The following is a 57,671-nucleotide window of genomic DNA, read 5'->3' as shown; positions in this document are numbered from 1 at the left end:
ATGAGCCAGAAGGTCTATCCGTGGGTTGCCCGGACGAGGCACTCCACACCCGGGGTCGCGTTGATCTCACCGCCCCCGCATCACGACATCTACTCGATCGAGGATCTCGCGCAGCTGATCTATGACCTGAAGCGCGCCAACACCTCAGCGCGGGTCCACGTGAAGCTGGTTTCAGAGGTCGGGATCGGCACAGTGGCTGCCGGCGTCACAAAGGCGAAGGCCGACGTCGTACTCATTTCCGGGCATGATGGCGGAACGGGTGCCAGCCCGCTCAACTCGCTGAAGCATGCGGGCGTCCCCTGGGAGCTCGGCGTGGCTGAGACTCAGCAGACGCTGATGCTCAACGGCCTGCGCGAGCGCGTGGTGGTTCAGGTTGACGGGCAGCTCAAGACCGGTCGTGACGTCCTGATCGCAGCGTTGCTCGGCGGCGAGGAGTTCGGTTTCGCAACCGCACCGCTCGTGGTTTCGGGCTGCATCATGATGCGCGTGTGCCATCTGGACACCTGCCCGGTAGGCGTGGCAACGCAGAATCCGGAACTGCGAAGCCGCTTCACCGGCAAGCCGGAGTTCGTGGTGAACTTCTTCGAGTTCATCGCCGAGGAAGTCCGCGAACTGCTCGCCGAACTCGGTTTCAGGACGGTGGCTGAGGCGATCGGCCACAATGAAGTGCTTGACGTTCAGCGTGCCGTTCGGCACTGGAAGGCCGACGGGCTGGATCTCGATCCCATCCTGCGCGGAAACGAATTCGGTGAGGATGCACCGCGCCGGAATCTGATCGTGCAGAACCACGAGCTGGACCAGCACTTCGACAACAAGCTGATTGATATGAGCAGCGACGCGCTGAACCACCGCGCGCCGGTGCGCATCACACTCGACGTTGTCAACACCGACCGCTCGGTCGGCACCATGCTGGGCTACGAGGTCACCCGCCGGTTCGGTACGGAGACCCTCGCAACGGACACCATCGATGTCACGCTGACCGGCCAGGCGGGCCAGTCACTTGGAGCCTTCCTTCCGGCCGGCATCACCTTGCGGCTGCTGGGCGACTCGAATGACTACGTCGGCAAGGGCCTGTCCGGCGGGCGCATCATTGTGCGTCCGGATCGCGCGAACGTCTTTGCGGCGGAACGCAATGTTATTGCAGGGAACGTCATCGGCTACGGCGCGACAAGCGGCGAGATCTTCCTCCGCGGCCAGGTGGGGGAGCGTTTCCTGGTGCGCAACTCCGGCGCCACAGCCGTTGTCGAGGGAATCGGCGACCACGGATGCGAGTACATGACCGGTGGGCAGACACTGATCCTTGGGCGCACCGGGCGGAACTTCGGCGCCGGTATGTCCGGAGGCACCGCCTACGTCCTCGACCTCGATGAATCCCGCCTGAATGTGCAGGCGCTGAACAGCGGCGAACTGAAGCTGGAGGAACTGGACGCCGAGGATATCGAGATTGTCCGCCAGTTGCTGCTCCGTCACCAGGAGGAGACCGGGTCGCCTCTCGCAGCGAAGCTGCTTGAGGATTTCGAGAGCACCGTGCCCCGCCTGACCAAGGTGCTGCCGCGTGACTTCGCACGTGTCCTCGACGCCCGCGCCGCTGCCATCGAAGAGGGGCTCGACCCCGACGGGGAAGAGGTCTGGAACAGAATTTTGGAGGTTACCGGTGGCTGACCCACGCGGATTCATGAAGGTACGCGAGCGGCAGACGCAGCCGCGCAGGCCCGTTCCGGTCCGGATCATGGACTGGAAGGAAGTGTATGAGGCCCAGGAAAAGGGTGTGCTGAAGAGCCAGGCCGGCCGGTGCATGGACTGCGGCATCCCGTTCTGTCACCAGGGCTGCCCGCTGGGGAACCTCATTCCGGAGTGGAATGACCTGATGTGGCGGGACAAGGGCCGCGAGGCAATCGACCGGTTGCACGCCACCAACAATTTCCCGGAGTTCACCGGACGGCTGTGCCCCGCTCCCTGTGAGGCGTCCTGCGTTCTCGGGATCAACCAGCCTCCGGTCACGATCAAGCAGGTCGAGGTTTCGATCATCGACGAGGCGTTCGACAACGATTGGGTCCACCCCCACCCGCCGGAGCGGCTGACGGGCAAGACCATCGCCGTCGTCGGCTCGGGCCCGGCGGGCCTTGCCGCAGCGCAGCAGCTCACCCGGGCGGGGCACACAGTCGCGGTCTACGAGCGCGATGATCGCATCGGCGGTCTCCTGCGCTACGGGATCCCGGACTTCAAGATGGAGAAGATCCAGCTCGACCGGCGACTTGACCAGATGAAGGCCGAGGGGACGCGCTTCCGGGCGGGTGTCGAGGTAGGCCGTGACATCAGTTGGGACCAGCTGCGCCGCCGCTATGACGCCGTCGTAATCTCAACCGGTGCAACGGTACCGCGCGATCTGCCGATTCCCGGCCGCGATCTTGACGGCGTGCATTTCGCCATGGAGTACCTCGTTGAATCGAACCGGGTTGTCGCGGGGGAGGAAATCGAGGACCAGATTCATGCCGAGGGCAAGCACGTCGTCATTCTCGGCGGCGGTGACACCGGCGCCGACTGCATCGGCACCGCTCACCGGCATAAGGCAGCCTCGGTCACCACTCTGGCAATCGGGCAGCAGCCGCCGATTGAGCGCATGGCCAACCAGCCCTGGCCTACTTTCCCCACGTTGTTCGAGGTAGCAAGCGCGCACGAGGAGGGCGGTGAGCGTACCTATCTGGCGTCAACGGTCGAATTTGTCGGTGAGAACGGCAAGCTCACCGCCGTGCGTGTCGCCGAAACCGAATTCAGCAACGGGAAGAGGCTCCCGAAGCCCGGAAGCGAGCGGGATATCCCCGCGGACCTGGTGTTCCTCGCACTGGGGTTCACGGGCCCGGAACCTGCCGGAATCGCTGACCAGCTCGACGCGGCTTTTGACGGGCGCGGTAACGTTGAGCGCGATGGGTACTACATGACCAACACGCCTGGAATCTTCGTTGCAGGCGATGCGGGACGCGGACAATCCCTCATCGTCTGGGCTATCGCTGAGGGGCGTGCGTGCGCGGCTGCGGTTGATCAGTGGCTGATGGGCCAGACCAAGCTGCCCGCGCCGGTAGCACCGACAGACCGCGCGCTCAACGTCCTGTAGTTTCCCGGGACGCCTAGAGCGCACAGCAATCCACGAACACGACACGACAGGCAAGGTTTATGAGACGCGCAAAGATAGTGGCCACCTTCGGCCCGGCAATCGCGAGCTATGAGAACACCCTCGCAGTACTTGAGGCCGGGGTGGATGTCGCCCGTATGAACATGAGTCACGGTGACCACACCGTGCACAACCAGACCTACGAATTTGTACGGAAGGCGGCTGAGGAACTCGGCCGCCCCGTTGGAATTTTTGCGGATCTGCAGGGCCCTAAGATCCGGCTGGGCCGCTTCGTTGACGGACCCCACGTGCTGCTTCCGGGTGACACGTTCACCATCACCACCGAGGACGTCGAGGGCACCGCCGAGATCTGCTCGACCACCCACAAGGGACTGCCGCAGGACGTCAACGTCGGCGACACCCTGCTGATCGACGACGGCAAGGTAGCGATGGTCGCCGTTGCGGTCGACGACACCAAGGTAACCGCCGAGGTCACCGTGGGCGGCGCAGTCTCCAACAACAAGGGCATCAACCTGCCCGGTGTGGCAGTCAATGTTCCGGCGTTGAGCGACAAGGACGAGGAAGACCTCCGTTGGGCGATCCAGCGTGGCGTCGACATGGTGGCGCTGTCCTTCGTACGGAATGCAGCCGACGTCGACCGCGTCCACGAGATCATGGATGAGGAGGGCCGGCGCGTTCCGGTCATCGCCAAAATCGAGAAGCCGCAGGCTGTCGACGCGATAGAAGAGATCATCGATGCCTTCGACGCCATCATGGTGGCGCGAGGCGATCTCGGTGTGGAGCTGCCGCTTCAGGACGTCCCCATTGTGCAGAAGCGAGCCGTTGAGCTCGCCCGCCGCTGGGCCAAGCCGGTCATCGTCGCCACCCAGGTGCTCGAGTCAATGATCGACAATCCCCGTCCTACCCGCGCCGAAGCTTCGGACTGCGCCAATGCAGTGCTCGACGGCGCTGACGCGGTCATGCTGTCCGGAGAGACCAGCGTTGGAAAGTACCCGATCGAGACGGTGCGCACCATGGCGGACATCATCGAGTCCACCGAGAAGCATGGACTTGACCGCGTACCCCCGCTGGGCAGCAAGCCCAAGACCCGCGGTGGCGCCATTACGCGCGCAGCCGTGGAAATCGCCGACCAGCTGGATGCGAAGTACATCTGTACCTTCACCCAGTCAGGCGACTCCGCACGCCGCCTGTCCCGCCTTCGCCCGACGAAGCCTGTCTTCGCCTTCACTCCGTCGCAGTCAACTCTCAACACGATGTCGCTGATCTGGGGTGTGCAGCCGATGCTCGTTGAGTACGCGGAACACACCGACCAGATGACCGCCCAGGTGGACCGGGTGCTTTTCGAGCAGAAGCTGGTGGACCTGAATGACCTCGTGGTCATCGCTGCCGGGTCGCCTCCCGGCCAGTCCGGCTCAACGAACTCCATCAAGGTTCACAAGGTCGGCGACATCGCGGACGCTGGACAACTGCCTGACCACTACTCGCCCAGCAAGGAGAAGGTCGGTCCCTGGCCGGTCAAGAACAAGCACAAGTAACTCTCTGCCCAGGAACTGAATCCGGCACAGACTGAAGAAGGGACCTTGCCTCAGCGGCAAGGTCCCTTCTCTGCTTTGTGGAGAGCCTAATTGACCTGGTTGATGATGGTTTCTGCAACTTCACGCATGCTCAGACGGCGGTCCATGGACGTCTTCTGGATCCAGCGGAAGGCCTCAGGCTCGGTAAGCCCCATCTTCGTGGTGAGCAGGCTCTTTGCGCGCTCGACAAGCTTGCGCGTGGCGAACTGCTCCTGAAGGTCGGAGACCTCGTTCTCCAGGGCCTTGATTTCCTCGTGGCGGGAGAGAGCGATTTCGATAGCAGGGACCAGATCAGCAGGCGTGAAGGGCTTGACCACGTAGGCCATTGCGCCGGCGTCGCGGGCGCGCTCCACGAGCTCCTTCTGGCTGAAGGCAGTCAGAAGGACTACCGGCGCTATGCGGGCCTTCACGATCTGCTCAGCGGCGGTGATTCCGTCCATGACCGGCATCTTCACATCCATCAGCACAAGGTCCGGCTTATGTTCCTTGGCCAGCTCAACGGCCTTCTCGCCGTTATCCGCCTCGGCGACAACGTCATAGCCCTCGCCGCGCAGGATCTCCACGATGTCGAGGCGTATGAGGGTTTCGTCCTCAGCGACAATCACGCGCCGCGCCGGGCTCGAGTTAGCTGAGTCGCGGTTTTGAGACACTGGTGGCTCCTAGGTATGCGTTCAATGATTCTGCGTTTTCCGAGTGCAGCAGCGCAGCCGAAAAGGCACGGTGCACCGGTTCACTGGAACAGCCTATCGGCATGTAGAGTAGATTCGCGCACCCGGGGGTTCATGAGTCATGGAACTCACGTTGGGTGCATTGAACGGCCCGAATGGCGGAATTGGCAGACGCGCTGCACTCAAAATGCAGTATCGAAAGGTGTGTGGGTTCGAGTCCCACTTCGGGCACCGCCGGGTTAAAATGTCGTTCTTCCGACTCATTGCGGTATCATGGCGCCACATGCTTTCTAATGGAGACATGTCGATGTCCTCCTACCTGGCGTTTTGCGGATTGTGCGTGGTGCTGGCTGTGACGCCCGGCCCTGATAGCTTCCTCATTCTTCGCTTCAGTCTCCGGAAGCTGTCCTCCGGTGTCGCCGCTTCCTTCGGCTCCGCCGTCGGCTACCTTGCCTGGGCCGGTTTGGTCGCCGTCGGTCTTGCGGCCCTCATCGAACAGTCAGCGGTCGCGTTTCGGGGGCTGAAAGTGCTCGGCGGCATCTACCTTGTTTATCTGGGAATCAAAGCCATCCGGGGAGACGGGAAGAAATCTTCGGCTGTCGTTCCGGACGGCGCGGAGATGGCAGGTGCGCGGGCCTGGAGTTCGTGTGCAGCCGGGCTGACCTCCACGATGCTGAATCCGAAGGTGGGACTGTTCTTCCTCGCCGTGGTGCCGCAGTTCCTCCCCAAGGACGGTTCAGTCTTCGCTGTCACCATGCTGCTTGGGGCAACCCTCGGACTCATCGTGCTGGTCTATCTGGCAGGTCTGTGCCTCGTTGCGGCCAAGGCAAACGCCTGGCTGAACCGGCCGCGCGTCACCCGGAATCTGGAGATTTCATCCGGGGGCGTCCTCGGGGTGCTGGGCATCGGAACCGCCGCGTCCGCAGCCTACGCCTGAGCGCCGCTTCACCCGTTTGGCTGGCGCACGTCCCTGATCAGATTGGTGATACGGGCAGTGGAAAGCCGCTTCCCCTCCTCATCCGTCATGACCACCTCATGCGTAGCAAGGGTGCGGCCCAGATGGATGGCGACGGCGGTGCCGGTGACCAGCCCGGCAGAGGCGGACCGGTGGTGCGTGGCGCCGATTTCGATGCCGACTGCCTGCCGGTCTGGCCCGGCATGGATTCCTGCTGCGAAGGAGCCGAGCGTTTCCGCCAGGACGAGGTGCGCCCCGCCATGCAGGATGCCCGCTACCTGCTGATTTCCCTCGACAGGCATGGTGGCGACCATCCGCTCCGCACTCATCTCCTGGAAAACAATGCCCATCTTGGCTGCGAGTCGGCCAATGCCATGTCCCCGCAGCCAGTCGTGCATGTGCGTCGGCACGCCGGCGGCAGTAAGTTCCTCGAGGAACGGGTGGGAGCGCTCGGGTCCTGCGTCCGGAGTGAATTTGTCATCCATGGGAACTAGGCTGGCACCTGTGAGCCAAACAAACCAAACCGTCCAGACTGACGAGCGCACCGGCGTGCAGGGCAGCGTGCAACCAGATGTCGGGACCGGCGCCGCGCCGGGTGCCGTCAATACGCTGGAGCGATCCCGCCTGCTGGTCGTTGACGGCCATTCCATGGCTTTCCGGGCGTTCTACGCGCTGCCTGCCGAGAACTTTTCCACGGACACCGGCCAGCACACCAACGCGGTGTACGGGTTCACTGCCATGCTGATCAATCTGTTGCGCGACCAGGAGCCCACGCACGTAGCCGTTGCCTTCGACCTCGACACGCCAACCTTTCGGGATACCGAATACTCCGAGTACAAGGGCGGACGTTCGCGGACGCCGGAGGAGTTCCACGGCCAGATTGACCTCATCATCAAAGTGCTTGAGACCATGCGCATTCCCACGCTCTCCATGGAAGGCTTCGAGGCTGATGACGTCCTGGCCACTCTGGCAGTCGGCGCGGCCGAGCGGGGCTGGGATGTTCAGGTAGTCAGCGGGGACCGCGATGTTTTCCAGCTGGTGAATGACCGCGTCACGGTCCTGTACCCCAAGCAGGGCGTTACCAACATCCCGCAGATGGATGCCAAGGCCGTGGAGGAGAAGTACTTCGTTCCCCCTCACCTGTACTCGGATCTCGCTGCGCTCGTGGGGGAGACGGCGGACAACCTCCCCGGCGTTCCCGGAGTAGGCCCGAAGACAGCCGCCAAGTGGATCCTGAAGTATGGCGGCCTCGAGGGCATCATCGAGAACCTTGACGCCATCGGAGGCAAGGTAGGCGATGCGCTCCGCGAGAACATCGAGAACGTCAAGCGCAACCGGCGTCTGAACCGCCTCCTGACAGATCTGGAACTCCCTGTCGATCTGCAGGCCACGGCCGCTCAGCGGCCTGACCGTGATGCCGTCGAGGATCTGTTCGACGCGCTGCAGTTCAATGTGCTCAGGAAGCGTCTGTTCGATCTCTTCGGAGAGGAAGAGCCGGACATCGCCAGGGATGAGATGGCACCGCCGGAGCACCAGATCATCACAGCGGCCGCTGAACTGACCCGGTGGTTCAACGGAACCAATCAGGCAACAGCGGCAGTGCAGGTTGTCACGCGGTCCACGAGCGGGGGAGAGGAAGCTATCGGGGTGGCGCTCGTGACGGCTTCGGCAGCCGTGTACGTTCCGTTCGAGGAACTGGGTGCTGACGCGGAGCACGTCATCGCGCAGTGGCTCCAGGACCTGGATGCACCCAAGGTGGTCCATGATTTCAAAGCGGCTTACAAGCTGCTCCATGCCCGCGGTTTCACCCTTGCGGGTGAGGTCGATGACACTGCGATTTCCGGATACCTCATCCAGCCCGACCGACGAAGCTACGAACTCGCTGACCTCAGCCAGGTCCACCTGAAGCTCACCCTCCCGACGGCGGCAGCTGCCGCCGGCGGTCAGCAGGCGCTGGCGCTTGAGGAAGAGGACGTCGCCACTCCTGCCGTTGCCGCTGCCTACGCCGCTCTCGAGCTGAGCAGGCATTTCGCGGGCCAGCTGGTGGAGCGCGGAGCCAACCAATTGCTCGCGGGACTGGAACTGCCCCTGTCCGAGGTACTGGCCCGGATGGAGCTCACGGGAATCAGCGTCGCGGTGGACGGACTGGACCGCCTTTACGACGACTTCTCTGCAACCATGGCGAACACCAGCGCCGAAGCCTTCAAAATCATCGGCAAGGAAATCAATCTCGGTTCTCCCAAGCAGCTCCAGGCTGTGCTGTTCGACGAGCTTGCGCTGCCGAAGACGAAGAAGATCAAGACCGGATACTCCACGGACGCAGATGCCCTGACGGATCTGATCGTCAAGACGGGACACCCTTTCCTGGAGCAGCTGCTCGCGCACCGCGACGCCTCGAAGCTCCGCCAGACGGTGGAGGGACTACGCAAATCGGTGGCGGACGACGGTCGTATCCACACCACGTACGTTCAGACGATCGCCGCCACCGGGCGCCTTTCCTCCATGAATCCGAACCTGCAGAACATTCCGATCCGCTCCGATGAGGGTCGGAGAATTCGGGAGGCGTTCGTGGTGGGCCCGGGCTACGAGTCCCTGATGACCGCCGATTATTCGCAGATCGAAATGCGGATCATGGCGCACCTCTCCGGTGATGAGGGCCTGATCGAGGCATTCAACGAGGGGGAGGACCTGCACCGCTTCGTCGGTTCGCACATCTTCCACGTGGCTCCGGAGGACGTCACCAACGCCATGCGCTCGAAGGTCAAAGCCATGTCCTACGGGCTGGTGTACGGCTTGAGCTCCTTCGGCCTCTCGAAGCAGCTGGCCATTTCTGTGGACGAGGCGCGCACCTTGATGGGCGACTACTTCGATAGGTTTGGGGCTGTGAGGGACTACCTGCGCGGAATCGTCGAGCAGGCGCGGAAGGACGGTTTCACCTCCACCATCGAGGGCAGGCGGCGCTATCTGCCGGACCTTTCGAGCGACAACCGGCAGCTGCGGGAGATGGCAGAGCGCGCAGCATTGAACGCACCGATCCAGGGATCAGCAGCGGACATCATCAAGAAGGCTATGCTCGGCGTCGAGAATGAACTGCGGTCCCGGGGGCTCACCTCCCGGATGCTGCTCCAGGTACACGATGAACTGGTGCTCGAAATCGCTCCCGGCGAGCGGGATGAAGTTGAGCAGCTGGTCCGTGCTGAAATGGCCGGTGCGGCGGACCTATCCGTTCCGCTCGACGTCTCGGTCGGCACCGGTACGAGCTGGCACGAAGCTGCCCATTAGGCGCAGGGGCTAGCCAGGCATGGTTCGTCAGGGCGCGGACGGTTAGGGTGGATTCTCGTGAGCACGCAAACGCAGACCGACTCCGCAGTACCCCGTATCGAGACCTTCTCCGTGGACGCGGACACCGACACCTCTCCTGACGGCGCACTTGCCGCCTGGTTCGAGGGTGTGAGCTTCGGCTTCCACGAGGGGCGGCTCGAGGCTGAGGACCTGCCGAAACTCGCCGAGGCGCACGCGGCGGACGGGCGAGTCCTCTGGGGTGCGTACGACGACAACCCCGGCCCTCACGCCTGGAACCCGCGCATTCCGGTGGCCACCTACGGCACCATGGTGAACTCGCTCAATGTGGGCGGCGGCAAATTCCTTGATGCGCACCTGATTACGGCCGTCACGGTCCGGGCAACCCACCGGCGACGGGGGCTCCTTCGCCGCATGATCACCGAGGACCTGCAGGGAGCGGCAGACCGCGGGCATGCTCTTGCGGCGCTGACCGCATCCGAAGCAACAATTTACGGCCGGTTCGGTTTCGGAACGGCCACCCACACGACCTCGGTGGAGGTGGACGTCCGTGAGCGGTTTGCGGTCACGTCCCCGTCGTACGGCCGGATTGAGGTTGTGGACGCGGACGCCGCCGTCCACCTCACGCAGGAGATATTTGCCGGCTTCCACGCCCGAACGCTCGGATCGATCGGCCGCCAGTACGCGTACGCCCGCCGGTCGTCCGGCCTCTGGGGCGAGGAGCGTCCGCAGCCGGACAAGGCGTTGCGCACCGCTGTCCATTACGACGACGACGGCCGCCCGGACGCTTTCGTCTCCTACTCGTTCGCCGGCTGGGATAAAACGCCCTACACCATGCGCGTGAAGGACCTGGTAGCAGTGTCCGAGGCGGCCTACCTTGAGCTGTGGCGGTATCTCGGGTCCCTTGACCTGATCGAGCGAGTCACCTTCACTATGGCGTCCGTTTCTGACCCGCTTCCGTGGGCCCTGGCGGACCGGCGCTGCCGTGAACTGAAGTCCGACGAAGACGTGCTGTGGCTGCGCATCCTTGATCCGGTGGCTGCCCTCGAAGCAAGGGCGTATGAGCACGACGGTTCGGTGGTGCTCCACGTGCAAGATCCGTTGGGCCATGCGCACGGTGCTTTCCTCTTGGAAGTGAGGGGCGGCAAGGCTGACGTGATGAGGCTTGGCGCTGAAGCCGCCGTTGGCCTCGACATGGATGTCGCAGCGCTCGGATCGCTGTACCTCGGTGGGGTGACCGCATCGACGCTGGCAAGTGCCGGCCGGATCAGGGCCAACTCTGCCGACGTACTGGAGAGTGCGGACCGGTTGTTCGCCCATTCCCGTCAGCCGTACTGCATCACACACTTCTAATTCGAGGGGCGGCAGGTTCGACCGTTGCACCAACTACGAACTGCGCACCGCCGCTTTGACCGGCGTTGTGCCGCAACGCTAGACTGGGTAAGCATGTCCCACGCACGGTGGGTCCCGCATGAGCTTTATCCGATATTTTTATTTTCCATTTGTCCGCATCCGGGCAGGTTCCTCATCACGGTGGGTACATATTTGGTGTGCCTTTCCGCGGGGTTCCGCAAGAGTCCGGATCAACTCATAATCCACAACGGAGCCCCAACTACATGACCATCACCACCACCGAGAAGCCAGGTGCCCCGCAGGTCGCTATCAACGACATCGGCACCGCTGAGGACTTCCTCGCAGCTATTGACGCCACCATCAAGTACTTCAACGACGGAGATCTCGTCGAAGGAACGGTTGTCAAGGTTGACCGCGACGAAGTCCTGCTCGACATCGGTTACAAAACCGAAGGTGTCATCCCTTCCCGCGAGCTTTCCATCAAGCACGATGTCGATCCGGGAGACGTGGTCTCCGTTGGTGACGAGGTTGAAGCGCTTGTCCTCACCAAGGAAGACAAAGAAGGCCGCCTCATCCTCTCCAAGAAGCGTGCGCAGTACGAGCGCGCCTGGGGCGACATCGAGAAGGTCAAGGAAGAAGATGGCGTCGTCACCGGTACGGTCATCGAAGTTGTCAAGGGTGGTCTCATCCTCGACATCGGCCTGCGTGGCTTCCTCCCCGCTTCCCTTGTGGAAATGCGTCGTGTCCGCGACCTCGCTCCGTACATCGGTCAGCAGATCGAAGCCAAGATCATCGAGCTGGACAAGAACCGCAACAATGTTGTGCTGTCCCGCCGTGCCTGGCTTGAGCAGACCCAGTCCGAGGTTCGCTCCACGTTCCTCAACAAGCTGGAAAAGGGCCAGGTTCGTCCAGGCGTCGTGTCCTCCATCGTCAACTTCGGTGCCTTCGTGGACCTGGGCGGCGTAGATGGACTGGTTCACGTTTCCGAGCTGTCCTGGAAGCACATCGACCACCCGTCCGAGGTTGTCGAGGTTGGTCAGGAAGTAACCGTCGAGGTTCTCGAGGTTGACCTGGACCGCGAGCGTGTCTCGCTGTCGCTCAAGGCCACCCAGGAAGATCCGTGGCAGACCTTCGCCCGCACTCACGCGCTGGGCCAGGTTGTTCCGGGTAAGGTCACCAAGCTGGTTCCGTTCGGCGCCTTCGTACGCGTTGAAGACGGCATCGAGGGCCTTGTCCACATCTCCGAGCTGGCTGTCCGCCACGTTGAACTGGCTGAGCAGGTTGTCTCCGTAGGTGATGAGCTGTTCGTCAAGGTCATCGACATCGACCTCGAGCGCCGCCGCATCTCGCTGTCCCTCAAGCAGGCCAACGAGGGCGTCGACGCCGACAGCACCGAATTCGATCCGGCTCTCTACGGCATGGCCGCTGAGTACGACGAAGAGGGCAACTACAAATACCCCGAGGGCTTCGATCCCGAGTCCAACGAGTGGCTTGAAGGCTACGAGACGCAGCGCGCGGCCTGGGAAGCCCAGTACGCTGAGGCTCAGTCCCGCTGGGAGTCCCACAAGAAGCAGGTTGAGCAGCACGCTAACGACGACGCTGCTGCAGCTAACGAGCCTGCAGACTCCGGCACGACCAGCTACTCCTCGGAGCCGGCTCCGGAAACGAATGCGGGCGCCGGCACCGGTACCCTCGCATCCGACGAGGCGCTGGCAGCACTCCGTGAGAAGCTGACCGGAAACTAGGTCCTTTCAACGCAGGAAGCTCCCGCCCATTGGGCGGGAGCTTCCTGCGTTAACCGGACCGTACGGTTAATCGGACCGTACCTCGGAACTAACGTGTACGCGTTGACACGGTGACCGTGAACCGCGGGTCCCGTGCCACCTGCCTGGTTGGGCCCACAAGCCTCTCGAGCGCCTGCCGGTAGTGCAGATGGCTGTTCCACACCGCCCACAGCTCACCGCCCGGTCGCAGTGCGCGCCCTGCCTCCGCGAACAGCTTCAACGCAATTCCCGCATGTACGGTGTGCCCGGAGTGGAATGGCGGATTCAGGACGATGAGTTCGTCTCCAGCGTCGGATCGTCCTGACAACCCATCTTCGCGCACGACGGCGACCTGCCCGCTGACACCGTTGGCCTCGGCTGTGGCTCTGGTGGCGGCAACGGCGGCCGCCGAGGTGTCAGTCGCTGTGACCTGGAGCGCCGGACGGGTGAGCGCAAGATACGCCGCGATAGTGCCGTTCCCGCAGCCGAGGTCCACGGCGGATGCAGCTGGCGGCGCATGATGAAGGTGCTGCAGCAGCAGCCGCGTCCCTGGATCCAGTTTGGCACCGCCGAAGGTGCCTCCGCAGGCCCGCAGCTGCAGCGGCCGGGGGAGGCCGACGTCGTACTCCGCCGTGGTGGGAAAAGGGCAGGCACCGACAGGCAGGGCACCGGTGGCGGTGAGCACGCGGGATTTCTGCCTCGCCAAGCCGGCTGTTACCGCCCCGAAGTATCGGCCGAGTATCTGATTCATGGCCGGTGTCATGTGCTTCACCCGGCCGCCCGCTAGCACTGTGACGTTGGGCGAGGCAGCGGCCGCGATGTGCCAGGCAATCTCTTCGAGTGCTTCCAGGGAACGTGGCAGCTGCAGCAGAACCAGCGTGGCGCCGTCGAACAGGTCCGGTCCCAGCGCGTGGAAGGCATACTCCCCTGATAAACCGAGGAGGGCGGCGTTAGCGTCCAACGCGCGTTCGCTGGTGATCGGGTCCTGGTGGACGTGTACTTTCCGCGCTCCCCTGTGTTGGGCGCCCAACGTCAGCGCGCCATGGGTATCACCTACTACCGCGACACCGCCGCTGGCGGGCAGGTGTTCCACCATGGTGTCGAGGAGCAGTCTGTCGGTGGCATCGTAAGCAAAAAGGTTGTCCGCCTCGATATCCGGCCGGCGCCGCAGCGCTGTGAAGGGGAAGTCAGACACAGTCCGCCCACTCCCAGCCGGCAGGTTCCGCAGCCAGCTCTCCCGCGGTGTTCCCCGCCAGCATGCCCTGGAATGCATCCAGCGCTGCGTGGTCGTCCTGCACCGCGACGGTCAGCCCGGTGAACGTCCCTTCATAATCCACCGCCGCAATGATCATGCCTGCTCGCCTCAACTCATTCTCCAACCGGCCTGCAGCCGCGGGCCGTGAATGAGATTCACGACATCAGTTTCGGTCTCCACCCTATGCAGGACTTTGATGAAGCGGGAGCGGCGGATCTCCAACTCATGTCGGTGGTGGCCGGCGATCCTGGTGTAGCGCGCTACCGTTCCCGCCGTCTCACTCACCGTCCAAGTGTAGGCATCCCGGGCGCCGCTGCGCTCCCAATAGCCAACGACGGCGGTAGCCTTAAGTTCATGCTGAGAGTTGGATTGACGGGTGGAATCGCCGCAGGCAAATCTCTGGCAGCGTCGACGCTGCAGGAACTCGGAGCGGTCCTCATTGACGCCGACCAGCTTGCGCGGGCTGTAGTGGAGCCGGGCACGGAGGGTTTGCGGGAGGTTGCGGACGCCTTCGGAAGCGAAGTGCTTCTACCGGACGGCTCGCTGGACCGGCCGGCACTCGGTGCGCGGATCTTCGCCGATCCCGGTGGGCGGGCACGACTGAACGCGATCATCCACCCGCGCGTGCGGCGCGAGGCGGCCAAAGCAGAAGCTGCCGCCCGCGCGGCCGCCGCTGGTGCCGTCGTCGTGCATGACATCCCGCTCCTGGTGGAAACAGGACAGGAGGACAGCTTCCATCTGGTGCTTGTCATTGATGCCCCTCAACAGACGCGCGTGCGCCGCATGATGGAGAACCGCGCGATGACCAAGCAGGAGGCACTGGGACGCGTCGGGGCTCAGGCTGACTCCTCGACGCGCAATGCCGCAGCCGACGTGGTGCTGCACAATGCAGGAAACCCCGCGGACCTGGCCGCTGCGGTCAAGCATTTGTGGGCGAGGCGGATACTTCCTTTCGCCCGCAACATTGACCAGCGGCAGCGGGCAGCACGGCAGGGCGGGCCGGTGCTGGTTCAGGATGGGGACTGGCCCCGGCAGGCCTCACTGCTCATCCGGCGGTTGACGCGGGTGGATCCGCGCGTCCTGGGCGTGGAACACATCGGTTCCACCTCCGTTCCCGGGCTTCCGGCGAAGGACGTTCTGGACCTGCAGCTGACAGTGGCTTCCCTTCACGACGCCGACGGTCTTTCCGACCGTCTGGCTGAAGCGGGGTTTCCACGCCTTCCCGGTATCTGGCAGGACACTCCCACCGCGGAAGTACCGGAACCCGAGAAGTGGCAGAAGCGGCTGCACTGCAACGCTGATCCGGGGCGTCCAGTCAACCTGCACGTCCGTGTGGCGGGTTCACCGGGCTGGGAGTACGCCCTGGCATTCCGCGACTGGCTGCGAACCAATCCGGACATGCTCGCGGCCTACGCGGCCGAGAAGGAACGGTGCGCCGCAATCCACCGCGACGACGCCACCATCGCCGGCTATGCCGCCCGCAAGGAGGATTGGTTCACCACGTTCGCTGCGCCCAGGTTGACCACCTGGAAGAACGACGCCGGCTGGTCGCCCGAGCAGTACCTCCCACGCTGAGCAGTCCGTTCAGCCTCCAGCAAAGAGCACCTCTGCGGACGGTCGTTGTCCGCAGGTGGACGGTAACGTAAGACTATGAGTCTTGCGCAGGAGATCAACCGTGTTGTCGCGCCTTTCGAAGTGATCAGTGAGTACCAGCCGGCCGGCGATCAGCCCACTGCCATCAAGGAACTGTCCGAGCGCATCAATGCCGGCGAGAAGGATGTCGTGCTCCTCGGCGCCACCGGTACCGGCAAGAGTGCAACCACGGCCTGGCTTATCGAGCAGGTGCAGCGGCCCACTCTGGTGATGGTGCAGAACAAGACCCTCGCCGCGCAGCTCGCCAACGAGTTCCGCGAGCTGCTGCCCAACAACGCGGTTGAATATTTTGTTTCCTATTACGACTACTACCAGCCCGAAGCCTACGTTCCGCAGACCGATACCTTCATTGAGAAGGACTCCTCGATCAACGAGGAAGTGGAGCGGCTCCGGCACTCTGCCACCAACGCCCTCCTGACCCGGCGGGACGTAGTGGTGGTGGCGACGGTCTCCTGCATCTACGGCCTCGGGACTCCCGAAGAATATGTTGCCGCCATGGTCACGCTCCGGCGCGGCCAGGAAATGAACCGGGATGACCTGCTGCGCCAGTTCGTCGCAATGCAATACGTGCGCAATGACATGGACTTCCACCGCGGCACCTTCCGGGTGCGCGGAGATACGGTCGAGATCATTCCCATGTACGAGGAGCAGGCAATCCGGATCGAGTTCTTCGGTGACGAGGTGGAGCGCATCTACACGCTGCACCCGCTGACGGGCGAGGTCATCCGGGAGGAGACGGAGATGTACGTCTTCCCGGCCTCGCATTATGTGGCCGGACCGGAACGGATGGGCCGGGCAATCACCAGGATCGAGGATGAACTGCGGGAACGCCTTCAGGAGCTGGAATCGCAGAACAAACTCGTCGAGGCTCAGCGGCTGCGCATGCGCACCACCTATGACCTCGAGATGATGCAGCAGATGGGATTCTGCAACGGCATCGAGAACTACTCACGCCACATCGACGGCCGGATCGGCGGCACCGCACCACACTGCCTGCTTGACTATTTCCCAGACGACTTCCTGCTGGTCGTGGACGAGTCCCACGTGACCATCCCGCAGATCGGTGCCATGTATGAGGGAGATATGTCCCGTAAACGCACGCTGGTGGATCATGGTTTCCGCCTGCCGTCCGCCATGGACAACCGGCCGCTGAAATGGGATGAGTTCCTGGAGCGGATCGGCCAGACCGTCTACCTGTCGGCTACGCCCGGAAAATATGAGCTCAGCAAGTCAGACGGCTACGTCCAGCAGATCATCCGGCCCACCGGCCTGGTGGACCCGGAAGTCATCATCAAGCCCAGCAAGGGGCAGATCGACGACTTGCTCGGAGAAATCCAGATCCGGGTGGAGCGGAACGAGCGCGTCCTGGTCACCACGCTGACCAAGCGGATGGCGGAAGACCTCACCGGTTATCTGCTTGAGCACGGAGTAAAGGTCGAGTACCTGCACTCCGATGTCGACACCCTGCGCCGCGTGGAGCTCCTGCGTGAGCTCCGGATGGGCACTTTCGACGTGCTGGTCGGTATCAACCTGTTGCGGGAAGGCCTGGACCTTCCGGAGGTCTCCCTGGTAAGCATCCTCGATGCAGACAAGGAGGGCTTCCTCCGCAGTTCGACATCGCTGATCCAGACCATTGGCCGTGCTGCCCGTAACGTGTCCGGCGAGGTGCACATGTATGCGGACAGGATCACCGATTCGATGGCCAAGGCAATCGAGGAAACCAACCGCCGTCGTGAAATTCAGGTGGCCTACAACACCAAGCATGGCGTGGATCCGCAACCGTTGCGCAAGCGCATCGCGGACATCACGGACACCATTGCCCGCGAAGACGCCGATACCCGTGCGCTGCTGGAGAAGACGGCGAAGTCCGCCAAGGGCAAGGGGAAGGGCAAGGGTTCAGCGATCCGGCATGACGGTCTGGCCGCGGTCCCCGCAGAGGACCTTACAGACCTGATTAGCCAGCTCACCGCCCAAATGCATGCCGCGGCGGAAGAGCTCCAGTTTGAGCTCGCAGCGCGTTTGCGTGATGAGGTAGGAGACCTCAAGAAGGAGCTGCGGCAGATGCAGTCAGCCGGGCACGCCTGATCCATGCCGGAACAGGGCGGCGCCGGCAGTGGGTCATTTACTGAGATCCGGGTCCACGGCATCGGGGATCATGAGTACTACACCAGTCTCGGGCTGCCCGTTCAGAAGCCGCTGAATGCGTGGGTCCAGGTTGCCACGCCGCCTCCGCTGCCGAACCACCGGCTGCGCATCGTCAACTGGTCGCGTTCCCGCAGGAAACAAGCAGGCTTCCTGTGGTATCTCGCGTTCCCTTTCACGATGGCGAACGTGGCCGGACGGATGGAACCGGCCGGCGCCGGTGCTGCGCGGGCCGCACTTCTGCGAACACTCGTCGGGGTAATCGCAGTAATTCTCACCTTGTCGCAGCTTGCCTGGCTGATCGTGCTCGGCGAGACCGTCCTGCGCTACGTGAGCCTTCCGCCGCCTACGCTGCGAGCGGTCCCGCTAATCGCTGCCTGCCTGCTCACCGCGTGGTTGACGTACCGGTACCGGACCGTGGTGATGGCGCAGTCTGAGCAACATCGCCGCCAATTACTGCCGCTGGCTCATGCGGCAGTCGTGGTCTGCAGCGGTGTCCTGCTGAGCGTCGCGCCGCCGGCCCAGCTTCTCCACCGGGGATGGCCCTCCACCCCCATACCGGGGGGTGCCTCGCGGCTCGACGCGATGGCCCTGTGGATAGCACTCAGTATCGCCATCGGGTTTCTCGTGGCTCTGGTGCTGGCCATCCGCAGCAACGCCGGTATTCACAACGGCAGCAGTCCCAACGCCCCGCTTGCTGCTGCGGGCGTCCTGCTTGCCGTGTCCCTACCCCTCATGCACGCGGTCACTGCGCTTGTCCGCATGCTCCTCGACAACCTGCTCGGCTACATCACCGGCCTGTTTGGCCGGGTTCGTGTGCCCCAACCGCATTCCGGCATCCTGCTTTCCTACGACAATCCGGTCGATCCCGGGGACAGCCGACTCGATCTCTTCCCGTTCCTCGCGCTTATCGCCGCGGCGGCTGCGCTGGTGGCTACCGCCGTCGTGCTGGCCATGGAGCGGGGGCTGGGGCTGCCGCCGGTGACCCGCGGTAAGGCCGCGCGCGGGCGCTGGTGGCATGATGTCTGTGCAGCGGCACCGCGACTGCTGCCCCGGATCCTCCCGTTCGCCGTGGTACTGGCACTGATGACGATGACGACGGCGGTTGCCCTCGGCGAGGGCAGGCTCGGCGGCCCGTGGCTGGCTCTGGCCATCCTGCTGCTGCAGATCGCCGGGGCGGTGGTGGTGCTGGTGGTCTTGCTCGGGCAGCTCCGGACCCTGCGGGAGGTACTGGGCAAGATTGCCGACGTCGCAGGCTTCTGGCCCGTCCGCGACCACCCGCTGGCGGGATCGTCCTACCGAGACGCGGCCGTTGCAGGTATCGCCGAACTGACGAACCGCCACTCCGGGGGCGAGGTGGTGCTCGTGGCGCACAGCCAAGGATCGGTGCTCTGCGCGTGGCTCGTAGCCCGCTTACGGATGGCGGAAGCGCATCCGCACCTCGTCACGTCCGGCTCGCCCATCGGGTCCGTGTACGCAGCGTTCTTCCCTCGTACCTTTTCACCGGAACTGCTCGCCGACGTTGCGGACGGCACACGGACCTGGACCAATTTCTGGCGGGATACCGACCCGGTCGGGTTTCCCATTCCGCACGCCGCCAACCGTGAACTGCCGGACCCGCGCGCCGATGGAATCGTACGCAGCCACAGTGACTACTGGACCGAGCCGGGGATTGTGGCGCACGTTGCGGCCTTGGCCGCGCACCATCCCTGAGCCGCTCCACGTTCCCCTTCCGTTCCGAACGCGGGTACGATGGAAGGAACGTAGGGGAGTATCCTTTCGCGCTACGAACGTCAACACGCAGGCCGACGACGGCCGGCCGGGCGTAGCGGTCGCACACTTGGTTGCGACGGAGAGACTTGCGAAATTCCGTTGTACCTTCGAAAGGGACCCTTGTGCTTGAACTGCCCCTTGCCTTTGAAATAGGCACCTTTGTCGTCCTGGGAATAATCCTCCTGCTGGACCTTCTTCTCGTCGTGAAGCGTCCGCACGAGCCCTCCATGAAGGAGGCCGGCCTCTGGGTTGCGTTCTATGTGGGGCTTGCACTGGTCTTTGCGGCCGTCATGTTTGCTGTCACAGGCCCTGAATACGGAGGTCAATTCGTCGCAGGCTGGGTAACCGAGTACAGCCTGAGCATCGATAACCTCTTCGTTTTCATCATCATCATGGCGAGGTTCTCCGTACCGAGGAAATACCAGCAGGAAGTGCTGATGGTGGGCATCATCATCGCGCTGATCCTGCGTGGAATTTTCATTCTGCTCGGCGCTGCGCTGATCAGCAACTTCTCCTGGATCTTCTACATCTTCGGTGCCTTCCTCCTATGGACCGCCTACCACCAGGCAAAGGATTCGGGCGAGGAGGAAGAGGACAAAGAGAACAAGCTCATCACCAAGCTGCGCGGTGTGCTTCCCATGTCCGAGCACTACGACGGCGGCAAGATCCGCACCGTGGTGGACGGCAAGAAGGTCTTTACCCCCATGCTGATCGTGTTCATCACAATCGGCCTGACCGACCTGCTGTTCGCGGTGGATTCCATCCCTGCCATCTTCGGACTGACCGAAAGCGCGTTCATCGTGTTCACGGCGAACCTCTTCGCGCTGATGGGGCTGCGCCAGCTCTACTTCCTGCTGGGCGGTCTGATGACCCGCCTGGTCTTCCTCAAGCACGCGCTCTCGATCATCCTTGCCTTCATTGGCGTGAAATTGATCCTGCACGCGATGCATGAAAATGAACTGCCGTTCATCAACGGCGGCCAGCACATTGAATGGGCTCCCGTGATTCCGACGTTCGTTTCACTGGCATTCATTGTCGCGACAATCGTCATCGCCGTCATTGCGAGCCTGCTAAGCCCGGCCGGCAAGCGTGCAAAGCTCGACGCGGAACTCGCTGCCGACGCCGAGCGGGCGCGCACCGGCGGTCCGGAGTCCTGAACGCAGCTTAACAACAGCGCGGCTGAGTAGCAGCGCGAAAGGCGCCGGTCCTGCTGTGCAGGACCGGCGCCTTCGGCGTTGAAGGAGACTCTAGGCCGTGCGGGTCATCGCGAGCAGGCGCGAGAAGATGGCATCGCCGTCGTCGGAAATTCCGTCGTGGTGGAAGTCAGCGGTCTCCCACACCTGCAGGCCCCGGACCGAGACTGCTGTCTCAAGGGATAAGTCCCGGTCCACGTAGATGTCGTCGCTATAGACTGCTGCGGCAGCCGGAACGGTATTGGCGGCCAGCTGCTGCACGTCGTACAGCGGGCCCCAATCGTCCACAGCGGCGATCAGCTCAGCCGTTTCCTTCAGCGGAACCAATGAAGGGTCCTCATCGAAGTACCAGGGGTAGACCATCTCTCCGGTGAGCAGTGGGTCAGGGGCATCGGGTGCAAACTCGGGAAATTGCGCCAGCACGCGCAGGGCAGCCCAGTTGGAGGCCTCGCCCTGACAGTAGATGGATTCGTGGAGGAGCGCATAGAGCGGATTCGAGCGCCTGCTCACGACCGCCGGGAGCTGGTCGAGGAAGACGGGGGAGAGGCGATCCGCGCCGGAAGCATCAGCGAAGGCATCCTCCAGCAAATAGTGCAGCGCATCGACCCGCGTGTTACCACCCAGGAATGAGCCGACCATCTGGAAACGCTGCGGAGTCAGGCGCTCACCGGTGGGCAGGAACTCCTCCACCCGATCCAGGTGCCGCATAATGCGCGTGACGGCTGCCCTGTCCTCGGGGTAGCGGGTGAAGTATTCGGCATTGCGCGCCGCCACCCGCCTGAAAGTTGAGCGGTAGACGCCCTCCGGAGGCCCTGCAAGGGGCGCCAGCCCGCCGGTGATCAGGGCACGGTCCATTCCCTCGGGCGCCAGGGAAAGGTAGGAGAGTGTGCAGAATCCGCCGAAGCTTTGCCCGAACACTGTCCACGGCGCCGAGCCCAGCGCGGCACGCATCAGCTCAGCGTCGGCGACGATGGAATCAGCACGGAAATGCCGCAGGTACGCGGCCTGCTCAGCAGGGGTGCCACGTTGCGGCAGGGTCACCGAATCGGCTTGCGTGGAGAAGCCCGTGCCCCGCTGGTCCAGCATCAGGATCCGGAAGTCCCTGGCGGCTGCCTTCATCCATCCGGACAGCTGCGTGGTGCGGTTGCCGCGCACACCGGGCCCGCCCTGCAGGAACAGCAGCCAGGGAAGCCGGGCAGCGTCGGCGTCGGAGTGGTCCGTGGAACTGTATTCCCGGGCGAAGAGGGAGATGTGCTCTCCAGCTGGATCCTTGTGGTCGAGCGGAACCCGGAAACGGTGGGCGGTGCTTCGGACACCGCGCATTACGTGCGTCGGTCCGGTGTGGTGCGCCGCGGAGCTCACGCGCCGGTTCCAGCGAAGGCGGCCAGCGGTGCTCCTGTCAGCCTGAAGGTTGACCACTCGTCCTGCGCCTGGGCACCGAGGCTCCGGTAGAACTGAATGGACGGTTCATTCCAGTTGAGCACTGACCATTCCACCCGGGCATAGCCCCGTTCGGCAGCAATGCCCGCGAGCGTCTGGAGCAGTGCCTTCCCGTAACCCGAACCCCGGGCTTCCGGGCGAACATAAAGATCCTCGAGGTAGATGCCGTGGACACCTTCCCACGTGGAGTAATTCAGGAACCAGAGAGCGAATCCCTGAACACCGCTGTCGTCCTCAGCGATATGGGCGAAGATTCGCGGGTTGGGACCGAAGAGGGCTTCCTCGAGCCCTTCCACCGTGTTGCGCACGGCGTCCGGTTCCTTTTCATAGACCGCGAGGTCGTGGATCAGTTGCAGGATGGTGGGCACGTCGTCCCGGCGTGCTTCGCGGATGGGAGTCATGGTTTCCAAGCCTAGTAGGATCAGGGACCGCCAACCGACGTGATGGCGAGAACGGGGAAGCCGGCGTCGTCGGAGGCTGCCAGATCCACCACCGCGTTGATGCCCCAGTCCTGGTCGCCGGACGGGTCCTTGAAAATCTGCCGTACTTCCCAGCGGTCCGGAAATTGCTTGATGATGAGCAGCGCCGGACCGCGTGCGTTCGGGCCGTCGTCGATGTCATCATGGGCGTCGAAGTATCCGTCCATGGCCTCGGCCCAGCGCGCCGCGTTCCAGCCCGATGACTCGTCCAGCCGGCCGAGTGCTTCCTCATCCTCGTCAGCGAACAGCTGAACGCGCTGGAACATCTCGTTGCGCACCATTACCCGGAATGCACGCTCATTCGACGTGACCGAATCCGGCTCCGGCGGCAGATCGACAGTTCCGGTATCGGACGAGGCAGCGCCGGCCGCCAACTGCTCCCATTCGTCAAGCAGGCTCGAGTCCACCTGACGGATCATTTCGCCGAGCCATTCGATGATGTCGGTCAGGTCTTCCCGGAGGGCGTCCCGCGGGACTGTCTGGCGCAGTGCCTTGAAGCAGTCGGCAAGGTATCGCAGGAGGATTCCCTCCGACCGCGCGAGGGAGTAGAACGCAACGTACTCGCCGAAGTTCATGGCCCGCTCGTACATATCCCGCACCACGGATTTGGGCGTGAGCTCGAAATCGCCGAGCCATGGAGCACCTGAACGGTAGGTGTCGAAGGCGTGCTGCAGGAGCTCAGCCAGCGGCTGTGGATACGAAATCTCCTCAAGCCGGGCCATCCGCTGGTCGTAGTCGAGGCCGTCCGCCTTCATGGCGGCGACAGCTTCGCCGCGTGCCTTCTTTTCCTGGGCGCTGAGTACCTGTCGCGGCTTTTCGAGGGTGGCTTCGATCACGGAAACGACGTCAAGCGCATAGGCAGGACTCTCCGGGTCGAGGAGCTCAAGACTTGCGAGCGCGAACGGGGACAGCGGCTGATTCAGTGCGAAGTTGGCCTGCAGGTGGACCCGCAGCCGCACCGTCCTGCCTTCCTCATCCGGTTCGGCAAGCCGCTCAACGATACCCGCGGTCACCAGCTCCCGATAGATGCTGATTGCCCGCCGGAGGTGGGCGAACTGCCGCGCCTGCGGTTCGTGGTTGTTCCGCAGCAGGTTCTGGACGGCATGGAGGGGATCGCCGGGGCGTTCAAGCAGGTTGAGCAGCATCGAGTGGCTGACGGCAAAGCTGGAGGCCAGCGGCTCCGGAGTGCCCTCGACCAGGCGGTCGTAGGTGGGTTTGCCCCAGGACACGAACCCCTGCGGCGGCTTCTTGCGCACCACCTGACGCAGCTTTTTCTGGTCGTCACCGAACTTCGCGACCGCCTTCGCCATGGCTTTGGTGTTCTCCACGACGTGATCCGGCGCCTGAACCACCACCGTGCCGGACGTGTCGTAGCCGGCACGCCCCGCCCGGCCGGCGATCTGGTGGAATTCGCGTACGTTGAGTGGTCGGGTGCGGACGCCGTCGTATTTGCTGAGGGCTGTCAGCATGACGGTTCGGATCGGCACGTTGATGCCCACACCCAGGGTGTCGGTACCGCAGATCACCTTCAGCAGGCCGGCCTGGGCAAGCTGCTCCACCAGGCGCCGATACTTCGGCAGCATGCCGGCGTGGTGCACGCCGATTCCGTGGCGTACCAGCCGGTTCAGCGTTTTGCCGAATCCGGAAGAGAACCGGAAGCTGGCAATGAGCGCCGCGATCCTGTCTTTCTCCTCACGCGTGCACACGTTGATGCTCATCAGATTTTGCGCGCGCTCGATGGCTTCCGCCTGGCTGAAGTGCACTACGTACACGGGGGCCTGGTGGGTTGAGAGTAATTCCTCGAGCGCTTCCTGGAGGGGGTCTTCAGAGTAGTAGAAGTTGAGTGGGATCGGCCGGTCACCGGAGCTGACAAGAACCGTTGAACGGCCGGTACGTTCCGTCAGGTCTTTCTCAAAGCGCTCGACGTCGCCGAGAGTCGCGGACATCAGGAGGAATTGGGCCTGCGGCAGCTCAAGCAGCGAAACCTGCCAGGCCCAGCCGCGCTGAGGATCAGCGTAGAAGTGAAACTCGTCCATGACGACGGTGCCGACATCGGCCCTAGCGCCCTCACGCAGGGCAATGTTCGCGAGGATCTCCGCGGTGCAACAGATGATTGGAGCGTCCTGGTTCACTGCGGAATCACCGGTCACCATGCCGACATTCTCGGCCCCGAAGATGGCGCACAGCGCAAAGAACTTCTCCGAGACCAGCGCTTTGATAGGCGCTGTGTAGTAGCTCCTGCGCCCTTCAGCGACAGCGTGGAAATGCGCGGCGACGGCCACCAGCGACTTTCCGGATCCGGTGGGGGTCGCGAGGATTACGTTGTTGCCCGATATGAGCTCAAGAACGGCCTCGTCCTGTGCGGGATACAGGGTGAGCCCGGTGCTCGCGGACCACGAATGGAAGGCCGTGTACACGGCGTCAGCGTCGGGTGTGCCTGGGCGCTCGATCTGGGGGAGGTGCTCCTGGATGTTCATGTCCTCCCAGCCTATCCGTTGAGGGCCCGCGATATGCTTGGCCGATGCGCTGGGACCCCGCACAGTACGCCGCCTTTTCCGATCACCGGGCGCGCCCGTTCTTCGACCTGGTCGGCCGTGTCGACCACCCGGCTCCAAGGAGGATCGTCGACCTGGGCTGCGGGCCAGGTGAACTCACCGTCGTTCTCGCACGCAGATGGCCGGAGGCAGAGGTGCTCGGCATCGATTCGTCTCCTGAGATGGTCGAGCGAGCCCGGAGTCTGGAAGACACCCCGGCCAACCTCGCGTTTGTGCCGGGAGATGTCCGGGACTGGACGCCGGAGGCGGGCACCGACGTCGTCGTTTCCAACGCCGTCCTGCAGTGGGTGCCCGATCATCAGACGTTGCTGGCGCGGTGGGCCGCCGCACTTGAGGAGCGAGCCTGCCTGGCGTTCCAGGTTCCGGGCAACTTCTCGGCGCCCTCCCACGTGCTGATGCGCAGGCTGGCGGAGTCCGAGCGCTGGTGTCAGCAACTGGGCTCTATCCTGAGGCACGACGACGTCGTCAGCCCACCGGAGGACTACCACCGGCTCCTGCGCGGGGCCGGTTTGGAGGCCGATATCTGGGAGACCACCTACCAGCATCTGCTCACCGGAGCGGATCCGGTGCTGGAATGGGTGCGCGGCACCGGGCTGCGGCCGATTCTTGCAGCCCTTCCGGCTGCTGACGCAGCAGAGTTTGAGCGCACCTACGCCGCAATGCTTTCCGCGGCGTACCCGCCGGAGCCGGACGGCGGCACGCTGCTTGCGTTCAGGCGGATCTTCGCTGTGGGCACCAGATCGAGCACTGGCATCTCACCAGCCGCGTGAACGCCACTGGGCGAGGGACGGCCGCTCCGCACCGAGGGTGGTCGGCTTCCCATGACCGGGATGCACGATCGTATCGTCGTCGAACGTGTTGAAGATGCGCTCAACCACGTCGGAGTAAAGGGACTCGAAACGCTGCGCGTCTCCGCCCGTGTTCCCAACGCCGCCCGGGAAGAGGGAATCGCCGGTGAACAGGTGCACGGGACCGCTCGGGTCCCGGTACGCCAGCGCGATGGACCCGGGAGTGTGTCCGCGTAGCGAGATTGCTTCCAGGGTGAAGCCGTCAAAGGTGCCCACATCACCATGGGCGAGTGGGACGTCGGTGGGGACTGCGATGTCATCAACATCGTCGGCGCCGGCAGCAGTTCGGGCTCCTGTGGCACGTACAACCTCTGCCAGCGCACGCACATGATCCCAGTGCGAGTGCGTGGTGATGACAAGGGCGAGCTTGGCGGGGACGCCGGTGTCCTGAGCGCCGTCGGCAAGCAGGCGTTCGATGGCCCGAGCGTCGTCGGCTGCGTCGATGAGAACCTGGGCGCCGGTGGTCTTCGCGGTAATGAGGTAGACGTTGTTGTCCATTTCGCTGACTGAGCAGGAACGGATGGTCACGTCGGTGAGGTCATACATGGTCCAACCCTAGTGCCGATGGTGATGCTGCACACCGCGTGGCAGAATGTGAGCACCCTTCCACTGTCGTCCAGGAGCGCGCACCGTGAATTCTGATGTATCGGCGTGGCTGCGGATCGATCCGGCCAGCTCTGTGCCGCCGTACGAGCAGTTGCGAGTACAGATCCTGGACGCTGCAAATGACGGCTCGCTCCCGGTGGGTACACGACTTCCTCCTGTCCGTACCCTTGCCGGTCATCTGGGTGTAGCTGTCAACACCGTGGCCCGCGCGTACCGCGAACTGGAACAGGCACGCATTGTCGTCACCCGTTCGCGCGCCGGTACGGTGGTGGCGGCCGCGGGGGATGAAGCACGGCGCAAGGCCGCGGAGGGAGCCGCGGAATATGCCAGGCTCATCAAGGCGAATGGGCTTACGGAGGAAGAAGCAGTCTCCTACCTGCGTGCGGCTCTGCGCCGTCGGTGAACATTCAGCCCGACACGCCGCGAAAACCCGCGTTCGAATATGTCTTCGAACGGCGTTTCCCCTAAAGTGTAATGGTGTCTATAGCAACCTCCGTGGATTCCGGTCTCTCCAACCCTGACAAGCTGCCCCAGGATCTTTCGCGGCTCATTGTCAAGGGTGCAAGGGAACACAACCTGCGCAACGTCGATCTGGACCTGCCGCGGGACGCGATGATCGTCTTCACCGGACTCTCCGGCTCCGGCAAGTCTTCCCTGGCTTTCGACACCATCTTTGCCGAGGGACAGCGCCGCTACGTCGAGTCGCTCTCCGCCTACGCCCGGCAGTTCCTCGGGCAGGTGGACAAGCCTGACGTGGATTTCATCGAGGGCCTCTCACCCGCGGTATCGATCGACCAGAAGTCCACGAGCAAGAACCCGCGGTCCACCGTCGGTACCATTACAGAGATTTACGATTACATGCGGCTGCTATGGGCCCGCGTCGGCAGGCCGCACTGCCCGGTATGCGGCGAGGCCGTCATCAAGCAGACGCCGCAGCAGATTGTCGACCAGCTCATGGAGCTGGACGAGGGTACCCGTTTTCAGGTCCTCGCGCCCGTGGTGCGCGGCCGTAAAGGTGAGTTCGTCGATCTCTTCCAGGACCTGGCTGCAAAGGGTTATTCCCGTGCCCGCGTGGACGGAGATCTTGTTCAGCTGACTGATCCGCCCAAACTGGGCAAGCAGTTCAAACACACCATCGAGGTGGTTGTCGACCGCCTGGTCATCAAGGGCGGTGTCCGGCAACGGCTCACCGATTCAATTGAAACGGCGCTCAACCTCGCCGAGGGGCGCGTACTGGCTGACTTCGTTGACCTGGAGTCCGGGGACCCGCTCCGGCTGCGCGCCTTTTCGGAGAATCTGGCATGTCCCAACGAGCACCCACTTGCGATCGACGAGATCGAGCCACGGTCGTTCTCCTTCAACAATCCCTTCGGCGCGTGCCCCGCGTGCACCGGCATCGGCACCAAACTCGAGGTGGATGAAGAACTCGTCGTTCCCAACCCGGACCTCGCCCTCGGCGAGGGAGCCATCGCCCCATGGGCACTGGGTACAGCAACGCTCGAGTACTGGACACGCCTGCTCGAGGGACTGTCGAAGGAACTCGACTTCTCCATGGACACCCCCTGGAAGAAGCTGCCGGCGCATGCCCGGGACGCCGCACTGTATGGCAAGGACCACAAGGTAGTGGTGCAGTACCGCAACCGTTTCGGCCGCGAGCGGAAGTACAGCACGGGCTTCGAGGGCGCTGTCCAGTACATCCACCGCAAGCACCTCGAGACGGAGTCCGACTACGCGCGGGACCGCTACGAGGAATACATGCGGCAGATTCCCTGCCCGGAATGCGGTGGAGCACGCCTCAATCCGGCATCGCTGTCCGTACTGATCAACGGGCGGTCCATCGCCGAAGTAGCCGCTCTGCCTATGCGCGAGTGCAGTGACTTCCTGAATAACCTCGTCCTCACGGGGCGCGAGGCGCAGATTGCCTCCCAGGTCCTCAAGGAGATCCAGGCGCGGCTGCGGTTTCTGCTCGATGTCGGGCTCGAATACCTGAACCTTGAACGGGCAGCAGGAACCCTCTCGGGCGGCGAGGCGCAGCGGATCCGCCTTGCCACCCAGATCGGCTCCGGTCTGGTGGGCGTGCTGTACGTCCTTGATGAACCCTCCATCGGCCTCCACCAGCGGGACAACCGGCGTCTCATCGAAACCCTTACCCGGCTGCGTAACCTGGGCAACACGTTGATCGTGGTGGAACACGATGAAGACACCATCAACGAGGCAGACTGGATCGTCGACATCGGACCGGGTGCAGGGGAACACGGCGGGGAGGTTGTCCACTCCGGCTCTCTCGAGGATCTCCTCCTGAACGAGAGGTCCATCACCGGCGACTATCTTTCAGGGCGGCGGAAGATCGAGATGCCGGCCAAACGCCGCAAGATTGACCGCTCCCGCCAACTCAAAGTTGTGGGCGCCCGCGAACATAACCTGAAGGGCGTGGATGCGACCTTCCCCCTGGGAGTTCTGACCGCGGTGACCGGCGTCAGCGGGTCGGGCAAGTCCACGCTCGTGAACGAGATCCTGTACAAGGTGCTTGCCAACAAACTCAACGGCGCAAAGCAGGTGGCCGGACGCCACCGCAGAATCGATGGGCTGCAACACCTGGACAAGGTCATCCACGTTGATCAGGGCCCCATCGGCAGGACCCCGCGCTCGAATCCCGCTACCTACACCGGGGTCTTCGACAACATCCGAAAGCTGTTCGCCGAGACAACGGAGGCGAAGGTCCGCGGCTATCTGCCGGGCAGGTTCTCCTTCAACGTCAAGGGCGGCCGGTGTGAGGCGTGCTCGGGGGACGGCACGCTGAAGATCGAAATGAACTTCCTGCCCGATGTCTACGTGCCCTGCGAGGTGTGCCAGGGCGCGCGGTACAACAGGGAAACACTTGAGGTTCACTACAAGGGCAAGACGATCGCCGATGTGCTGGACATGCCGATCGAGGAAGCAGCGGAGTTCTTCGCAGCCTTCACCCCGATAGCGCGCCACCTCACCACCCTGGTGGATGTCGGTCTGGGATATGTCCGCCTCGGGCAGCCCGCCACAACCCTCTCCGGTGGTGAAGCCCAACGCGTGAAGCTGGCCAGCGAGCTGCAGAAGCGCTCGAATGGACGCAGCGTTTATGTCCTCGATGAACCCACGACAGGGCTGCACTTCGAGGACATCCGCAAGTTGCTGCAGGTCCTGCAGGGGCTTGTGGACAAGGGAAACACCGTCATCACCATTGAACACAACCTCGACGTGATCAAGAGTGCGGACTGGGTGATCGACCTCGGCCCGGACGGTGGGTCCGGCGGTGGTGAGATCATCGCCACGGGAACCCCGGAACAGGTCGCTGTCGCGGAGGTGAGCTACACCGGCAAGTTCCTGGCGGAGGTTCTGAACGCCTGACCATATGCCGAATGAGGAATGCAATTTCCGGGCAGAGGTGCCGTTATGGGAAACTTGCCCCGTGAAGAATACGCGCCTGCTCGTTCTGTTTGACCTGGACGGCACGCTGGTGGACCCGGAGGGCGCAATCACCGGTGGGATCGCCGGGGCGCTGGGTAAGCTCGGCCTGCCGGTGCCTGGCCCGGCGGATATGCGTCGGATGGTCGGGCCGGCGCTGGTGCGCTCGCTCGTAGACATAGCGAAGGTCCCCGAGAACCGCGTGGACGAGGTGATTTCTCTCTATCGCGCCGCCTATCGCGCCCACGGAATGGCGCAGAGCAGGCCGTATCCGGGCGTAGCGGATGCGGTCGCGGAACTCCTAAACCGCGGGCATCTGGTTGCCGTCGCCACGCAGAAACCCGAAACGCTTGCCCGCGAGCTCCTCGAAGTCCAGGAAATGGCAAACCTTTTCGCGTCCATCCACGGCTCACCGGACAACGAGCTGGCGGCCGCTGCGCTGGACGGCAAGCGAACCATCATTGCGGAGGCACTCGCCAGGCATCAGGGCAACTTCGACCGTGCGCTTATGGTCGGTGACCGCGTGCATGACATTGAAGGCGCAGCAGCCAACGGCTTGGACTGCATCGCCGTCGCGTGGGGATTCGGCAGCGAACGGGAGTTCGAGTCAGCCGGGCCCGCCGCGATCGTGTCCACGGCGGGCAGTCTGCTCGAACACATCCTTGCGTACGCGGAGCCGGCCCGGGCGGTGACCCGTGGGCGTCTATGACCTCACGCGCAGCAGCACCCGCGGCCTGATCGCCGGTTTGTGCCGGCCCACCGTCCAAGGACTTGAGAACGTACCGCCCAGCGGTGGGTTCATCGTCGCCCCCAACCACCTGTCATTTCTCGACAGCGTCCTGGTGCAGGCCCTCATGCCGCGTCCCGTAGCGTTCTTCGCCAAAGCGGAGTACTTCACAGGCACCGGCATGAAAGGCGCGCTGATGCGCTCGTTCTTTGAGGGAGTCGGATCGATTCCCGTCCAGCGGGGCCAACAGGCAGCAAGCGTCCAGGCGCTCAAGACCCTGCTCGGCATGCTGGAGGCGGGAGACGGCGTCGGCATTTACCCGGAAGGGACACGATCCCGCGATGGACTGCTGTACCGGGGGAGGACCGGCGTGGGGTGGCTCGCGCTCACCACCGGTGCGCCGGTGGTGCCGGTGGGGCTGCTCGGTACGGATCGGCTCCAGCCGGCGGGCAGCCGCTGGATCCGTCCACAACACTTCACCATGAAGATCGGCAAGCCGCTGTATTTCGAGCGGACAGGCCCGGACCACTCCCTGCCTGCACGCAGGCAGGCCACCGATACGATCATGGACGCCATAGCGGTGCTGACCGGCCAGGCCAGGGCCGCCGGTTACAACGTAGGTCCGGCCGAATGACGCCCGGCTGCCCGAACACGCTCCGGCACCGACGGCTCGGTAGCCGACAGCTCAGTAGCGGCACGCCGGTAGGATATTCGGGTGGCAGATCCAGCAACGTACCGCCCGAAAGCCGGCGAGATCCCGCAGGATCCAGGGGTGTATCGGTTTCGCGACCAGCATCGGCGGGTAGTCTACGTCGGCAAGGCGAAGAACCTTCGCTCCAGGCTTAACTCCTATTTCTCGAATCCTCAGGGGTTGATGCCGCGCACCCGGGCCATGGTGCACACTGCGTCAAGTGTTGAGTGGACGGTCGTCGGCAGTGAGCTTGAGGCGCTCCAGCTGGAGTACACCTGGATCAAGGAATTCAACCCGCGCTTCAACGTGATGTTCCGGGATGACAAGTCCTACCCCTACCTGGCGGTCACGTTGGGGGAAAAGTACCCTCGAGTGCAGGTCATGCGCGGTGACCGGCGCAAGGACACCCGCTACTTCGGTCCCTTCTACCCGGCGAAAGCGATCCGCGAGACGGTCGACACCCTGCTCCGCGTCTTTCCTGTGCGCACGTGCAGCAGCGGCGTCTTCAAGCGAGCAGAACGCTCGGGCCGGCCGTGTCTGCTGGGTTACATCGACAAGTGTTCTGCCCCCTGTGTGGGACGCATCTCACCGGAAGACCACCGCGAGCTCGCGGTACAGTTCTGCGACTTCATGTCCGGACAGGCTGGACGCTTCATCCGTGAGCTCGAACAGAAGATGTCCGCGGCGGTTGCCGAACTCGATTATGAGTCGGCCGCACGTGTCCGCGATGACATCGCCGCGTTGAAGAGGGTCTTCGAACGCAACACCGTCGTACTCAGTGAAGACACGGACGCCGACGTGTTCGCCCTCGCCGAGGATGAACTCGAAGCCGCAGCCCAGGTTTTCCACGTACGCGGCGGAAGGATCCGCGGTCAGCGCGGATGGATGGTGGAAAAGGTGGAGGACATGACCACCGCAGACCTCGTTGAGCACCTCCTGCAGCAGGTGTACGGCGAGGGTAACAGCAGCAACAACCGGATTCCCCGCGAAGTACTCGTTCCGGAAATGCCGAGTAACGAGGAACAGATACGTGAATGGCTGTACCAGCTCCGTGGAGCCCGCGTGGATATCCGGGTGCCGCAGCGGGGGGACAAGGCCACTCTGCTCGGTACGGTCAGGCAGAACGCCGCCGACTCCCTCAGGCTTCACAAGAGCCGCCGTGCCGGCGACATCACCACGCGGTCTGCTGCCCTGCAGGAGTTGCAGGAAGCGCTGGATCTGCCCATGCCGCTGATGCGGATCGAATGCTTCGATATCTCGCATGTCCAGGGCACCAATGTGGTGGCGTCGATGGTCGTGGTTGAGGACGGACTGCCCCGCAAGTCCGACTACCGCAGGTTCTCCATCACCGGGGACGCCGCACGCGATGACACCTCGTCCATGTATGACGTCATCTCGCGCAGATTCCGCAACTATCTTGCCGAGAGTAACCCGCTGGATTCCCTGCCCGGAGACGGAAATGAAGACGGATACAAGGACGACGACGGCGGCAGCCCGGTGCCCGCGGATCCGAAAGCGCCAACACGCCAGAAGTTCGCCTACCCGCCCAACCTCGTGGTGGTGGACGGCGGCCAGCCACAGGTGCGAGCGGCCGCACGTGCGCTGGCAGACCTTGGAATCGACGACGTCTTCGTCATCGGCCTCGCGAAGCGGCTTGAAGAGGTCTGGCTGCCTGAGGGGGACTTTCCTGTCATCCTGCCGCGCGCTTCGGAGGGATTGTTCCTCCTCCAGCGCATCCGCGATGAGGCCCACCGGTTTGCGCTGGCGTACCACCGCCAGAAGCGTGGAAAATCAATGACGGTGTCGGTATTGGACGAGGTGCCCGGGCTCGGGCCTGCGAAACGGCGCGCCCTGCTGAAGCACTTCGGCTCGGTCCGCAAACTCAGGTCGGCAAGTGTGGAGGAACTGCAGGCGGTGCAGGGCGTCGGGCCTGCGTTGGCCGCTGTGATCCGGCATCAGCTCGCGCCCGGAAGCGGCGAAGGGGTGGACAGGACGCCCGTCGCTGCCGTGAACATGGCGACCGGCGAAATACTCGATTCTTAGTTAGGGTAGATGTGGACGCCGGCCCTGAGGCTGGCGCACCTTTGCGTGTGATGGTGGGACGGAAAACGAACATATGAACCAGACTGACGGTCTAACGCCGGTCAAACCTGCCGAATCCGAACTGCTCGTGGTTACGGGCATGTCCGGTGCCGGCCGCAGTACGGCGGCAAACGCGCTGGAAGACCACGGCTGGTACGTCGTGGAGAACCTTCCGCCGCAGATGCTGAGCACCCTCACCGAGATCGTGTCCCGTACACCGGAGTCCATACCGAAGCTCGCGGTCGTCATCGACGTCCGGAGCAAGGAACTGTTCCAGAACGTGCAGGGGTCCCTGGCAGCGCTCCGGACGGCGGGGATCACCTACCGGGTCCTGTTTCTCGATGCAGCAGACAACACCCTGGTGCGGCGTTTCGAGCAGGGACGGCGGCCGCATCCCCTCCAGGGGGACGGCCGTATCCTGGACGGCATCTCGGCGGAACGGGAGGTGCTGCAGGAACTCAAGCACGCATCGGATCTCGTGGTGGACACCACCCAGCTGAACGTGCACGCACTCGCAACCACCATCACTGAACTGTTCTCGGACTCAGGTCCGATCGTCCTGCGGTTGAACGTCATGAGCTTTGGCTTCAAGTACGGTTTGCCTGTCGACGCCAACTTCGTCGCGGATGTCCGCTTCATCCCGAACCCGCACTGGGTGCCCGTACTCCGGCCGCAGACCGGCATGGATGAACCTGTCCGGGATTATGTCCTCGAGGCGAACGGCGCGGCCGAGTTCATAGACCGGTACGTGAACGCCCTCGAGCCCGTCCTCGAGGGCTATCGCCGCGAGAATAAGCACTATGCCACGATTGCTGTCGGCTGCACAGGCGGCAAGCACCGCTCTGTTGCGGTGACCGAGGAGATTGCGCAGCGGCTTGCGCAATTGCCCCGCGTACAGGTGACCGCACACCACCGAGACCTCGGGCGGGAATAGTGGCGGTCCTCACCGGATCGCTGCCGCTGATTCCCGCCACGTCGGCCGTGCGCTCCGGCATAGGATTCCAGGAGAGCGCTCCGTCCGTCGTCGCCCTGGGCGGCGGCCACGGATTGTCGGCGTCGCTGTCGGCGCTGCGGCTCCTCACATCTGAGCTCACTGCTGTAGTGACCGTAGCGGATGACGGCGGCTCCTCCGGACGGCTGCGCCGCGAACTTGGTGTCCTCCCGCCCGGGGACCTCCGGATGGCCTTGGCAGCGCTCTGTGATGACACCGACTGGGGGAGGACCTGGCGGGATGTGATGCAGCACCGATTTGCATCCCGGGATGGAGTAGAGGGTTCGCTCGACAACCACGCACTCGGCAATCTCCTCATCGTCACGCTGTGGGAGCTGCTCGGCGACCCCGTCGCGGGCCTTCAGTGGGCAGGAGCGCTCCTCGGCGCGCGTGGACGTGTGCTGCCGATGGCCAGCGTGCCGCTGACTATCGAGGGCGATGTGTTGACAGAGGTTGACGGCGGCCTGCGGCTCCGGAGAGTGTCCGGGCAGGCACAACTCGCCATGGCGGGAAGTTCCGGGAACGTCAGCAAGGTGCGCCTGCTTCCCGAGGACGCTCCGGCTTGCGTTGATGCACTCAACGCGATCGAGTTGGCCGATTGGGTCATCCTCGGACCGGGATCCTGGTACACCTCCGTGCTTCCACACCTCCTTCTGCCCGAGCTGCGGGATGCACTCTGCACCACTACTGCTCGGCGTTGCCTGACGATGAATCTAACCAACGACACCAAGGAAACTCTCGGAATGAGCGCTGTCGATCACCTCGCGGTGATCAGGCGTTACGCGCCCGACTTCCGCATCGACGCCGTCATCGCGGACCCTTCGGTGGTTGCCGACCGCGGCGAGTTCGAAGCCGCTGTAGCAGAGATGGGCGGCCGGGCGTTCTTGGGTAAAGTAGGGTCTTCAAGCGGCGGACCGGTCCATGACGCGTTGCGCCTGGCAACGGCCTACCACGACATGTTCGGCGAATTCTAGGAGGGTGTCTGTGGCGCTGACCGCGGATGTGAAAGAGGAACTCTCGCACCTCGACGTCAAGAAATCGTCGGTACGCAAGGCTGAGGTTTCCGCACTCCTGCGTTTTGCCGGCGGCCTGCACATCATTTCCGGGCGGATCGTAATCGAGGCGGAAGTGGACCTCGCATCGACTGCGCGCAGGCTGCGCACGGCCATCGCTGACGTTTACGGGCATACCAGCGAGATCATCGTCGTCTCGGGGAACGGTCTGAGGCGGGGAAACCGCTATGTTGTTCGCGTCGTTCGGGACGGTGAATCACTTGCACGGCAAACCGGACTGCTCGACAGCCGGGGGAGGCCGGTGCGGGGACTGCCGTCCGCCGTCGTCAACGGTTCGGCTGCTGATGCCGAGGCAGTGTGGCGCGGTGCGTTCCTTGCCCATGGTTCGCTGACCGAGCCGGGCCGGTCGTCGGCCCTGGAGGTCACCTGTCCCGGACCGGAGTCAGCACTCGCACTCGTCGGTGCCGCGCGCCGGCTCGGAATAGCAGCAAAAGCGCGGGAGGTCCGCGGGGTGGACCGCGTGGTCATCCGGGATGGCGACACGATCGCCGTCCTCCTTACCCGCATGGGCGCCCATGATGCCCTGATGGTGTGGGAGGAACGGAGGATGCGAAAGGAGGTCCGGGCCACAGCCAACCGTCTGGCCAACTTCGACGACGCCAATCTACGGCGGTCTGCGCAGGCAGCAGTGGCGGCCGGAGCGCGGGTCGAGCGCGCGCTGGAGATCCTGGGCGAGGAAGTGCCCGATCACCTGAAGTACGCAGGCGAGCTTCGTGTCGGCCACAAACAGGCGAGCCTTGACGAGTTGGGCCGGATCGCGGATCCCCCGATGACCAAGGACGCCATCGCCGGGCGTATCCGCCGTTTGCTCGCAATGGCTGACAAGCGCGCCATCGATCTCGGAATCCCCGGAACCGAGGCCAATGTGACCGCCGACATGTTGGATGACTGAATACGTGCATAGGATGGAAGTTCAAGGGCCTCCCGCGCGCCGGCAAAGGTGCGGGGCCTAGCCTGGAGAACCGCAACAACCGGGCTTCTGCCCGGACTACAGGACCTGGAGGATTTCGTGAGCGAATACGTACTGCCCGAACTCAACTACGATTACGCGGCGCTTGAACCGCATATCTCGGCGCGGATCATGGAGCTTCACCACAGCAAGCACCATGCAGCGTACGTGAAGGGTGCCAATGATGCCCTTGCACAGCTCGCCGAGGCTCGTCAGAAGGGGGACTTCGCTAATGTTCCCAAACTGTCCAAGGATCTTGCTTTCCACACCGGCGGACACATCAACCACTCCGTTTTCTGGAACAATCTCTCGCCGGACGGCGGCGACAAGCCCGAGGGCGAGCTCGCAGCCGCAATCGATGATGCGTTTGGTTCGTTCGACGCGTTCCGCGGACACTTCAACGCAGCCGCACTGAGCCTTCAGGGTTCAGGTTGGGCGTTGCTTGCCTGGGAACCCATCGGCGGAAACCTCGTCATCGAACAGCTCTACGATCAGCAGGGCAACGTTCCCGTCGGGACCACGCCGCTGCTCATGCTGGACATGTGGGAGCACGCGTTCTACCTCGATTACGTGAACGTCAAGGCGGACTACGTCAAGGCATTCTGGAATATCGTCAACTGGGCAGATGTTGCCCGCCGCTTCGAAGGTGCCCGCGCCAACGCATCGGGTCTGATTACCCTGTCCTGATTGATTCCCGCCGCGCGTAACCTTTCCCGCCAACCCGGCGGGAAAGGGCGCCGGTGCGTAACATGGAGTGCAGTGGCCGGTCCTCGAGCGGCTAGTACACGGGAACGAACGATTTCACAACGCGCACAGTGCGGTGCAAGACATTTCAGTCGCCGGGCAGGCTCTACCTCCTGGGCAACAGCCGCCGGCAGCAACCCCTAGCAAGGAGATAGATACAGTGACTACCCGTATTGGAATCAATGGCTTCGGGCGCATTGGGCGCAACTACTTCCGCGCGGCCCTCGAACAGGGCGCCGATCTCGAAATCGTTGCCGTCAATGACCTCACCAGTCCTGAGACGCTCGCTCACCTGCTGAAGTACGACTCCGTCACCGGCCGCCTCGGAGTCAGCGTCGAAGTTTCGGACGGCGCCCTCGTGGTGGACGGCAAGACCATCAAGGTGCTGGCCGAGAGGGATCCTGCTAACCTTCCGTGGGCGGATCTCGGTGTGGACATCGTCATCGAGTCCACCGGGTTCTTCACCAAGGCCTCCGACGCCCGCAAGCACATCGACGCCGGCGCCAAAAAGGTTCTCATCTCCGCTCCCGCCTCGGACGAGGACCTCACAGTTGTACTGGGAGTCAACGACGCCCAGTACGATCCCGAGAACCACCACATCATCTCCAACGCCTCCTGCACCACCAACTGCCTGGGCCCCCTGGCGAAGGTGCTCAATGACGCCTTCGGCATCGAGCACGGTCTGATGACAACCGTCCACGCCTACACGGCGGACCAGAACCTTCAGGACGGACCGCATAAGGATCTCCGCCGCGCCCGTGCAGCAGCCATCAACATGGTGCCTACTTCCACTGGTGCCGCCAAAGCGATCGGCCTCGTGCTGCCCGAACTGAAGGGCAAGCTTGACGGCTACGCGATCCGCGTACCGGTTCCCACCGGATCGGCGACCGACCTCACTGTCACTGTCGGCCGCGAAGTGTCTGCAGAGGAAGTGAACGCGGCCTACAAGGCGGCGGCAGCCGACGGCTCGCTCAAGGGCTACCTCTCCTACACGGAGGCGCCCATCGTCTCCTCGGACATCGTGACGGATCCGGCATCGTGCATTTTTGACTCCGGCCTGACCAAGGTCATCGGCAACCAGGTCAAGGTGGTCGGCTGGTATGACAACGAGTGGGGCTACTCGAACCGCCTCGTTGATCTCACCGAAATCGTCGCGGCGAAGCTCTCCTAGGGACACTGTGAGCTATTCATCGCTGGATGATCTGCTAAAAGTTGGCGTGCGCGGGCGGCGCGTACTGGTCCGATCGGACCTGAACGTGCCGCTCGATGGCAGCCTTCCCAACCTGCGTGTGACCGACGACGGCCGGATCAGGGCCTCGCTGCCGGTTCTGCGCAGGCTGACCGAGGCCGGCGCGGCGGTGATCGTCATGGCGCACCTTGGCCGTCCCAAAGGCGCACCCGAGGAGAAGTATTCGCTGAAGCCTGCGGTGGACCGGTTGGCTGAGCTGGCGGACTTCGACGTGGCCTTCGCCGATGATGTCACCGGTGAGAGCGCGCGCTCGCGTGCCTCCAGCCTGTCCGAGGGAGCCGTACTGGTTCTGGAGAACGTCCGTTTCGATTCACGTGAGACAAGCAAGGACGATTCCGAGCGGGCAGCGTTCGCAGACGAACTCGTGCAGTTGACGGGTACCAACGGCGCCTACGTGGACGACGCCTTCGGCGCGGTACACCGGAAGCACGCGAGCGTGTATGACATCGCATCGCGTCTGCCTGCCTACCAGGGCGACCTCGTGAAGGCCGAAGTGGATGTTCTGCAGCGCCTGACCGTGGAACCGGAGCGGCCCTTCGTCGTCGTGCTCGGTGGTTCGAAAGTTTCAGACAAACTTGCCGTCATCGAAAACCTCATCGGCACAGCGGACCGGTTGTTGATCGGCGGCGGCATGGTCTTCACTTTCCTCGCTGCGCAGGGACACTCCGTCGGTGCGAGCCTGCTTGAGAAGGACCAGCTCGACACCGTACGTGGCTACCTCGCCCGCGCCGAGGAGGCCGGCACCGAATTCGTGTTGCCTACCGACATCGTGGTTGCGGAGAAGTTTGCGGCCGACGCCGGCCATGAGACGCGGCCCGCCGAAGCCATGGAATCAGGGCAATACGGCGCGGCGGGACTGGGACTGGATATCGGTCCCGAGTCGGGCGTTGCCTTCGCCCGCCACATTGGCCAGGCGCGCACAGTTTTCTGGAACGGGCCAATGGGCGTGTTCGAGTTCGATGCCTTCGCGGCCGGTACCAAAGCTGTGGCCCAGGCACTCGCTGATGCAACGTCGGCGGGTGCGCTCACGGTGGTTGGCGGCGGTGATTCGGCCGCGGCCGTCCGCGGCCTCGGCTTTGACGAGTCGAGCTTCAGCCACATTTCGACCGGTGGCGGCGCGAGCCTGGAATACCTTGAAGGCAAGGAACTGCCGGGCCTGACCGCTCTGCAGCGCTGACACCACTTCCGCAGACCTCTCTCTAGAACTGGAGAACCATGACTTCCTCGACGAACGGAACTTTCGACCGGCGTCCACTGATCGCCGGCAACTGGAAGATGAACCTGGACCACGTCCAGGGCATTACCCTGCTGCAGAAACTGGCATGGACGCTCGATGACGCAAAGCACGACTACTCGCGCGTGGAGGTGGCGGTGTTCCCTCCGTTCACCGACCTCCGCGGAGTCCAGACGCTTGTCAAGGGTGATGACCTCGAAATCGTCTACGGAGGCCAGGACCTTTCACCCTTCGATTCCGGCGCCTACACCGGCGACATTTCCGGTCAGTTCCTGGAGAAGCTTGGATGCGCCTACGTGCTTGTCGGCCATTCGGAGCGGCGAACCATTCATGGTGAGTCGGATGAACTCCTGAACCGAAAGGTACAGGCCGCATACCGCCACAATGTGGTTCCGGTCCTCTGCGTCGGCGAGGGGCTTGAGATTCGCCAGGCGGGGAACCACGTTGAACATACTCTCGGGCAGCTTCGCGAGGACGTCGCCGGGCTGAGCACGGAGCAGGCAGGCAATCTGGTGGTCGCCTACGAACCTGTGTGGGCCATCGGAACGGGTGAGGTTGCTGGACCAGGTGACGCACAGGAGATGTGCGCAGCCATCCGCGCGGAACTTGCCGTGATCTTCGACGAGTCAGTTGCTGCGCGGGTCCGGCTTCTCTACGGGGGTTCCGTGAAAGCATCGAATGCCGCTGCGATCCTCAAGGAGCGCGACGTCGACGGTGTGCTGGTTGGCGGAGCGAGCCTGGACGTCGATGAGTTTGCTAACATTGTCAGGTTCGAGCACCATCTGGTGACCGACTAAGGTCACGCTGAAAGGTCACCGTGGAAATTCTCCGTATCATCCTGTTGGTACTGCTGGGTATCACCAGCTTGCTGCTGACACTGCTCATCCTTCTCCACAAAGGCAGGGGCGGCGGTATGTCCGACATGTTCGGCGGCGGCATGACAACCAGCATGGGGTCTTCCGGAGTTGCCGAGCGCAACCTTAACCGCTTCACGGTTGCCCTCGGGCTCGCGTGGGGCGTGGTCATCGTTGCACTCGGGCTGATCCAACGCTTCGCCGGGGACTCCTAGAACACCCTCCTGCTATCCCGCGTCCACCACATCAGGGCGTACACTGAACCTCGAACGCAGGTCGTGTGCGGTACTGATGGGAGAAATCCATGGTGAACGCGGGACACGCTTTTAAAGGCTCACGCATCGGTTCCGGCTACAGTCTGCCGGCATCGGGTAGGCATCTGGATGCAGAACGCGCGCAGGGTCTGGTAGACCGCACTGTCGTGAGTTACTGGTGCCTGGAAGGCCACGAGACGAGGCCCACCTTCGCAAAGTTGAGCGAAGCCGAGATTCCTGAGGTGTGGGAGTGCGGCCGTTGCGGCCGGCCCGCCGGGCGGTCACCGGGAATGGATCTCAACACCGACGGCGATGAGCCGTTTAAGAGTCACCTCCAGTATGTGAAGGAACGCCGCACAGAAGCGGAAGCAAAAAAGGTGTTGGAGAATGCGCTGGCGCAGTTACGCCAGCGCCATTCCGTCTAGCCGGCGTCAGACTCGCCGGCGTCGATCAGGCGCCCAGGAAGCTGGCTTGCAGCTTCCTGATCGATCAGCCACAGGGTTTTCCGCCGTCCGCGCGCGCCCGCAGCAGGAACCTGGACAGCGCCGGCACCGGCAAGTGCGAGCCCTACTGCACCAGCCTTGTCCTGACCGGCAACTCCCAGCCAGACTTCCTCAGCCGAGTTGATGGCTTCTAGCGTGAGGCTCACCCGTTCGGGTGGGGGCTTCGGTGCATCCCGAACGCCCACCACGGTTTGGCCCTTGGTACGTATTCCCGCCATCTCGGGGAACAGCGAGGCAATATGCGCGTCGGGTCCGACGCCGAGCAGCAGTATGTCGAATTTCGGCAGACGCGGGTCCGCGAGGGGCGTGCCTGCTGTTGCTTCCTTGTCCGCAGCTTGCTGTAGGCGGGAGGCGTAATCGGCAGCTGCCTCGTCCTCGGTGCTGAAGGAGTCGGATGCACCGAATTCATGCACACGCTCGGCGGAGACGCCGATCTGGTCCAGAAGAGCCGTCCTGGCCTGAACAACATTGCGGTCCTGGTGGCCGGCCGGAAGGAAGCGCTCATCCCCCCACCAGAAATCCACAGTGGACCAGTCCACTGCCGACAGGGCAGGAGACTCGGCCACAGCGCGGAGCGCGCCAATTCCGAGTGTCCCGCCGGTGAGGACCACAGTGGCGGTTCCACGCTCGTTTTGAATATCCACGAGCCGTGTAACGAGACGCGCCGCTACTGACGCCGCCAACAATCCCGCGTCAGGGTGGATACTGACTTTAGGTTCAGTTTTCACTGGTCCGTACGCTCCTCAAATTGGTCCGTGCGAGCCCATCGGTGATGACTTCGCCGAACACGTCATCAGGGTCAAGCCGCCGCAACTCTTCCGCGAGACAGTCTTGCAGGCTGCGACGGGGGAGGGAAATTCGCTGTACGGGTTGGTCCGGCTGGTGCAACTCCGCGACGGATCGCCGCGGACGATTGAGCTCGACATCGCCTGCGGCGCGGGACAGCACTACCCGATGCAGGCCGGTTCCAGGCTCTCCGGCCTCGATAGAGACCGGTGTGTCGAGTGCCAGGGTCAGCCACGCCGCAAGCAGTACCGTACTGGGGGAGTCGGAAGCCCCTTCCACGGTAACTGCGGTGATGGGCGATCCATCGAGTTGCTCAAGAACGGCGGCGAGCTGGATCCGCCAATTCGTCAGCCTCGTCCAGGCCAAGTCGGTATCTCCAGCCTGATACGTCCGGCGGATGTTGAACAACGCCGCCGTCGGATCGGGCTCGTTTGCTGAATCGGTAATGCGACGGTGCGCGATGCTGCCGATTGAGGTTTGAGCGGCTGCTTCGGGAACACCATGCGGCCACCAGGCGACGATCGGGGCGTCAGGGAGCAGAAGCGCCGAAACGAGAGACTCGCTTTCTCCTGCCAGCTCTCCGTAACCGCGCAGGACGATCACCTCGGACGCGCCGGCGTCGCCGCCGACCCGGATCTGCGCGTCGAGCCGAGTCTGGGCGGAGTCGGTTCCCTCGGCCAGAACGATGATGCGGCAAGGATGTTCCCTGCTGGCTTCATTTGCAGCGAGGATCGCTTCTTCCTCGTGGCCGGAACGGGTGATGACCACCAGCGTCAGCACCCTGCCAAGGGCGACAACGCCGCCCTTGTCCCGCATGGTCATGATTTCCTTTGAAACCTTGGAGGTTGTTGTATCAGGTAGATCGACGATCATGGCCGCCTCCAGGTCCTTCCATCACGGGCCAGCAATTCATCAGCGGAGTCCGGACCCCAGCTGCCGGGAACGTATTTCTCGGGTGCTGAGGGGAGGGTTGACCAGTACTCTTCGAACGGATCGAGTATCTTCCACGACAGTTCCACCTCCTGGTGGCGCGGGAACAGCGGCGGTTCTCCGAGCAGCACGTCGAGGATCAGGCGTTCGTAAGCTTCCGGACTGGATTCGGTGAAGGAGTGGCCGTAACCGAAGTCCATGGTTACGTCGCGCACCTCCATCTGCGTTCCGGGAACCTTCGAACCGAAACGGATAGTGGCGCCCTCGTCCGGCTGGACGCGAATGACTACGGCATTTTGTCCGAAATCTCCCTCCCCGTGATCGCGGAACAGAAGATTCGGTGCACGCTTGAAGACGACGGCAATCTCCGTGACCCTGCGGCCCAAGCGTTTTCCGGCGCGGAGGTAGAACGGTACACCGCTCCAGCGCCGGGTATTGATGTCCAACCGGATTGCCGCGTAGGTTTCCGTCGTGGAATCGGCTGGAATACCGTCCTCGTCCAGGAAGGCGTTCACCAGTTCGCCTCCCTGCCAGCCGCCGTCGTACTGTCCCCTGGCAGAGTGGGTGGACAGATCGTCAGGCAATTTGACGGCGGCAAGAACTTTTTCCTTCTCAGCGCGTAAATCCTCCGCGTTGAATGAGATCGGTTCCTCCATAGCTGTCAGGGCCAACAGCTGGAGCAGATGGTTCTGGATGACGTCGCGCGCAGCTCCGACACCGTCGTAGTAGCCGGCCCTGCCGCCGATGCCGATGTCCTCCGCCATGGTGATCTGGACGTGGTCAACGTAGTTGGCGTTCCAGAGCGGCTCGAAGAGCTGGTTGGCGAAACGGAGAGCGAGGATGTTCTGGACGGTTTCCTTGCCAAGGTAGTGGTCAATCCGGAAAACCGCATCGGGAGGAAAGACCTGCTCAACGATCGCGTTCAGCTCACGGGCGGATTCCAGGTTGTGGCCGAACGGCTTCTCAATAACCACCCGGCGCCATTTGCCTTCCTCCGGCTGAGCGAGGCCATGCTCGGACAGCTTCTGGCACACCAGCTCGAACGCCTTGGGCGGAATGGAGAGGTAAAACGCGTGATTACCCCGGGTTCCGCGCGTTGAGTCGAGGTCCTCGACGGTCTTCTTGAGCTCTATGAAGGCGTCGTCGTCGTCGAAGTTTCCCTGAACAAACCGGATGCCGGCTGAAAGCTGTTCCCACACCGACTCGTCAAAGGGGGTTCGGGCGTACTGCTTCACCGACGTCAGAACCTCCTGGGCGAAGTCCTCATCACTCCAGTCCCGGCGTCCGAACCCCACCAGCGCGAAACTCGGAGGCAGCAGTCCGCGGTTCGCGAGGTCATAGACAGCCGGCATCAGTTTTTTGCGCGCAAGGTCACCTGTCACGCCAAACAGGACCAGCGACGACGGTCCAGCGATCCGGTTGAGGCGTCGGTCCCGTGGGTCCCGCAGTGGATTTCTGAACTTGGTGCTGTTATCAGGCATCTACCCGTTTCCGTTTTCAGCTGATCGGGCGGCCAGGTGATCAATGACGTCGTGAAGCTGCCGGATGCCCGCAGGGCGGTCTGACAGGTGGAGGCGCAGGACCGGACGGTGCGCATCTTCGAGAACCTTTGCGTCTCCTGCGGCCTGGGCAGCGATCAACTCACCGAAGCTGAAGGGCCGTTCGGGAATTACCAGGTCCTCTGTAGTAGCTCCGGTTATCTGGAGGTACGCGCCCACCGGTGTTCCGCCCTTGTGGAACTGCCCGGTGGAGTGCAGGAAGCGGGGCCCCCAACCGAACGTCACCGGACGGCCGGTTGCCCGCGCCAGGGCCGGTCGGATCCTGGCCAGCGGAGCCTCAGCGATGCGGTCGAGATACGCCTGTACCGCAAGGTAGCCGTTCGGCTCCAGCGATCCGATCAATGCCTCGAGCGCTTCACCGAGCGTAGCTGCCGAGCCGAGCAGGCTTCGGCTGCCGCGAACCTCGACAGCTCCGTCCACGAAGTTCGGGGCTGCGGCCCCGGGCCGCTCGTCCAGCAGTCCGCGGGCGGCCTGCTTGGCCGCCTCCACATCCGGCTGATCGAATGGGTTGATACCCAGAAGCCTGCCGGCGACGGCGGTTGCGAATTCCCATGCCAGGAGCTGGCTGCCGAGGCTGCCTCCGACGGCGATGGCGTTCCCGGCCGGCTCGGTGTTGGAGTCGGGAGAGACCAGATGGACTGCCAGTACGTCCGGTGCACCCGAGGACAATTCAGGAGCGCCCTGTTCTGCAACAACGGGAAGGACTCCTGTTCCCAGCTTGCCGGTTGATTCGGCAATGAGCTGTTCGACCCAGTCGCCGAGGCCGATGATTCCGGACCCTTCGTCAACGAACACGATCTTGTCGCGTAGCGGTAGGGTACCGCCGAGAACTGCGCCGAGGCGCAAACCGACGTTGCCGGCGTCGTCATCGAACAGGAATTCACCGATGGATTCCGCGTCATCAAGCAAGGTGGCCACATCCGCCCCCGCGAGGCCTGAGGGCACGAGGCCGAACGCGGTGAGGGCGGAATATCGGCCTCCCACCGTCGGATCAGCGTTGAAAACGGCGCGGTAGCCGGCAGCCCGGGCGGATTCATCCAGTGGTGAGCCGGGATCAGTGACGATGATGATCCGGCTCTTGGCGTCTACTCCGGCATCAGTGAAGGCCTGCTCAAAGACCCGGCGCTGGGAGTCGGTTTCTACCGTTGAACCCGACTTCGAGGACACCACAATGGCGGTGGTCCCGATGCGCTCGGCCAGTGCCCCGCGAACCTGTGCAGGATCGGTTGAGTCGAGAACAGTCAGCTCAACCCCGGCGGACCGGGTAATGACCTCAGGCGCAAGCGACGAGCCACCCATGCCGCAGAGCACAATGTGGTTCACGCCCTCGTTTGCGAGATCGCTGCGCAGCTGCTTGATCTCCGGCAGGAGGGCGCGAGAGGCATCGATCAGGTCAACCCAGCCCAAACGGACCGATGCCTCAGACTCAGACTCAGGTCCCCACAGGGTGGAGTCCTTGGCCATGATCCGCGAAGCGACCTTCTCCTGCACGAGTTCGGGCATGGCCCGCTCGATCGCTTCAGCGGCGGCCCCGGATGCGTTGACAAAGAGGGTAGCCATGAGTGATCAGCCCTTCGCAGATTCGAGCGCGGTAGTGACTGTTTCGAGGAGTTCGCCCCAGCTGGCCACGAACTTGTCCAGACCCTCTTCCTCAAGCAGGTGGACGATTTCCTTGTAGGAGATTCCGATGTTCTCGAGCCGGTCCAGGATGTCGTTGGACTCCGCATAGGTGCCGGTGACGGTGTCGCCCGCGATCTCACCGTGGTCTGCAGTGGCTTCGAGGGTCTTCTCCGGCATGGTGTTCACAACGCCGGCGGCGACGAGACCCGTGACGTACAGCGTGTCCGGGTACGCGGGATCCTTGACGCCGGTCGAGGCCCAGAGCGGGCGCTGCGGGTGGGCACCGGCTGTTGCGAGGACCTTCCAGCGCTCGGAACTGAAGGCTTCTTCATAGACCTGGTAGGCGAGACGGGCGTTGGCAAGCCCGGCCTGGCCGCGCAGCGCCGCTGCTTCATCGGTTCCCATGGCGTCGAGGCGCTTGTCGATCTCTGCATCCACGCGCGAAACGAAGAAGGAAGCCACCGAATGGATGGTGGAGAGATCATGCCCGTTGTCCTTCGCCTGCTCAAGGCCCAGCATGAAGGCGTTGATGACTTCGCGGTAGCGCTCAAGCGAGAAGATCAGGGTCACATTGACGCTGATTCCGGCTGCGAGGGTTGCCGTGATCGCTTCGAGGCCTTCAACGGTGGCGGGGATCTTGATGTGGACGTTGCTGCGGCCCACCGCATCGAACAGGTGCCGGGCCTCGGCGATGGTGCCCGCCGTATCGCGGGCAAGCCGGGGATCAACTTCGATGGACACGCGTCCGTCGACTCCGCCCGTCTTCTCAGCGACCGGGGCAAAGATGTCGCACGCCTGGGCTACATCGGTAGTGGTGATTTCGAAGACGGCAGTGTCGACGTCCGCGCCAGATGCAGCAAGCTGCTTGACCTGCGCTGAGTAGGACTCGCCGTTCTTAAGCGCTGCGGCGAAGATGCTCGGGTTGGTAGTGACCCCGACGACGTCGCGGTCAGCGATAAGCGCCTTCAGGGTTCCAGTGGTGATCCGCTCACGGGAGAGGTCATCCAGCCAGATGGACACGCCGGCTTCGGAAAGTGCGGCGGTAGGGGTGGGAGTCATTGCGTTTTCTCCTTGATCCAGGGTGGATTGTGCTGTCTGTGACGCAGTGCTAGAGGTGATCGCCGGTTGTCGAAGCAGGGGCGCCGGCTGCTGCCGCCGTCCCGTCCGGAGCACTGCGTGTCCCGGCGGCAGCGATCGAATCGCGGGCAGCCTCGACCACGGCTTCGGAGGTAATTCCGAACTCGCGGAACAGGGTCTTGTAATCGGCTGAGGCACCGAAGTGCTCAAGCGAGACGGAGCGGCCGGCATCGCCGACGAGCTCCCGCCAACCCTGGGCAATTCCGGCCTCTACTGATACGCGGGCCCGGATGCCCGAGGGCAGAACTGACTCGCGGTATGACTCATCCTGCTTGTTGAACCATTCGAGGCAGGGCAGGGAGACGACGCGCGCGGCGATGCCGTCCTTCTGCAGCTCCGAGCGGGCCTCGACGGCAAGTTGGACTTCGGACCCGGTAGCGATCAGGATGACGTCCGGGTCACCGTTGGGCGCTTCGGCAAGGACATAAGCACCTCTGGCGACGCCTTCAGCCGAGGCAAAGGTGTCTCCATCCGCTTCACCGGCGCCGCGCTCCCAGGTGGGGATGTTCTGTCGGGTGAGAACGATACCGGCAGGGTTCGAGGTGTTCTCGAGGATGGTGCGCCACGCAACCGCGACCTCATTCGCGTCGCCCGGGCGGACAACGTCCAGACCCGGAATCGCGCGGAGCGACGCAAGCTGCTCGACGGGCTGGTGGGTTGGCCCATCTTCACCGAGCCCGATGGAGTCGTGGGTCCACACATAAATCGCAGGCACTCCCATGAGCGCGCCGAGTCGGATGGCCGGCCGCTGATAGTCGCTGAAGATCAGGAAGGTGCCCGAGAATGCCCGCGTGCTGCTGTGCATGACAATGCCGTTTACTATGGCGGCGGCAGCATGTTCGCGGATACCGAAGTGCAGAACCCTGCCGTAGGGGTTTCCGGACCAGGCATCAGTCTGCTTGCTGACAGGCACGAAGGATGGAGATCCCTCGATTGTGGTGTTGTTGGATTCCGCCAGGTCTGCTGAACCGCCCCAGAGTTCCGGCAGCACTGGACCGATTGCACTGAGTACCTTGCCGGAAGCGGCACGGGTGGACATATCCTTGCCGGCCTCGAACTCAGGAAGGCTCGACTCCCAGCCGTCGGGAAGTTCGCGGGCGGAGATGCGGTCGAGCAGCGCGGCGCTGTCTGGATTGGCGGACTTCCAGGCACTGAACGTGTCTTCCCAGCTCCTGCGGGCTTCCTGGCCGCGGTCCACAACCTTCCGGGCGTGAGCCAGGACTTCGTCGTCGACCTGGAAATGCTGTTCCGGATCGAGTCCCAGGGTGGACTTCAGCGCCGCAACCTCGTCCTTGCCGAGCGCTGAACCGTGGATCTTGCCCGTGTTCTGCTTGTTGGGAGCAGGCCAGCCGATGATGGTGCGGAGGGAAATGATGGAGGGGCGGGAGGTCTCTGCCTTCGCGGCCTTCAGGGCACTGTAGAGCTCGGCGATGTCCTCCACGTATTCACCGGTTTTGGTCCAGTCCACCCGCTGGGTGTGCCAGCCGTAGGCAGCGTAGCGGCCGAGGACATCCTCGGTGAAGGCGATATCTGTGTCGTCCTCGATGGAGATGTGGTTCTCGTCGTAGATCATCACGAGGTTACCCAGTTCCTGGTGACCGGCGAGGGAAGACGCCTCGGAGGTAACGCCTTCCTGCAGGTCGCCGTCGGAAGCGATGACCCAGATGGTGTGGTCGAACGGGCTCTCACCCTGCGGCGCTTCCGGGTCAAGGAGGCCGCGCATGCGGCGCTGGGCGTAAGCGAAACCGACGGAGGAGGCGAGGCCCTGGCCGAGCGGGCCAGTGGTGATCTCGACGCCCGCGGTGTGGCGGTACTCGGGGTGGCCCGGGGTCTTGGAGCCCCAGGTCCGCAGCGCCTTCAGGTCCTCGAGTTCGAGGCCGTAGCCGGAGAGGAAAAGCTGAATGTAGAGGGTCAGCGAGGTGTGCCCGGGGGAGAGTACGAAGCGGTCACGGCCGGTCCACTCCGGGTCGGTAGGATCATGGCGCATGAATTTCTGGAAGAGGAGGTAGGCCGCCGGGGCGAGGCTCATCGCCGTTCCCGGGTGCCCGTTCCCCACCTTCTCTACCGCATCCGCCGCGAGTACACGGATTGCGTCTACCGCACGCTCATCCAGTTCGTTCCAGTCCAGGTCCTGCTTTTCCAGCTGTGGCACGTTCACCGGGCCCCTCTCTTTACGTCACGGCCAGCGCCGCGGCGCCGAGTGGGACTGCGCCACGGAAGCGAAAGTCCCCGCGGCCAGCCGGCCGTTCACCGTTGAAAACTTGAATACTGCTGCGTTTCGACCACACCGGAAATCCCCGCACGCTGGGTGCTGCTGACACATCTGCCGAGTAAAAAAACTCCTCGGGCCATTCCTTGTGTGTCCCGGCGTGCGGGAGTGATCCAGGCGATACAGGCCAGCTTAGCGCTTTCGATTCCGAATGCGCGTGGCCCGGACTTTTGTGAAGGGTCACACAAAGACACGAACGACGGCGCTGGGATCCCGCCCGCTCCGGCCTCCCTCTTTTCTACGAGCTGTAAAAAACTCGTATGGACCGGGTATGATGGCGGTGGACTTTATCCTCAATTCAGAAGCAGAGCATCCTCCCGTGAATTTCGATCAGGTGGCAGTTGCGCCCAGCGTGAATCAGGCAGGCAGCGGCGTATCCCGCAAGCTTCGCGCGTATCTGGCACTGACCAAACCGCGGGTCATTGAACTGCTGCTGGTCACCACCCTTCCCACCATGATCTTCGCCCAGGGCGGATTTCCGTCGCTCGGCCTGGTCATAGCCACCATGGTCGGCGGTGCCTTTGCTGCCGGAAGCGCGGGTGCTTTCAACTGCTATCTCGACCGTGATATCGACAAGGTGATGAACCGAACGGTCAACAGACCATTGGTGACCGGAGAAGTGACACCGCGGGAAGCGCTGATTTTCGCGTGGGCCCTGGGCATCGCATCGGTCGCCATCCTGTGGGTAGGCACCAACCCTCTCGCTGCCTGGCTCGGAGTGGGCGCAATCTTCTTCTATGTCGTCATCTACACGCTCATCCTGAAACGTCGGACAGCGCAAAACATCGTGTGGGGCGGGGCAGCAGGCTGCATGCCGGTGCTGATTGCATGGGCTGCAGTGACAGGAACGGTGGAATGGCCGGCGGTTGTGCTCTTCCTGGTGATATTTCTATGGACGCCGCCGCACTATTGGCCGCTGTCCATGAAGTACAGCGATGACTACAATGCAGCGAACGTGCCCATGCTTGGTGCCATTGCGGGCGCTGGAGTTGTCTCCGTTCAGGTCGTTCTCTATGCCTGGGCCACGGTGATTTGCTCGCTCCTTCTTGTTCCCGTGGGCGGGGCAGGTTGGGTTTACGCCGTCGCGGCAGTTCTCAGCGGCGGCTGGTTCATTCTGGAGTCCCATAAACTGCACGCCTCGGCCCAAGCGGGGACAGCCACGGGCAAGACGGCGATGAAGGTCTTCCACGGATCAATCAGCTACCTCACCGTGCTGTTTCTGGCTCTCGCTATTGATCCCTTCGTCGGGACTGCAATCTTCGCGAGCTAGGCAGCAGCGCTCTCCACCTAGGATGGTGGAATGGTCTTCACCGGAGTCGTTGCCTACCCCCTGACGCCTTTCACTGCGGACAGCGCGGTGAACTCAGCCGAACTTTCGCTCCTTGTGGATCGTCTGGCCCGGTCGGGGGTCGATTCCGTCACGGTGCTCGGGTCCTCCGGCAGCTTTGCCTATCTTGACGGTGATGAACGGAAGCGGGTCATTTCCTGCGCGGTGGACGCCGCCGCAGGCCGCGTTCCGCTGGCGGTGGGTATCAGCGCAGTCGCTACCCGGGAGGTAGTTGCAGGAGCACGGGCCGCGGAACGGCTGGGGGCGGACGGGGTGGTTCTCTCACCTGTGTCCTACCTGCCGCTGACCGACGACGAGCTCATTGCGCTGGTGGAGGAAGTAGCCTCTGCAACTACTCTGCCCATCTGCCTGTACAACAATCCGTCCACCACCCAGTTCTCCATCGACGTGGAACTGGTGGGTCGGCTTGAGCACGTGCCCTCCCTGGTCGCTTTCAAGGACACGGCTGCTACTCCCGCAGAATTCGCCGATCGCGCGGCACGGTTGCGGGGAGCGCTCAACCGGCGGATCAGTCATGGCGCCAGCGGCGACCCACTTATAGCGACCGGCGAGGTGACCGCGGACGCCTGGCACACGGGCCTCGCAGCGCTCTTGCCTGCCAGCTACCTGGCGTTCCGCGCCGCGGTGCTGAAAGGTGATCCGGCGAGGGTGTCCGCGGAACGGTCCCGACTGGTGCCGGTGGTCCAGGCCGTCCACCGCCTGCGGAAGCTCAGCGGTCTGCATGCCCTGGGCAGGGCGTGCGGGGTGGACGCCGGAGATCCGCGACGGCCGCTCCTTCCGATCGCCGGAAGCGAGCAGCGCGACCTGGCGCGGCTGGCTGAGGCGTTCGACGACGTCGAGGACGGCGTGCAGGGCTGACGCTAGTCGGCGCCGGTAGCAGCTTCTACCCGCCGGCGGGAATATCCGATGTAGATGGCGTGCGCCATCGCCGCCGTGAGCACGGAAGCTCCCAGCATGTGCAGCGCAACCAGGGCCACCGGCAGGTGGAGGAAATGCTGCAGGTAGCCAACAGCGCCCTGCGCAAAGACGACGACGGTCAGAAGAACCAGGGCGAAGCGCAGGCGCTGCGCAACCCGGAGCCGGTACGCAGCGAAGACCAGCACGAGTACCGTCAATACGAGCAGGTAGACCGGGGCGGCATGGATGCGGGTCATCAGATCCGGGTTGAGGTTGTTCCGCGCCGCACCCGCGTCTCCTGCGTGGGGCCCCGATCCGGTGACCACCACACCGAGCAGCACCGCGGCGGTCACCAGTACCCCCGCGGCGGCGAGGAGCTGTCGAAGCAGCGGTGTGGCACGCGGAGTGTTGTCAGCTTCCGCCTCAGCGGGGGAAAGCCGTGTGCGGTTCACCAGCACCGTGGCCACCGTAATCAGGACCATCGAGATGATGAAGTGCCAGCCAACCACCCACGGGTTGAGCTGAGTCAGGACCGTGATCCCACCCACCACAGCCTGCGCGGGGATCCCCGCGAAAAGAACAACGGCGGGCACAAAAAGGTCCCGCCGGGTCTTTCGCATGTTCCACAGGACCACGAGCATGGCGATCGCGATCGCGGTGAGGACGAAGGTGAGCAGGCGATTCCCGAATTCGATGATGCCGTGTACGCCCATTTCCGGGGTGGTGACCATGGAGTCAGCAGTGCACAGCGGCCATTCAGGACAACCCAGGCCGGATGCGGTGAGCCGCACTGCACCACCTGTGACGACGATCAGGATCTGGGAGACAAGCGAGGCAAGCGCCAGCGCGCGAACCGACGGTGTGACTGTCCGGGGTAGGCGCTCGACCAGACGGGCAGGGGAGATTTGAGTCATGTTCCTAACTCCATTTGAACCAGCGGACGGCGGCCAGGCCCACGACGGCGGCCCAGCCGCACAGCAGTGCGAAGGACAAGGCATCGAATGTGCCGGAGGTAAGGGCAGTGCGCAGCCCGTCGCCCAGTGCGGCTGAGGGCAGCAGCGCAACGACGGGCTGGATGACCTCGGGCATGCTGCTGCGGGGGATGACAGTACCGCCGACGGCTGCCAGCAGAACCCACGCCAGATTGGTCACAGCAAGGGTTGCCTCGGGCCGGAGGGTTCCGGCTATCAGGAGCCCCAGAGCAGTGAAGGCCGCGATTCCCGGCACCAGCATGGCAAGTGCCGGAAGAATCCCGCTGAGCGGGGGCTGCCAACCAAGCAGAACCGCCATCGTGCCGATGACTGTGATTTGGATAGCGAGAACCGCACCCACCGCGAGGACCTTCCCCAAAATCAGCCCACTGCGGCCGAGCGGGGTGGTCGAAAGGAAGCGAAGCACACCGTAACGGCGGTCGAACCCGGTTGCGATCCCTTGTCCGGTGAATGCCGTGGAAAGTACGCACAGCGCAATCACACCCGGGGTCCCTGCCTCGAGCCGCGGCACGCCGAGAACATCGAAGAAGGGGGTGAAGGCAATGGCGCTCAGTGCAAGCAGGGGGAGCACGATGGCCAGAACGAGCTGTTCCCCATTGCGAAGCATGGCGATCGTCTCATACCTGCCATGCTGCAGGACCCGCACGGGCAGCGGGGAAGCGCTCATCGGATACTCCGTCCGGAGACATCGAGGAAGACGTCCTCCAACGAGCGGGAGGTCAGGGAGATCGAGGCCGGCAGGATGCCGTTCTCTGCCCACCAGGCAGCGATGACTGCCAGGTCCTCTGGTGTTAGTGCGCCGTTCACGCAGTATTTGCCGGGCGAGGGCTCAGAGACATCGAGATGGACCAGGCGGTCGGCGGGCAGTGTGAGGCCGATCTGCGCTTCAAACCGAAGCTCCCGGGCGGCATCCGCGGTATGGGCGGTCAGTTCGGCCACTGTTCCCTGTCTGACCGTCCTGCCCTGGTCAATGATGTAGACGTAATCCGCGAGCCGTTGGGCGTCGTCGAGCAGGTGAGTGGTCAGAATGATCGCAAGGCCTTCGTCCCGAAGCTCCGTAATCAACTCGAAGACGATATTGCGTGACTGCGGATCAAGTCCTGCACTTGGCTCATCGAGGAAGAGCACTTCAGGATTACCCACGAGGGCACACGCAAGGGCAAGGCGCTGCTTCTGGCCTCCCGAGAGCCGCCTCACCGAGGTCCGTGCGAATGAGTCGATTCCAAGCCGGGCTGCCAGCTGCTCGACATTGAGGGGTGAGGCATACATGCCGGCTACGTGGTGCAGCAGGGGCAGTGGCCGGACTGCCGGAGGCAGCCCGCCCTCCTGCAGCATGATGCCGACGCGGCTGCGAAGTGGGGCGCCCGCGCGCCACGGATCTTCGCCAAGGAGGCGCACGCTGCCGCCGCTGGTCTTCTGCAGGCCCTGCGCGCACTCGAGCGTGGTGGTCTTGCCCGCTCCGTTGGCGCCCAGCAATGCGGTGACGCTGCCCATGTCAGCGCGGAGACTGACGCCGTCGAGCACGCGGATCATCTTGCCGTCGAGGGATGAGACTGGGCCGAAGTCCTTGACGAGCCCGCTGACTTCGACGGCGGGATGGGAGGAAGACACCGGATAATTCTACGCCACGTAGTAGCTGTCTCACGATGGCTCTGTCGGCACACCGGATGGGTAGCCTCGCCTTACTGGAAGCGGGTGGGCTTCTGGAATAGATTAGGACATGGTTATGTTGTCTTAATTGGCTCGTTCCGCTCAATTTGAGCTCCAAGCCTACTTCCCAATGCACCCTAAGGAGGCCCCAATGTCACATTCCGTTGTCCCGGGCCGTACCAAGGGAGATAGCGTTTTCGGTGGAGTTGACGATGCCGATTCCCGCCGCGCCGTCGATGAGCGGACCAGGGATAAAGTGCTTTCCGCAGTTCTTGAGCACGGTCCGGTGAGCGCGGCTGAACTCGGCGACCGGCTGGGTTTCACGCCGGCGGCGGTCCGGCGCCATCTTGACGCGCTGTCCCGTGACGGCCTGATCGAGGTCAAAGTCATCGGCAGTCCTTCCGCGGGTGCAGGCCGTCCCGCGCGCCGCTATGTCCTCAGCCAGCGGGGCCAGACACGGCTGGGCAACGATTATCTGCACATCGCGCAGGCAGCGCTAGGTCAGCTACGGGAGATCGCGGGGCCTGACGCCGTCCGCCAATTTGCAGCGGGCAGGTTCGCCGACATGGAGGAGCGGTACCGGCCGGTCATTGAGTCCGCGGGGGACCGCCTCGAAGACAAGGCTGCAGCGCTTGCCGAAGCACTGAGCCTTGACGGATTCGTCGGCTCCACACGGGAAATCGGCCGAAACGCACCCCATGCGGCGATGCTGAGCGTGCAGCTCTGCCAGGGACATTGTCCCATTCAGGAACTCGCGGCTGACTTCCCCGATTTCTGTGAACAGGAAACCGATGTTTTCGCCCGGCTGCTCGGCGTGGACGTTCGCAGGCTGTCCACTCTCGCAGCCGGCGGCCACGTCTGCACAACACACATACCGATCGGCCGCATCGCGCGCGCCGGTGAAACTGCCCGCCAATCACCCGAAAGCGACGCCCCGGCGCCGCACCCATACGTAACAAACGTCTCCAACCATCAGCAAGGAAGGCCGTGATGACGGATCAGACAGATCAGAAGGCATTGGTTCCCGAGGCCGTGCCCGCAGGAGTACTCAGCGACATCCTCGAGAGAAATCCGGAGCTCGAAGGCATCGGTACCTACGAGTATGGCTGGTCCGACAAGAACGACGTCGGCGCCAACGCCCGTCGCGGCCTGAGCGAAGAGGTTGTCCGCGACATCTCCGCCAAGAAGAACGAGCCCGAGTGGATGCTCGATCTCCGGCTGAAGGGCTTGAAGTACTTCGACCGCAAGCCGATGCCCAACTGGGGCGCGGACCTGTCGGGCATCGACTTCGACAACATCAAGTACTTTGTGCGGTCCACCGAAAAGCAGGCCGGTAGTTGGGAAGACCTTCCCGACGACATCAAGAACACCTACGAAAAGCTCGGCATCCCTGAGGCTGAGCGTAATCGCTTGGTTTCCGGCGTCGCCGCGCAGTACGAATCCGAAGTTGTCTACCACCAGATCAATGAGGAACTCGAGCGCCAGGGCGTCATCTTCATGGACACCGACACCGCGCTGCGGGAGCACCCTGAGTTCTTCGAGGAGTATTTCGGTTCGATCATTCCGGTCGGTGACAACAAGTTTGCTTCACTGAACACCGCTGTCTGGTCCGGAGGCTCTTTTGTCTACGTACCGCCCGGTGTCCACGTTGAGATTCCGCTGCAAGCCTACTTCCGCATCAACACGGAGAACATGGGTCAGTTCGAGCGGACACTGATTATCGCTGACGAAGGCTCCTACGTGCATTACATCGAAGGCTGCACGGCACCCATCTACACGTCAGACTCGCTGCACTCCGCCGTCGTCGAAATTGTGGTCAAGAAGAATGCACGCGTTCGCTACACCACAATCCAGAACTGGTCCAACAACGTCTACAACCTGGTAACCAAGCGGGCCATCGCGCATGAAGGCGCCACCATGGAGTGGATCGACGGAAACATCGGCTCCAAGGTCACCATGAAGTATCCGGCTGTCTACCTGGTCGGGGAGCATGCCAAGGGCGAGACGCTGTCGATCGCATTCGCCGGCGAGGGCCAGCACCAGGACACCGGATCCAAGATGGTCCACATTGCGCCGAATACGAAGTCTTCGATCATCTCGAAGTCGGTCGCCCGCAGCGGCGGGCGTGCCGCATACCGCGGTCTGGTGCAGGTCCGGGAGGGCGCAACTCACTCGGCCAACACCGTACGCTGTGATGCCCTGCTGGTTGACACCATCTCCCGCTCAGACACCTACCCGTACGTGGACATCCGTGAAGACGATGTCACCATGGGCCACGAAGCCACGGTCTCGCGAGTGAGCGAAGAGCAGTTGTTCTACCTTATGTCCCGAGGGATGCCCGAGGACGAGGCCATGGCGATGATCGTGCGCGGATTCATTGAACCCATTGCACGTGAACTCCCCATGGAGTACGCGCTCGAACTGAACCGCTTGATCGAACTCCAGATGGAAGGAGCCGTAGGTTAATGGCTGAAACCACCCAGTTGACCCCCGAACTGACTGACGAGAAGGCCCGTATCGGATCACCGTCGAGCCCGGAGAAAATTGCCATTGACGGCTTCACCGAGGAAGGCGAAAACCTTTCCCCGACGAACACCGGCGCCGAGCAGCACGGGTTGAAGAAGCACAGCCACGGGGATGACCCTGTTGTGCCGGAAGCATCTCGAGGCGAGCGGCTCAAATCTTACAAGCTTGCCGACTTCCCACCACTGACCGGCCGCGAAGAGGACTGGCGGTTCACGCCGATCAAGCGCCTCCGCGGTCTGCATACCGATGCCCTGACAGGCAGTGGGCCCGAGGTTACCGTGTCCGGTGCATCGAACATCCTGGTGGAAACCGTCGAGCGCACGGATTCCCGCTTCGGTTCCGCAGCGATTCCTGAGGACAGGGTTGCCGCGGCCGCGTGGGAGGCGGTTACGCAGGCAACCGTCGTGACCATCCCCGATGAGACGGAAGCCGACTGCGACGTCACCATCTCGATCAACGGCACCGATGAGGCTCCCGCTGC

The 57,671-nt window shown here is 63.3% G+C and carries 48 protein-coding genes and 1 tRNA gene (2 of these 49 only partly in view); 32 read left to right on the top strand and 17 right to left on the bottom strand.

The window, feature by feature from the left end; genetic code table 11:
* The 3 genes in view from gltB to pyk are tightly spaced (at most 59 nt apart) and all read left to right on the top strand, a layout consistent with a single transcriptional unit that may run on beyond the window.
* Positions 1-1,662 carry the final stretch of a glutamate synthase large subunit gene (gltB, locus tag P4U43_RS01895; RefSeq protein WP_277357207.1) on the top strand. It extends 2,934 nt beyond the left edge of the window, so 1,662 of the gene's 4,596 nt are visible here — the last part of the coding sequence; the start codon falls outside the window, past its left edge; it ends in the stop codon at positions 1,660-1,662.
* On the top strand, positions 1,655-3,112 hold the full coding sequence (locus P4U43_RS01890; RefSeq protein ID WP_277357206.1) for a glutamate synthase subunit beta: 1,458 nt from the start codon (positions 1,655-1,657) through the stop codon (positions 3,110-3,112). The genes gltB and P4U43_RS01890 overlap by 8 nt, the downstream gene beginning before the upstream one ends.
* A gap of 59 nt (positions 3,113-3,171) precedes the next feature.
* Positions 3,172-4,665 carry a pyruvate kinase gene (gene pyk, locus P4U43_RS01885; RefSeq protein ID WP_277357205.1) on the top strand — a complete coding sequence of 498 codons (1,494 nt, stop codon included), beginning with the start codon at positions 3,172-3,174 and terminating at the stop codon, positions 4,663-4,665.
* Positions 4,666-4,751: 86 nt separating this feature from the next.
* On the opposite strand, the gene P4U43_RS01880 is transcribed toward pyk, so the two are convergent.
* Positions 4,752-5,354 (bottom strand): ANTAR domain-containing response regulator, encoded by a 603-nt coding sequence (locus P4U43_RS01880; protein ID WP_056547505.1) that lies wholly within the window; start codon positions 5,352-5,354, stop codon positions 4,752-4,754.
* Between the two features lie 167 nt (positions 5,355-5,521).
* On the opposite strand from P4U43_RS01880, the gene P4U43_RS01875 reads away from it, so the two are divergent.
* A tRNA-Leu gene (locus P4U43_RS01875) sits at positions 5,522-5,603 on the top strand.
* Positions 5,604-5,655: 52 nt separating this feature from the next.
* Entirely contained in the window at positions 5,656-6,309 is a 654-nt protein-coding gene (locus P4U43_RS01870; protein WP_277357204.1) for a LysE family translocator, read from the top strand.
* Between the two features lie 8 nt (positions 6,310-6,317).
* On the opposite strand, the gene P4U43_RS01865 is transcribed toward P4U43_RS01870, so the two are convergent.
* Positions 6,318-6,812 carry a PaaI family thioesterase gene (locus P4U43_RS01865; protein ID WP_056547511.1) on the bottom strand — a complete coding sequence of 165 codons (495 nt, stop codon included), beginning with the start codon at positions 6,810-6,812 and terminating at the stop codon, positions 6,318-6,320.
* A gap of 163 nt (positions 6,813-6,975) precedes the next feature.
* Between P4U43_RS01865 and polA the strand changes: the two genes are divergently transcribed.
* The 3 genes from polA to rpsA all read left to right on the top strand — a co-directional run bounded on the left by polA (position 6,976) and on the right by rpsA (position 12,725).
* A complete protein-coding gene (gene polA / locus P4U43_RS01860) occupies positions 6,976-9,609 on the top strand; it encodes a DNA polymerase I (RefSeq protein WP_404800682.1) in 2,634 nt (877 codons plus the stop codon).
* A gap of 57 nt (positions 9,610-9,666) precedes the next feature.
* Positions 9,667-10,980, top strand: a complete 1,314-nt coding sequence (locus tag P4U43_RS01855) for a GNAT family N-acetyltransferase (RefSeq protein ID WP_277357202.1) — start codon at positions 9,667-9,669, stop codon at positions 10,978-10,980.
* Between the two features lie 263 nt (positions 10,981-11,243).
* The gene (gene rpsA / locus P4U43_RS01850) at positions 11,244-12,725 is read left to right on the top strand and encodes a 30S ribosomal protein S1 (RefSeq protein ID WP_056547515.1); all 1,482 of its coding nucleotides are present in this window, start codon (positions 11,244-11,246) and stop codon (positions 12,723-12,725) included.
* Positions 12,726-12,813: 88 nt separating this feature from the next.
* Here rpsA and P4U43_RS01845 read toward each other — a convergent pair whose 3' ends face one another.
* On the bottom strand, positions 12,814-13,938 hold the full coding sequence (locus P4U43_RS01845; RefSeq protein ID WP_277357201.1) for a class I SAM-dependent methyltransferase: 1,125 nt from the start codon (positions 13,936-13,938) through the stop codon (positions 12,814-12,816).
* Entirely contained in the window at positions 13,931-14,095 is a 165-nt protein-coding gene (locus P4U43_RS01840) for a hypothetical protein (protein WP_277357200.1), read from the bottom strand. The genes P4U43_RS01845 and P4U43_RS01840 overlap by 8 nt, the downstream gene beginning before the upstream one ends.
* Before the next feature lie 47 nt (positions 14,096-14,142).
* On the opposite strand from P4U43_RS01840, the gene coaE reads away from it, so the two are divergent.
* From coaE to P4U43_RS01820, 4 genes are all read left to right on the top strand, one after another.
* Entirely contained in the window at positions 14,143-15,573 is a 1,431-nt protein-coding gene (gene coaE / locus P4U43_RS01835) for a dephospho-CoA kinase (protein WP_277357199.1), read from the top strand.
* 75 nt (positions 15,574-15,648) lie between these two features.
* On the top strand, positions 15,649-17,736 hold the full coding sequence (uvrB, locus tag P4U43_RS01830; protein WP_056547518.1) for an excinuclease ABC subunit UvrB: 2,088 nt from the start codon (positions 15,649-15,651) through the stop codon (positions 17,734-17,736).
* Positions 17,737-17,739: 3 nt separating this feature from the next.
* The gene (locus P4U43_RS01825; protein ID WP_277357198.1) at positions 17,740-19,506 is read left to right on the top strand and encodes a hypothetical protein; all 1,767 of its coding nucleotides are present in this window, start codon (positions 17,740-17,742) and stop codon (positions 19,504-19,506) included.
* Between the two features lie 182 nt (positions 19,507-19,688).
* A complete protein-coding gene (locus tag P4U43_RS01820; protein ID WP_277357197.1) occupies positions 19,689-20,723 on the top strand; it encodes a TerC family protein in 1,035 nt (344 codons plus the stop codon).
* 90 nt (positions 20,724-20,813) lie between these two features.
* Here P4U43_RS01820 and P4U43_RS01815 read toward each other — a convergent pair whose 3' ends face one another.
* The 3 genes from P4U43_RS01815 to P4U43_RS01805 are packed head-to-tail and all read right to left on the bottom strand — an operon-like array spanning position 20,814 to position 25,155.
* Positions 20,814-22,082, bottom strand: a complete 1,269-nt coding sequence (locus P4U43_RS01815) for an alpha/beta fold hydrolase (protein ID WP_277357231.1) — start codon at positions 22,080-22,082, stop codon at positions 20,814-20,816.
* Positions 22,083-22,117: 35 nt separating this feature from the next.
* Complete coding sequence (locus tag P4U43_RS01810; RefSeq protein ID WP_277357196.1) at positions 22,118-22,600, bottom strand: GNAT family N-acetyltransferase; 483 nt, start codon at positions 22,598-22,600, stop codon at positions 22,118-22,120.
* Between the two features lie 20 nt (positions 22,601-22,620).
* Entirely contained in the window at positions 22,621-25,155 is a 2,535-nt protein-coding gene (locus P4U43_RS01805) for a DEAD/DEAH box helicase (RefSeq protein ID WP_277357195.1), read from the bottom strand.
* A 44-nt stretch (positions 25,156-25,199) separates the two neighbouring features.
* Here P4U43_RS01805 and P4U43_RS01800 point away from each other — a divergent pair, with 44 nt between their 5' ends.
* A complete protein-coding gene (locus tag P4U43_RS01800) occupies positions 25,200-26,003 on the top strand; it encodes a trans-aconitate 2-methyltransferase (RefSeq protein ID WP_277357194.1) in 804 nt (267 codons plus the stop codon).
* Here P4U43_RS01800 and P4U43_RS01795 read toward each other — a convergent pair.
* Positions 25,989-26,627 (bottom strand): MBL fold metallo-hydrolase, encoded by a 639-nt coding sequence (locus P4U43_RS01795; RefSeq protein ID WP_277357193.1) that lies wholly within the window; start codon positions 26,625-26,627, stop codon positions 25,989-25,991. The genes P4U43_RS01800 and P4U43_RS01795 overlap by 15 nt on opposite strands.
* An 85-nt stretch (positions 26,628-26,712) precedes the next feature.
* Between P4U43_RS01795 and P4U43_RS01790 the strand changes: the two genes are divergently transcribed.
* The 14 genes from P4U43_RS01790 to P4U43_RS01725 all read left to right on the top strand — a co-directional run bounded on the left by P4U43_RS01790 (position 26,713) and on the right by P4U43_RS01725 (position 41,398).
* The gene (locus P4U43_RS01790) at positions 26,713-27,090 is read left to right on the top strand and encodes a GntR family transcriptional regulator (protein ID WP_277357192.1); all 378 of its coding nucleotides are present in this window, start codon (positions 26,713-26,715) and stop codon (positions 27,088-27,090) included.
* A gap of 74 nt (positions 27,091-27,164) precedes the next feature.
* Positions 27,165-30,068, top strand: a complete 2,904-nt coding sequence (gene uvrA, locus P4U43_RS01785; protein WP_277357191.1) for an excinuclease ABC subunit UvrA — start codon at positions 27,165-27,167, stop codon at positions 30,066-30,068.
* A 61-nt stretch (positions 30,069-30,129) separates the two neighbouring features.
* A complete protein-coding gene (locus P4U43_RS01780) occupies positions 30,130-30,834 on the top strand; it encodes an HAD hydrolase-like protein (protein WP_277357190.1) in 705 nt (234 codons plus the stop codon).
* Positions 30,821-31,486, top strand: coding sequence for a lysophospholipid acyltransferase family protein (locus P4U43_RS01775; protein ID WP_277357189.1), 666 nt, complete (start codon positions 30,821-30,823; stop codon positions 31,484-31,486). Before P4U43_RS01780 ends, P4U43_RS01775 begins: the two co-directional genes overlap by 14 nt.
* A gap of 81 nt (positions 31,487-31,567) precedes the next feature.
* Positions 31,568-33,586 (top strand): excinuclease ABC subunit UvrC, encoded by a 2,019-nt coding sequence (gene uvrC, locus P4U43_RS01770; protein WP_277357188.1) that lies wholly within the window; start codon positions 31,568-31,570, stop codon positions 33,584-33,586.
* Between the two features lie 73 nt (positions 33,587-33,659).
* A complete protein-coding gene (gene rapZ / locus P4U43_RS01765; protein ID WP_277357187.1) occupies positions 33,660-34,559 on the top strand; it encodes an RNase adapter RapZ in 900 nt (299 codons plus the stop codon).
* A complete protein-coding gene (locus P4U43_RS01760; protein ID WP_277357186.1) occupies positions 34,559-35,590 on the top strand; it encodes a gluconeogenesis factor YvcK family protein in 1,032 nt (343 codons plus the stop codon). Before rapZ ends, P4U43_RS01760 begins: the two co-directional genes overlap by 1 nt.
* Positions 35,591-35,600: 10 nt before the next feature.
* Positions 35,601-36,581, top strand: coding sequence for a DNA-binding protein WhiA (gene whiA, locus P4U43_RS01755; protein ID WP_056547553.1), 981 nt, complete (start codon positions 35,601-35,603; stop codon positions 36,579-36,581).
* Positions 36,582-36,698: 117 nt separating this feature from the next.
* Positions 36,699-37,325 (top strand): superoxide dismutase, encoded by a 627-nt coding sequence (locus P4U43_RS01750; RefSeq protein WP_056547556.1) that lies wholly within the window; start codon positions 36,699-36,701, stop codon positions 37,323-37,325.
* A 217-nt stretch (positions 37,326-37,542) separates the two neighbouring features.
* Entirely contained in the window at positions 37,543-38,553 is a 1,011-nt protein-coding gene (gene gap / locus P4U43_RS01745; RefSeq protein ID WP_277357185.1) for a type I glyceraldehyde-3-phosphate dehydrogenase, read from the top strand.
* Positions 38,554-38,560: 7 nt separating this feature from the next.
* The gene (locus tag P4U43_RS01740; protein WP_277357184.1) at positions 38,561-39,808 is read left to right on the top strand and encodes a phosphoglycerate kinase; all 1,248 of its coding nucleotides are present in this window, start codon (positions 38,561-38,563) and stop codon (positions 39,806-39,808) included.
* Between the two features lie 38 nt (positions 39,809-39,846).
* Positions 39,847-40,662, top strand: coding sequence for a triose-phosphate isomerase (gene tpiA, locus P4U43_RS01735; protein ID WP_277357183.1), 816 nt, complete (start codon positions 39,847-39,849; stop codon positions 40,660-40,662).
* A gap of 20 nt (positions 40,663-40,682) precedes the next feature.
* Complete coding sequence (secG, locus tag P4U43_RS01730) at positions 40,683-40,934, top strand: preprotein translocase subunit SecG (RefSeq protein WP_026543639.1); 252 nt, start codon at positions 40,683-40,685, stop codon at positions 40,932-40,934.
* A gap of 89 nt (positions 40,935-41,023) precedes the next feature.
* The gene (locus tag P4U43_RS01725; protein ID WP_277357182.1) at positions 41,024-41,398 is read left to right on the top strand and encodes an RNA polymerase-binding protein RbpA; all 375 of its coding nucleotides are present in this window, start codon (positions 41,024-41,026) and stop codon (positions 41,396-41,398) included.
* Here P4U43_RS01725 and pgl read toward each other — a convergent pair.
* The 6 genes from pgl to tkt are packed head-to-tail and all read right to left on the bottom strand — an operon-like array spanning position 41,395 to position 49,651.
* Complete coding sequence (pgl, locus tag P4U43_RS01720) at positions 41,395-42,204, bottom strand: 6-phosphogluconolactonase (RefSeq protein WP_277357181.1); 810 nt, start codon at positions 42,202-42,204, stop codon at positions 41,395-41,397. The genes P4U43_RS01725 and pgl overlap by 4 nt on opposite strands.
* Positions 42,194-43,135: a glucose-6-phosphate dehydrogenase assembly protein OpcA gene (locus tag P4U43_RS01715; protein ID WP_277357180.1), complete on the bottom strand. Its 942-nt coding sequence runs from the start codon at positions 43,133-43,135 to the stop codon at positions 42,194-42,196. Before P4U43_RS01715 ends, pgl begins: the two co-directional genes overlap by 11 nt.
* Positions 43,132-44,673, bottom strand: a complete 1,542-nt coding sequence (gene zwf, locus P4U43_RS01710) for a glucose-6-phosphate dehydrogenase (protein WP_277357179.1) — start codon at positions 44,671-44,673, stop codon at positions 43,132-43,134. Before zwf ends, P4U43_RS01715 begins: the two co-directional genes overlap by 4 nt.
* Positions 44,674-46,311 (bottom strand): glucose-6-phosphate isomerase, encoded by a 1,638-nt coding sequence (locus P4U43_RS01705; RefSeq protein WP_277357178.1) that lies wholly within the window; start codon positions 46,309-46,311, stop codon positions 44,674-44,676. It lies immediately after the preceding gene.
* Between the two features lie 6 nt (positions 46,312-46,317).
* Positions 46,318-47,430 carry a transaldolase gene (gene tal / locus P4U43_RS01700; RefSeq protein ID WP_277357177.1) on the bottom strand — a complete coding sequence of 371 codons (1,113 nt, stop codon included), beginning with the start codon at positions 47,428-47,430 and terminating at the stop codon, positions 46,318-46,320.
* A gap of 49 nt (positions 47,431-47,479) precedes the next feature.
* Positions 47,480-49,651 (bottom strand): transketolase, encoded by a 2,172-nt coding sequence (tkt, locus tag P4U43_RS01695; RefSeq protein WP_277357230.1) that lies wholly within the window; start codon positions 49,649-49,651, stop codon positions 47,480-47,482.
* Positions 49,652-50,096: 445 nt separating this feature from the next.
* Here tkt and P4U43_RS01690 point away from each other — a divergent pair, with 445 nt between their 5' ends.
* Positions 50,097-51,047, top strand: coding sequence for a heme o synthase (locus P4U43_RS01690; RefSeq protein ID WP_277357176.1), 951 nt, complete (start codon positions 50,097-50,099; stop codon positions 51,045-51,047).
* Positions 51,048-51,077: 30 nt separating this feature from the next.
* Positions 51,078-51,983: a dihydrodipicolinate synthase family protein gene (locus tag P4U43_RS01685; RefSeq protein WP_277357175.1), complete on the top strand. Its 906-nt coding sequence runs from the start codon at positions 51,078-51,080 to the stop codon at positions 51,981-51,983.
* A 2-nt stretch (positions 51,984-51,985) separates the two neighbouring features.
* Here the strand turns inward: P4U43_RS01685 and P4U43_RS01680 are convergent, their stop codons facing one another.
* Genes P4U43_RS01680 through P4U43_RS01670 form a run of 3 tightly spaced genes read right to left on the bottom strand, consistent with a single transcriptional unit; the run spans position 51,986 to position 54,625 of the window.
* Positions 51,986-52,936 carry a COX15/CtaA family protein gene (locus P4U43_RS01680; protein WP_277357174.1) on the bottom strand — a complete coding sequence of 317 codons (951 nt, stop codon included), beginning with the start codon at positions 52,934-52,936 and terminating at the stop codon, positions 51,986-51,988.
* Positions 52,937-52,940: 4 nt separating this feature from the next.
* Positions 52,941-53,681 (bottom strand): ABC transporter permease, encoded by a 741-nt coding sequence (locus P4U43_RS01675; protein ID WP_277357173.1) that lies wholly within the window; start codon positions 53,679-53,681, stop codon positions 52,941-52,943.
* Positions 53,678-54,625: an ABC transporter ATP-binding protein gene (locus P4U43_RS01670; protein WP_277357172.1), complete on the bottom strand. Its 948-nt coding sequence runs from the start codon at positions 54,623-54,625 to the stop codon at positions 53,678-53,680. Before P4U43_RS01670 ends, P4U43_RS01675 begins: the two co-directional genes overlap by 4 nt.
* Positions 54,626-54,815: 190 nt before the next feature.
* Here P4U43_RS01670 and P4U43_RS01665 point away from each other — a divergent pair, with 190 nt between their 5' ends.
* The 3 genes in view from P4U43_RS01665 to sufD are tightly spaced (each overlapping or abutting the next) and all read left to right on the top strand, a layout consistent with a single transcriptional unit that may run on beyond the window.
* Entirely contained in the window at positions 54,816-55,655 is an 840-nt protein-coding gene (locus P4U43_RS01665; protein WP_277357171.1) for a helix-turn-helix transcriptional regulator, read from the top strand.
* Positions 55,655-57,130, top strand: a complete 1,476-nt coding sequence (sufB, locus tag P4U43_RS01660; RefSeq protein WP_056547588.1) for a Fe-S cluster assembly protein SufB — start codon at positions 55,655-55,657, stop codon at positions 57,128-57,130. Before P4U43_RS01665 ends, sufB begins: the two co-directional genes overlap by 1 nt.
* Positions 57,130-57,671, top strand: the 5' portion of a protein-coding gene (gene sufD, locus P4U43_RS01655) for a Fe-S cluster assembly protein SufD (protein WP_277357170.1). It continues 757 nt past the right edge of the window; only the first 542 of its 1,299 coding nucleotides appear in the window; its start codon is at positions 57,130-57,132; the stop codon falls past the right edge of the window. Before sufB ends, sufD begins: the two co-directional genes overlap by 1 nt.

The organism is Arthrobacter vasquezii, assembly GCF_029455255.1.
In the GTDB taxonomy this organism is placed as follows: domain Bacteria; phylum Actinomycetota; class Actinomycetes; order Actinomycetales; family Micrococcaceae; genus Arthrobacter_D; species Arthrobacter_D parietis.
Note: the sequence above shows the minus strand (reverse complement) of the source record. Positions and strands in the feature narration are given on the sequence as shown.

What these genes read in the sequence shown, in the direction of transcription:
- pyk (WP_277357205.1), top strand. Translation starts at nt 3,172, where the DNA reads ATGAGACGCGCAAAGATAGTGGCCACCTTCGGCCCGGCAATCGCGAGC.
- P4U43_RS01870 (WP_277357204.1), top strand. Translation starts at nt 5,656, where the DNA reads ATGCTTTCTAATGGAGACATGTCGATGTCCTCCTACCTGGCGTTTTGC.
- P4U43_RS01865 (WP_056547511.1), bottom strand. Translation starts at nt 6,812, where the DNA reads ATGGATGACAAATTCACTCCGGACGCAGGACCCGAGCGCTCCCACCCG.
- polA (WP_404800682.1), top strand. Translation starts at nt 6,976, where the DNA reads ATGGCTTTCCGGGCGTTCTACGCGCTGCCTGCCGAGAACTTTTCCACG.
- rpsA (WP_056547515.1), top strand. Translation starts at nt 11,244, where the DNA reads ATGACCATCACCACCACCGAGAAGCCAGGTGCCCCGCAGGTCGCTATC.
- P4U43_RS01840 (WP_277357200.1), bottom strand. Translation starts at nt 14,095, where the DNA reads ATGATCATTGCGGCGGTGGATTATGAAGGGACGTTCACCGGGCTGACC.
- uvrB (WP_056547518.1), top strand. Translation starts at nt 15,649, where the DNA reads ATGAGTCTTGCGCAGGAGATCAACCGTGTTGTCGCGCCTTTCGAAGTG.
- P4U43_RS01825 (WP_277357198.1), top strand. Translation starts at nt 17,740, where the DNA reads ATGCCGGAACAGGGCGGCGCCGGCAGTGGGTCATTTACTGAGATCCGG.
- P4U43_RS01815 (WP_277357231.1), bottom strand. Translation starts at nt 22,082, where the DNA reads ATGCGCGGTGTCCGAAGCACCGCCCACCGTTTCCGGGTTCCGCTCGAC.
- P4U43_RS01810 (WP_277357196.1), bottom strand. Translation starts at nt 22,600, where the DNA reads ATGACTCCCATCCGCGAAGCACGCCGGGACGACGTGCCCACCATCCTG.
- P4U43_RS01805 (WP_277357195.1), bottom strand. Translation starts at nt 25,155, where the DNA reads ATGAACATCCAGGAGCACCTCCCCCAGATCGAGCGCCCAGGCACACCC.
- P4U43_RS01800 (WP_277357194.1), top strand. Translation starts at nt 25,200, where the DNA reads ATGCGCTGGGACCCCGCACAGTACGCCGCCTTTTCCGATCACCGGGCG.
- P4U43_RS01795 (WP_277357193.1), bottom strand. Translation starts at nt 26,627, where the DNA reads ATGTATGACCTCACCGACGTGACCATCCGTTCCTGCTCAGTCAGCGAA.
- rapZ (WP_277357187.1), top strand. Translation starts at nt 33,660, where the DNA reads ATGAACCAGACTGACGGTCTAACGCCGGTCAAACCTGCCGAATCCGAA.
- tpiA (WP_277357183.1), top strand. Translation starts at nt 39,847, where the DNA reads ATGACTTCCTCGACGAACGGAACTTTCGACCGGCGTCCACTGATCGCC.
- P4U43_RS01725 (WP_277357182.1), top strand. Translation starts at nt 41,024, where the DNA reads ATGGTGAACGCGGGACACGCTTTTAAAGGCTCACGCATCGGTTCCGGC.
- P4U43_RS01715 (WP_277357180.1), bottom strand. Translation starts at nt 43,135, where the DNA reads ATGATCGTCGATCTACCTGATACAACAACCTCCAAGGTTTCAAAGGAA.
- zwf (WP_277357179.1), bottom strand. Translation starts at nt 44,673, where the DNA reads ATGCCTGATAACAGCACCAAGTTCAGAAATCCACTGCGGGACCCACGG.
- P4U43_RS01705 (WP_277357178.1), bottom strand. Translation starts at nt 46,311, where the DNA reads ATGGCTACCCTCTTTGTCAACGCATCCGGGGCCGCCGCTGAAGCGATC.
- tal (WP_277357177.1), bottom strand. Translation starts at nt 47,430, where the DNA reads ATGACTCCCACCCCTACCGCCGCACTTTCCGAAGCCGGCGTGTCCATC.
- P4U43_RS01685 (WP_277357175.1), top strand. Translation starts at nt 51,078, where the DNA reads ATGGTCTTCACCGGAGTCGTTGCCTACCCCCTGACGCCTTTCACTGCG.
- P4U43_RS01680 (WP_277357174.1), bottom strand. Translation starts at nt 52,936, where the DNA reads ATGACTCAAATCTCCCCTGCCCGTCTGGTCGAGCGCCTACCCCGGACA.
- P4U43_RS01675 (WP_277357173.1), bottom strand. Translation starts at nt 53,681, where the DNA reads ATGAGCGCTTCCCCGCTGCCCGTGCGGGTCCTGCAGCATGGCAGGTAT.
- P4U43_RS01665 (WP_277357171.1), top strand. Translation starts at nt 54,816, where the DNA reads ATGTCACATTCCGTTGTCCCGGGCCGTACCAAGGGAGATAGCGTTTTC.
- sufB (WP_056547588.1), top strand. Translation starts at nt 55,655, where the DNA reads ATGACGGATCAGACAGATCAGAAGGCATTGGTTCCCGAGGCCGTGCCC.